At 67.4% G+C, this 57,671-nt stretch carries 41 protein-coding genes (1 of these 41 running past the window's edge); 19 read left to right on the plus strand and 22 right to left on the minus strand.

Annotation, left to right across the window (positions count from 1 at the left end; genetic code table 11):
- From A5655_RS16770 to A5655_RS16780, 3 genes are all read right to left on the minus strand, one after another.
- Positions 1–376: PE family protein (locus tag A5655_RS16770; protein WP_067011769.1), on the minus strand; the 376-nt coding region annotated here is incomplete at its 3' end.
- A gap of 96 nt (positions 377–472) precedes the next feature.
- A complete protein-coding gene (locus A5655_RS16775) occupies positions 473–1,339 on the minus strand; it encodes a cyclopropane mycolic acid synthase family methyltransferase (RefSeq protein WP_067011771.1) in 867 nt (288 codons plus the stop codon).
- 99 nt (positions 1,340–1,438) lie between these two features.
- On the minus strand, positions 1,439–2,419 hold the full coding sequence (locus tag A5655_RS16780) for a glycoside hydrolase family 6 protein (protein ID WP_067011773.1): 981 nt from the start codon (positions 2,417–2,419) through the stop codon (positions 1,439–1,441).
- 77 nt (positions 2,420–2,496) lie between these two features.
- On the opposite strand from A5655_RS16780, the gene A5655_RS16785 reads away from it, so the two are divergent.
- From A5655_RS16785 to A5655_RS16810, 6 genes are all read left to right on the plus strand, one after another.
- Positions 2,497–3,399 (plus strand): YgcG family protein, encoded by a 903-nt coding sequence (locus A5655_RS16785; RefSeq protein ID WP_067011775.1) that lies wholly within the window; start codon positions 2,497–2,499, stop codon positions 3,397–3,399.
- Positions 3,400–3,685: 286 nt separating this feature from the next.
- The gene (locus A5655_RS16790; protein WP_067011777.1) at positions 3,686–7,351 is read left to right on the plus strand and encodes a nitrate reductase subunit alpha; all 3,666 of its coding nucleotides are present in this window, start codon (positions 3,686–3,688) and stop codon (positions 7,349–7,351) included.
- A gap of 3 nt (positions 7,352–7,354) precedes the next feature.
- Positions 7,355–8,962, plus strand: coding sequence for a nitrate reductase subunit beta (narH, locus tag A5655_RS16795; RefSeq protein WP_369807227.1), 1,608 nt, complete (start codon positions 7,355–7,357; stop codon positions 8,960–8,962).
- Positions 8,959–9,630 carry a nitrate reductase molybdenum cofactor assembly chaperone gene (narJ, locus tag A5655_RS16800; RefSeq protein WP_067011782.1) on the plus strand — a complete coding sequence of 224 codons (672 nt, stop codon included), beginning with the start codon at positions 8,959–8,961 and terminating at the stop codon, positions 9,628–9,630. The genes narH and narJ overlap by 4 nt, the downstream gene beginning before the upstream one ends.
- Positions 9,627–10,370 (plus strand): respiratory nitrate reductase subunit gamma, encoded by a 744-nt coding sequence (gene narI / locus A5655_RS16805; protein ID WP_067011784.1) that lies wholly within the window; start codon positions 9,627–9,629, stop codon positions 10,368–10,370. The genes narJ and narI overlap by 4 nt, the downstream gene beginning before the upstream one ends.
- 112 nt (positions 10,371–10,482) lie before the next feature.
- Positions 10,483–11,916 (plus strand): NarK/NasA family nitrate transporter, encoded by a 1,434-nt coding sequence (locus tag A5655_RS16810; protein WP_067011786.1) that lies wholly within the window; start codon positions 10,483–10,485, stop codon positions 11,914–11,916.
- Positions 11,917–11,952: 36 nt separating this feature from the next.
- Here the strand turns inward: A5655_RS16810 and A5655_RS16815 are convergent, their stop codons facing one another.
- Positions 11,953–12,948, minus strand: coding sequence for a PE family protein (locus A5655_RS16815; RefSeq protein WP_067011788.1), 996 nt, complete (start codon positions 12,946–12,948; stop codon positions 11,953–11,955).
- Between the two features lie 132 nt (positions 12,949–13,080).
- On the opposite strand from A5655_RS16815, the gene A5655_RS16820 reads away from it, so the two are divergent.
- Both A5655_RS16820 and A5655_RS16825 read left to right on the plus strand, forming a co-directional pair.
- Positions 13,081–13,701, plus strand: a complete 621-nt coding sequence (locus A5655_RS16820) for a MerR family transcriptional regulator (protein ID WP_067011790.1) — start codon at positions 13,081–13,083, stop codon at positions 13,699–13,701.
- Positions 13,698–16,640: a DUF4349 domain-containing protein gene (locus A5655_RS16825; RefSeq protein WP_067011792.1), complete on the plus strand. Its 2,943-nt coding sequence runs from the start codon at positions 13,698–13,700 to the stop codon at positions 16,638–16,640. The genes A5655_RS16820 and A5655_RS16825 overlap by 4 nt, the downstream gene beginning before the upstream one ends.
- Here the strand turns inward: A5655_RS16825 and A5655_RS16830 are convergent.
- From A5655_RS16830 to A5655_RS16860, 7 genes are all read right to left on the minus strand, one after another.
- A complete protein-coding gene (locus A5655_RS16830) occupies positions 16,624–28,140 on the minus strand; it encodes a BTAD domain-containing putative transcriptional regulator (RefSeq protein WP_067011794.1) in 11,517 nt (3,838 codons plus the stop codon). The two genes, A5655_RS16825 and A5655_RS16830, sit on opposite strands and share 17 nt — an antisense overlap.
- 161 nt (positions 28,141–28,301) lie before the next feature.
- A complete protein-coding gene (locus A5655_RS16835) occupies positions 28,302–30,281 on the minus strand; it encodes a serine/threonine-protein kinase (RefSeq protein WP_067011796.1) in 1,980 nt (659 codons plus the stop codon).
- Between the two features lie 7 nt (positions 30,282–30,288).
- Entirely contained in the window at positions 30,289–31,497 is a 1,209-nt protein-coding gene (locus A5655_RS16840) for a hypothetical protein (protein WP_067011799.1), read from the minus strand.
- Positions 31,494–32,723, minus strand: coding sequence for a hypothetical protein (locus A5655_RS16845; RefSeq protein ID WP_231999182.1), 1,230 nt, complete (start codon positions 32,721–32,723; stop codon positions 31,494–31,496). The genes A5655_RS16840 and A5655_RS16845 overlap by 4 nt, the downstream gene beginning before the upstream one ends.
- Before the next feature lie 62 nt (positions 32,724–32,785).
- A complete protein-coding gene (locus A5655_RS16850) occupies positions 32,786–33,181 on the minus strand; it encodes a hypothetical protein (protein WP_067011801.1) in 396 nt (131 codons plus the stop codon).
- Between the two features lie 154 nt (positions 33,182–33,335).
- Positions 33,336–33,578 carry a hypothetical protein gene (locus A5655_RS16855; protein WP_067011803.1) on the minus strand — a complete coding sequence of 81 codons (243 nt, stop codon included), beginning with the start codon at positions 33,576–33,578 and terminating at the stop codon, positions 33,336–33,338.
- Positions 33,579–33,628: 50 nt separating this feature from the next.
- Positions 33,629–34,483: a sensor domain-containing protein gene (locus A5655_RS16860; RefSeq protein ID WP_197508720.1), complete on the minus strand. Its 855-nt coding sequence runs from the start codon at positions 34,481–34,483 to the stop codon at positions 33,629–33,631.
- Positions 34,484–34,876: 393 nt separating this feature from the next.
- Here A5655_RS16860 and A5655_RS16865 point away from each other — a divergent pair, with 393 nt between their 5' ends.
- Positions 34,877–35,587, plus strand: a complete 711-nt coding sequence (locus tag A5655_RS16865; protein WP_067011807.1) for a sensor domain-containing protein — start codon at positions 34,877–34,879, stop codon at positions 35,585–35,587.
- A 44-nt stretch (positions 35,588–35,631) separates the two neighbouring features.
- Positions 35,632–35,910: a hypothetical protein gene (locus A5655_RS16870; RefSeq protein WP_156764895.1), complete on the plus strand. Its 279-nt coding sequence runs from the start codon at positions 35,632–35,634 to the stop codon at positions 35,908–35,910.
- On the opposite strand, the gene A5655_RS16875 is transcribed toward A5655_RS16870, so the two are convergent.
- The gene (locus tag A5655_RS16875; protein ID WP_197508721.1) at positions 35,903–37,000 is read right to left on the minus strand and encodes an FHA domain-containing protein; all 1,098 of its coding nucleotides are present in this window, start codon (positions 36,998–37,000) and stop codon (positions 35,903–35,905) included. The genes A5655_RS16870 and A5655_RS16875 overlap by 8 nt on opposite strands.
- Positions 37,001–37,347: 347 nt before the next feature.
- On the opposite strand from A5655_RS16875, the gene A5655_RS27240 reads away from it, so the two are divergent.
- Positions 37,348–37,656 carry a WhiB family transcriptional regulator gene (locus tag A5655_RS27240; protein ID WP_082978702.1) on the plus strand — a complete coding sequence of 103 codons (309 nt, stop codon included), beginning with the start codon at positions 37,348–37,350 and terminating at the stop codon, positions 37,654–37,656.
- A 208-nt stretch (positions 37,657–37,864) separates the two neighbouring features.
- Positions 37,865–38,251, plus strand: coding sequence for a DUF4333 domain-containing protein (locus A5655_RS16880; protein ID WP_067011811.1), 387 nt, complete (start codon positions 37,865–37,867; stop codon positions 38,249–38,251).
- A 14-nt stretch (positions 38,252–38,265) separates the two neighbouring features.
- Here A5655_RS16880 and A5655_RS16885 read toward each other — a convergent pair whose 3' ends face one another.
- The 6 genes from A5655_RS16885 to A5655_RS16910 all read right to left on the minus strand — a co-directional run bounded on the left by A5655_RS16885 (position 38,266) and on the right by A5655_RS16910 (position 44,091).
- Positions 38,266–39,009 (minus strand): sensor domain-containing protein, encoded by a 744-nt coding sequence (locus tag A5655_RS16885; protein WP_082978704.1) that lies wholly within the window; start codon positions 39,007–39,009, stop codon positions 38,266–38,268.
- A gap of 181 nt (positions 39,010–39,190) precedes the next feature.
- The gene (locus A5655_RS16890) at positions 39,191–40,438 is read right to left on the minus strand and encodes a hypothetical protein (protein WP_231999183.1); all 1,248 of its coding nucleotides are present in this window, start codon (positions 40,436–40,438) and stop codon (positions 39,191–39,193) included.
- A 23-nt stretch (positions 40,439–40,461) separates the two neighbouring features.
- A complete protein-coding gene (locus A5655_RS16895; RefSeq protein ID WP_197508722.1) occupies positions 40,462–41,214 on the minus strand; it encodes an esterase in 753 nt (250 codons plus the stop codon).
- A 51-nt stretch (positions 41,215–41,265) separates the two neighbouring features.
- Positions 41,266–41,928, minus strand: a complete 663-nt coding sequence (locus A5655_RS16900) for a hypothetical protein (protein WP_067011815.1) — start codon at positions 41,926–41,928, stop codon at positions 41,266–41,268.
- Positions 41,925–42,830, minus strand: a complete 906-nt coding sequence (locus A5655_RS16905; RefSeq protein ID WP_197508723.1) for a hypothetical protein — start codon at positions 42,828–42,830, stop codon at positions 41,925–41,927. Before A5655_RS16905 ends, A5655_RS16900 begins: the two co-directional genes overlap by 4 nt.
- Before the next feature lie 76 nt (positions 42,831–42,906).
- Positions 42,907–44,091 carry a hypothetical protein gene (locus tag A5655_RS16910; protein WP_067011819.1) on the minus strand — a complete coding sequence of 395 codons (1,185 nt, stop codon included), beginning with the start codon at positions 44,089–44,091 and terminating at the stop codon, positions 42,907–42,909.
- Positions 44,092–44,286: 195 nt separating this feature from the next.
- On the opposite strand from A5655_RS16910, the gene A5655_RS16915 reads away from it, so the two are divergent.
- Complete coding sequence (locus A5655_RS16915) at positions 44,287–45,693, plus strand: serine/threonine-protein kinase (protein WP_067011821.1); 1,407 nt, start codon at positions 44,287–44,289, stop codon at positions 45,691–45,693.
- Positions 45,694–45,710: 17 nt separating this feature from the next.
- A complete protein-coding gene (locus A5655_RS16920) occupies positions 45,711–46,844 on the plus strand; it encodes a BTAD domain-containing putative transcriptional regulator (protein ID WP_067012001.1) in 1,134 nt (377 codons plus the stop codon).
- A 6-nt stretch (positions 46,845–46,850) separates the two neighbouring features.
- On the opposite strand, the gene A5655_RS16925 is transcribed toward A5655_RS16920, so the two are convergent.
- Positions 46,851–47,768: a DMT family transporter gene (locus A5655_RS16925; protein WP_067011823.1), complete on the minus strand. Its 918-nt coding sequence runs from the start codon at positions 47,766–47,768 to the stop codon at positions 46,851–46,853.
- Between the two features lie 138 nt (positions 47,769–47,906).
- A complete protein-coding gene (locus tag A5655_RS16930; protein ID WP_067011825.1) occupies positions 47,907–48,776 on the minus strand; it encodes an oxidoreductase in 870 nt (289 codons plus the stop codon).
- Between the two features lie 176 nt (positions 48,777–48,952).
- On the opposite strand from A5655_RS16930, the gene A5655_RS16935 reads away from it, so the two are divergent.
- Positions 48,953–50,020, plus strand: coding sequence for an acylglycerol kinase family protein (locus A5655_RS16935; RefSeq protein ID WP_231999184.1), 1,068 nt, complete (start codon positions 48,953–48,955; stop codon positions 50,018–50,020).
- 16 nt (positions 50,021–50,036) lie between these two features.
- Here A5655_RS16935 and A5655_RS16940 read toward each other — a convergent pair whose 3' ends face one another.
- Positions 50,037–50,297: a hypothetical protein gene (locus A5655_RS16940; RefSeq protein WP_067011827.1), complete on the minus strand. Its 261-nt coding sequence runs from the start codon at positions 50,295–50,297 to the stop codon at positions 50,037–50,039.
- A gap of 585 nt (positions 50,298–50,882) precedes the next feature.
- On the opposite strand from A5655_RS16940, the gene A5655_RS16945 reads away from it, so the two are divergent.
- Genes A5655_RS16945 through A5655_RS16960 form a run of 4 tightly spaced genes read left to right on the plus strand, consistent with a single transcriptional unit; the run spans position 50,883 to position 57,085 of the window.
- Positions 50,883–54,134 (plus strand): thioester reductase domain-containing protein, encoded by a 3,252-nt coding sequence (locus tag A5655_RS16945; RefSeq protein WP_067011829.1) that lies wholly within the window; start codon positions 50,883–50,885, stop codon positions 54,132–54,134.
- Positions 54,135–54,174: 40 nt separating this feature from the next.
- Positions 54,175–55,083, plus strand: a complete 909-nt coding sequence (locus A5655_RS16950; protein WP_067011831.1) for a metal-dependent hydrolase — start codon at positions 54,175–54,177, stop codon at positions 55,081–55,083.
- 11 nt (positions 55,084–55,094) lie between these two features.
- Positions 55,095–56,012 (plus strand): alpha/beta fold hydrolase, encoded by a 918-nt coding sequence (locus A5655_RS16955; protein ID WP_067011833.1) that lies wholly within the window; start codon positions 55,095–55,097, stop codon positions 56,010–56,012.
- Complete coding sequence (locus tag A5655_RS16960; protein WP_082978707.1) at positions 56,009–57,085, plus strand: PDR/VanB family oxidoreductase; 1,077 nt, start codon at positions 56,009–56,011, stop codon at positions 57,083–57,085. Before A5655_RS16955 ends, A5655_RS16960 begins: the two co-directional genes overlap by 4 nt.
- 7 nt (positions 57,086–57,092) lie before the next feature.
- Here A5655_RS16960 and A5655_RS16965 read toward each other — a convergent pair whose 3' ends face one another.
- A protein-coding gene (locus tag A5655_RS16965) for a PE family protein (RefSeq protein ID WP_067011837.1) crosses the window boundary here: on the minus strand, positions 57,093–57,671 show its 3' end. 984 nt of this gene lie beyond the right edge of the window; only the last 579 of its 1,563 coding nucleotides appear in the window; the start codon falls outside the window, past its right edge — the gene reads right to left on this strand; it ends in the stop codon at positions 57,093–57,095.

Below are 57,671 nucleotides of genomic sequence, written 5' to 3' on the forward strand. Positions count from 1 at the left end.
GTCGGCCGGTAAACGTCAGGCTGTATGCATTGAACGTGTCGAGCAGGTTGCGCTCCACGGCCTGCAGGCCGGGGAGCTGCAGAAACGCCGCACTGGTGGCCTCGGCGGAGGCGTATGAGCCCGCGCCGCCGCTCAACGCCTGCATGAACTGCTGCTGAAACGCGACCGCCTGGGCGCCCAGCGCCTGATACGTCTGCGCATAGTTGCCGAACAACCGCGCGATCGCGGCCGACACCTCATCGGCGGCGGCCGGCGCGATCCCCGTGGTCGGCGGCGCCCACGACGCCGTCGCCTCTTTGATCGCCTCCCCGATTCCGCTCAAATCCGCCGAGGCCGCGGCCAAGGCCTCTGGTGCTGCGATCAGGAAAGCCGACATTTTCGACTCCCATCAAGTTCAACGGGGAGACTCGGACCGCTAACTCTATTTAATGAAACCCAGGAATGTGAAGCCCTTCCTGGCGCGACACCACGACTATTTCCGCAGGGTGAATTGGTTGAGGTCGGTGTAGCCCTTGCGGAACAGGTTCGCGCAGCCGGTGAGGTACTTCATGTACATCTCGTAGACCTCTTCGGACTGGATTTCGATGGCCTCGGCCTTGTGTGCCTCGAGGCCCGCGGCCCATACGTCCAGGGTCTTGGCGTAATGCCGCTGCAGCGATTGGCGGCGCTTCAGCTTGAAGCCGGCTTTCGCCGAGAACTGCTGCACCATGTCGATGGTCGGCAGGAAGCCGCCGGGAAAGATTTCGGTTTTCATGAAGTCGCTGAATTCGACTATCGCGGGAGTGAGCGGCAAGCCGGACTCGATGATCTCCTTCTCCGACAGGACCGTGATGGTGTGCAGCAGCATCGTGCCGCCACTCGGCAACAGCTCGTAGGTTCTTTCGAAGAAGGCGTCGTAGCGGTCGTAGCCGACGTGTTCGAACGGGCCGATCGCCAAGATCCGGTCCACCGGCTCGTGAAACCGCTCCCAGCCCTCGAGTAACACCTTCTTGGAACGCGGGCTATCCGACTCGGCGAACAGCTGCTCGACGTGGGCGACCTGGTTCTTGGACAGCGTGATGCCGATGACGTTGACGTCGTATTTCTCGATGGCTCGCATCATGGCCGCGCCCCAGCCGCAGCCGAGGTCGAGCATCGTCATGCCCGGCTGCAGGCCCAGCTTGCTAAGCGAGAGGTCGATTTTGGCGATCTGCGCCTGTTCCAGGGTCATGTCGTCGCCCCCGAGCCAGTAGGCGCACGTATACATCTGGGTGCGGTCGAGGAACAGGCGGAAGAAGTCGTCGGAGAGGTCGTAGTGCGATTGCACGTCCTCGAAATGCGGCGTCAGCTCCTCAGCCATCGTTACGTTGCCTCCAATCCCTATGCGGCTAGGGGTTTGTGGATCGATCCACCCGAGGTGAGGTTACGACGACGCCGCTCGTCCTTGCCAGAGATGCGACTAGCCTCCGGCGTGGGCCAGATCGATGGCGTACTGATTCACGAAGGTGCCCGCCGGCGGATCGCCCTTGTCGCACGTCCCGTCGGATTCACCGGGACGCTTGATCCAGAGGTAGGCGTCGGCGTGAGCGCCCCCGGTTGCGGTGGTCGGCGGGGTGCCCAGGCCGCGGCCGCTGGGGTTGCACCAGTTGAGCCCGGAGTCGGGCGCCGGCCCGGCGCCGTTGCGCGACGTGTCGATCACGTAGTGCGAGCCGTTCGTGAGCCCCGAAATCGCCTCGCCGTAACCGATTTCGTCCCCCGTGCTGTAGAAGTTCGCGGTGTTGAGGCTGAAACCGCGCGCCCGGGCGACGTCGACCTTGTTGAGCCTGGCGGCCATGTCCTCGGCGCTGTGCCAACGCAGGTGACCGCCGTCGACGTAGACGGCCGTGGCCGGGCTGCGCGTCAGCGTGTCGACGGCGTAGCGAATCAGGTCGTAGCGTTCCTGGCGCTGGTCGGCCGACAGACAGTCGGCCATCGCGAGGGCGTCGGGTTCGAGGATGATCGCCGTGCGGGTGCCGCCCACCTGGGATGCGATGCCGTCGATCCAGCCGCGGTAGTCGTCGGCCGACGCCATGCCGCCCGCGGCGAAGCTGCCACAGTCGCGGTGCGGAATCCCGTAGATCGCCAGCACCGGGATGGCGCCGGCGGCCGCCGCGTCGCCGGTGTACTTCGCGACCGTCGATGCGGAGGAGCCCGGGACGATCCAGTACGCCTGCGGGGTGTTGGCGATGGCGGTCAACTCCGGACTCGGCGGATCGGCGTGCTGCGCGGCGCGCATCGCCGCCGAATTCGGATTGACGTAGAAGGGCATGCCGGCCAACGGATTGGCGTCGTCGGCCAAACGCACCGCCGGGTCGGCGAGACAGCTCGTCCCGACGACGGCCGCAACCGTAAGGAGAGGGGCGACCCACCGCGCGACAGCACCAGCAGCTGAGAATGTCACCCCAGGAAAATTAGTGCATTGGGTACCAGTCGCCGACAGCAGGTAATGGTGCGCTCTGGCCGGGCTAGATTACCCGTATGCGAGTTCTTCGCCGGTTCGGCGCGGTCCTGGCGATCCTCACGGCGGGACTGCTGTGGGCAACACCCGCCGGCGCGCAACCGCCGTCCAAACTCACCGATCACGTCACCGACAACACCGGGGCCCTGAGCGACTCGGGCCGCGCAGCGGTCAGCTCGGCCGTCGACCGGCTCTACCGCGACCGGCACATCCAACTGTGGGTGGTCTACGTCGAGAACTTCTCCCGGTTCAAGCCCGAGAACTGGGCGAACCAAACCCGCAGCGCCAGCGGCATGGGCGACCACGACGCGCTACTGGCCGTGGCCACCAACACCAAGCTGTACGTGCTCGACGTGCCGGGCCTCCCGGCGGCCGAGTTAAATGCTTTGCGCAGCAACCAGATTGATCCGGCGATCAACGCCAAAGAATGGAGCATCGCCGCGGTCGCCGCGGCCGACGGGCTGGACAAATCGGCGAGCCCGGCGACCCCGTCGAAGCGCAATTGGGTGCCGATCGCGATCGCCGTCATCGTCGTTGTGCTCGTCGTCGTGCTGGTGGTTCTCGTGTTTTATCGCCGGCGCCGGCGCCGGCGCCGGCGCGCGGCGCGTGGCGACGGGCAGGTGAGCATCGAGGGGCGCTCGTTGGTGCAAGCATTGTCCACCGCGGACGACCGAGTGCGCCAAATCTCCGATTATGTGGCCCGGCATCGTCAGAGCATCGGTAGTGAGGCCCAGCGCCGGTTCGAAGAGGCGAGACAGCACTTGGACGCGGCGCACGGCAAGGAAACAACGAACGAACCCGAAGCGATTGCCTATGCCAACAGGGCGTCGACGCTGGCCGCTCAGGCGCAAACCCTGGCCAACGCCGACGTGCAGGCGGCGCACCGCGCGCCACGACGTCGAGGCACCGCCTCCACGCGATAAACCGGACGCGCGATCCGCGTGTTAACGGCACGAAAATTGTGAGCCCGGCGCCGACGCGCCGCGACGGGTGGCTGTCGGCGTGGTTTCCACCGATCGGGTCGCCCAGCAGCGTCTTTTCCCCGCTATCGGCAACACCTCACCATGCCTCGCGGCTCTCAATATGACCGCGGTGTTAACCGAAGCGCACAACCGGCCTAGGGCGCAGGTGCGAACTTTTGAGCGGCCAAAAACCTCCCTTACCCTCGGTAAATGACCGCGCGATAGGCGCTGTTCGAGAGGAGGCGCCATGGTCGATCTCAACGCGAATCGCCAGACCGCCGCCGACGCTTTGCTCGGATTCAGCAAATACTTTCATCGCGGCGAGGTTTCGGCGGATCACCGTGCGCTGCACAAGGTCGGTGGCCGATCGGCGGACGACTTCTACCGGGACCGCTGGGCGCACGACAAGGTGGTGCGCTCGACACACGGCGTGAATTGCACCGGCTCGTGCTCGTGGAAGATCTACGTCAAGGACGGCGTCATCACCTGGGAGTCCCAGCAGACCGACTACCCGTCGGTCGGCGCCGACAAGCCCGAATACGAGCCACGGGGATGCCCCCGCGGCGCCTCGTTCTCGTGGTACACGTATTCGCCTGCCCGCGTGCGCTATCCGTACGTGCGTGGTGTGCTGCTGGAGTACTACCGCGAAGCCAAGGCCCGCCTGAACGACCCCGTGCTGGCGTGGGCCGACATCGTGGACGATCCCGCGAAGGCCGCCCGCTACAAGGCGGCCCGCGGCAAGGGTGGGTTTGTTCGGGCCGAGTGGTGGGAGGCCGCGGAGATCGCGGCCGCGGCGCACGTGCACACGATCAAGAAGTACGGCCCCGACCGGGTGGCCGGCTTCTCGCCGATACCGGCGATGTCGATGGTCAGCCACGCCGTCGGGGCGCGGTTCATTTCGCTGATCGGCGGGTCGATGCTGTCGTTTTACGACTGGTACGCCGACCTTCCGGTGGCCTCGCCGCAGGTGTTCGGCGACCAGACCGACGTGCCCGAATCGGCCGACTGGTTCGACGCCGGCTACCTGATCATGTGGGGCTCCAACGTCCCGGTCACCCGGACGCCCGATGCGCACTACATGACCGAGGCGCGCTACCGCGGCCAGAAAGTGATCGTGGTCTCGCCCGACTACGCGGACAACACCAAGTTCGCCGACGAATGGCTGCCGGCGCGGCCGGGAACCGACGCCGCGCTGGCCATGTCGATGGGCCACGTGATCCTCAAGGAATTCTTCGTCGACCGCACCACCCCCTACTTCTCCGACTACGTGAAGAAGTACACCGATCTGCCGTTCCTGGTGACGCTGACCGAGCGCGACGGCGCCTGGCTGCCCGGAAAGTTCCTCACCGCCGCCGATCTCGGCGACACGAGCGAGGGCGCCTCGTCCAAGACCGTGCTGCTCGACGAGCACGCGGACCCGGTGGTGCCGAACGGCTCGCTGGGGCACCGTTTCACCGCATCCGGTGAGGGCCACTGGAACCTCGACCTGCAGGGCACCGACCCGCTGCTGACGCTGTACGACGCCGGCGGCGACGGGGTCGCCGTGAAGCTGCCCCGGTTCGACGGCACCCGCCCGGACGTGCTGAGCCGCGGTGTGCCGACGAAAATCATTGCCGGGCAGCGGGTTACGACGGTGTTCGACCTGTTGCTCGCGCAGTACGGTGTGCACCGCGACGGCCTGCCCGGCGATTGGCCGATGCACTACGGCGACGCGAGCCAGCCGTACACCCCGGCCTGGCAGGAGCCGATCACCGGGGTGTCGGCCAAGGCGGCCGAACGGATCGCGCGCGAATTCGCGGATAACGCGGAACGTTCGGGTGGCCGGTCGATGATCTTGATGGGAGCGGGGACCAATCACTGGTTTCACTCCGACCAGATCTATCGCTCGTTCCTCACGCTGGTGATGCTGACCGGGTGCCAGGGCGTCAACGGCGGTGGGTGGGCGCACTACGTCGGGCAGGAGAAGTGCCGACCGGTGACGGGTTGGTCGACGCTGGCTTTCGGGCTGGATTGGCAGCGGCCGGCCCGGCAGATGCAGGGCACGGTGTTCTGGTACCTGGCGACTGACCAGTGGCGCTACGACCGGTTCACCTCCGAGGTGATGGCGTCTCCGACGGCCGAGGGCCGGTTTGCGGGCCGGACAGCGGCCGACAACATCGCGCTGGCAAGCCGGCTGGGCTGGATGCCGAGCTATCCGACGTTCAACCGCAACCCGCTGGATTTGGCGGACGAGGCGGAGCGTCTGGGCAAGGACGCCGCGGCGCATGTGGTGGACGGACTGAGGTCCGGCCACCTCCAGTTCGCGTGCGAGGACCCGGACGCGCCGGAGAACTTTCCGCGCTGCCTGACGGTGTGGCGGTCGAACCTGCTCGGCTCGTCGGCGAAGGGCAACGAGTACTTCCTCAAGCATCTGCTCGGCACCGACTCCAGCGTCGCCGCGCGTGACGAGGATGCCGTGCGCCCGCAGGAGGTGCGCTGGCGCGACGAGGCACCGATCGGCAAGCTGGACCTGTTGCTGTCGCTGGACTTTCGCAACACCAGCACCACGCTGTTCTCCGACATCGTGCTGCCCGCGGCGACCTGGTATGAGAAGCACGACCTGTCCAGCACTGACATGCACCCGTTCGTGCACGCGTTCTCGCCCGCGATCTCACCGCCGTGGGAGACCAAGACGGACTTCGAGGCGTTTCACCGGATCGCGCGCGGGTTCTCCTGGCTGGCCGACAAGCACCTCGGTAAGCGCAAAGACATCGTGGCGATGCCGCTGCAGCACGACAGCGCCGACGCCACCGCCCAGCCGGGTGGGCGAGTGCTGGACTGGAAAGCCGGCCAATGCGAACCCATTCCGGGCAAGACGATGCCACGCCTGGTCATGGTCGAACGCGACTATCCGGCGGTGGCCGAGAAAATGGCGGCGCTGGGGCCCATGGTGGAAACCGTCGGCCTCACCACCAAGGGCGTGACCACGCATCCCGACGCGGAGGTCGAATACCTGCGCGGCGTCAACGGCGCGGTGGTCAGCGGCATGGCCGTCGGCCGGCCGTCGCTGGCCAAGGACATTCACGCGGCGGAGGCCATCCTGGCGCTGTCCGGCACGACGAACGGGCGGCTGGCCGTGGAGGGCTTCGAGGCGCTGCAGCGCCGCACCGGCATCGAGCTCGCCGACCTCGCGAAGGAGAACGAGGGCCGGCGAATCACCTTCGCCGACACGCAGTCTCGGCCGGTGCCGGTGAACACCTCGCCGGAGTGGTCCGGTTCGGAGACCGGCGGTCGCCGGTACTCGCCGTTCACCATCAACACCGAGCGGCTGAAGCCGTGGCACACCCTGACGGGTCGCCAGCACTTCTACCTCGATCACGACTGGATGGGTGAGCTGGGGGAGCAGCTGCCGATCTTCCGTCCGCCACTGGACATGACGGCGCTGTTCGACGAGCCGGCGGTCGGCGACACCAGCGGCGGGATCACCGTGCGGTACTTGACGCCGCACTCCAAGTGGTCCATCCATTCGGCCTACCAGGACAACCTGCACATGCTCACCCTTTCCCGTGGCGGGCAGGCGATTTGGATATCCGACGTGGACGCGGCGAAGATCGGCGTCAAGGACAACGACTGGATCGAGTGCACCAACCGCAACGGTGTGGTGAATGCGCGCGCCATCGTCAGCCACCGGATGCCCGAGGGCCTGGTGTTCATGTACCACGCGCAGGACAAGGCGGTCGACGTGCCGCGCACCGAGAAGACCGGGAAGCGCGGCGGCATCCACAATGCCCTCACCCGGATCATGATCAAGCCGTCACACCTGATCGGCGGGTATGCCCAACAGTCCTTCGCGCTGAACTACCACGGCCCCACCGGAAATCAGCGCGACGAGGTCACCACGATCAGGCGGCGCTCGCAGGAAGTGGAGTACTGACGAATGAGAGTCATGGCTCAGCTCGCGATGGTGATGAACCTCGACAAGTGCATCGGGTGTCACACCTGCAGCGTCACCTGCAAGCAGGCCTGGACCAACCGTGGCGGTGTCGAGTACGTCTGGTTCAACAACGTCGAAACCCGTCCGGGACAGGGGTATCCGCGCCAGTACCAGGACCAGGAGAAGTGGAAGGGCGGCTGGACGCTGAACAAGCGCGGCAAGCTGACCCTGAAGTCGGGCTCCCGGTTGAAGCGGCTGCTGAACATCTTCGCCAACCCGGACCTGCCAACCGTGTCGGACTACTACGACCCGTGGACCTACGACTACGAGAACCTGCTGTCCGCGCCGGCGATGGACACCACGCCGGTGGCCCGTCCCAAGTCGCTGATCACCGGCCAGGACACCAAGGTGACCTGGGGTGCGAACTGGGATGACGACCTGGGCGGGGGACCGGACCAGATTGGCCGGGATCCACTGCTGGCCAAGGTGTCCGACAAGGTGAAGCTCGAGTTCGAGCAGACCTTCATGTTCTATCTGCCGCGCATCTGCGAGCACTGCCTGAATCCGTCGTGCGCGGCGTCGTGCCCGTCGGGCGCGATCTACAAGCGCAGCGAGGACGGCATCGTGCTGGTCGATCAGGACCGCTGCCGCGGATGGCGACAATGCGTCACGGGCTGTCCCTACAAGAAGATCTACTTCAACCACAAGACCGGCAAGGCCGAGAAGTGCACGTTCTGCTACCCGCGGGTCGAGGTGGGCATCCCCACCGTGTGCTCGGAGACCTGCGTCGGCCGGTTGCGCTACATCGGGGTGCTGCTGTACGACGCCGACGCGGTGGCGGCCGCGGCGTCGGTGCGGGACGAAAAGGACCTCTATCCAGCGCAACTCGGCGTGTTCCTCAACCCGCACGATCCCCGGGTCGTCGCCGAGGCGGAGCGCGCCGGCATCTCCGGGGAATGGATCCAGGCCGCCCAGAATTCACCGGTCTACCGGCTGATCGTCGACTATCAGGTGGCGCTGCCGCTGCATCCGGAGTACCGGACCATGCCGATGGTCTGGTACGTCCCGCCGCTGTCCCCGGTGGTCGACGTGCTCGCCGAGACCGGCCATGACGGCGAGAACCGCAACAACCTGTTCGGTGCCATCGACGCGCTGCGCATCCCGATCGAGTACCTGGCCGAGCTGTTCACCGCGGGCGACGTCGGGCCGGTCCGCGCTGCGCTGCAACGGCTTGCGGCGATGCGCTCGTACATGCGGGCGGCGAACCTGGGTGAGGAATTCGACGAGACGATCCCGGAGTCGGTGCGGCTGAAAGGCGAAGAGATCGAGGCGATGTACCGGCTGCTGGCCATCGCCAAATACGCCGACCGCTACGTGATTCCCAACGGCGCGGCATCGGACGCGCACCGCCTCGACGCGCTCGCGACCGGGTGCAGCCTGGACGGCGACGGTGGGCCGGGGATGACGGCGTTCGACGCGATGGCCGAGAAGTTCCATCTCACCAACGGCAACGGAAGCAACGGCAACGGCGGCAACGGCAATGGCGGCAAGCCGGTCAACCTGCTCAACTGGGACGGCCGCAGCACCGACGGATTGCTGCCGACCAAGTGAAGATGCTCACCCTCACCCGCAAGCCGGCCAGCGCGGCGGGCCTTTCCGAGCGCGACCGGCGCGTGGTGTGGCGCATCGCCGCCCTGCTGCTCGACTACCCCAGCGAGTCCACGCTCGCGATGACCGACCAACTGATCACGGCCGCAGCAGAATTGCCCGATTCGGTCAGCGAACCGCTGCTGCGCGTCCTGCAGGAGCTGCGGAGTGGGGACCCGATGCAGCTCGCCGTGCGGTACGTCGAAACGTTCGACATGCGCAGGCGCGCCAGCCTGCACCTGACGTACTACGCGTACGGGGACACCCGCAAGCGGGGCATGGCGCTGCTGCGCTTCAAGCACGCCTACCGCCAGGCGGAGCTGCAGCTCGGCGACGGAGAACTTCCCGACTTCCTGCCGCTGGTACTGGAATTCGCCGCGACGGTCGATCAGCTGCAGGGCGAGCGGCTGCTCGGCGAGCACGTCCCGGTTCTCGAGCTCCTGCGACTGTCCTTGACGGACAGCGGTTCCCCATACGCCCCCGTTTTGGCGGCGGTCCTCGCGACGCTGCCGCCGATCAGCACCGCGGATCGGCGGCGCATCGCCGAGCTGGCCGCAGAGGGTCCTCCGGAGGAAGAGGTCGGGTTGGAACCGTTCGCCATGGATCCCATGATCCCGGGCGGCCGGCGATGAACACCGTGCTCTGGATGACGGTTCCGTATGTCGCGTTCACGTCGTTTCTGCTCGGCCATGTCTGGCGCTACCGCACCGATCAGTTCGGTTGGACCACACGGTCTTCGCAGAGCTACGAAAGCCGGCTGTTGCGAATGGGCAGCCCGCTGTTTCACTTCGGGCTGCTCGGCGTGGTCGGCGGTCACGTCGTCGGTCTGCTTATCCCCGAATCGTGGACGTCGGCGGTCGGGATCTCGGAATTCTTCTACCACGTGATGGCCGTCACAATGGGCTCGCTCGCGGGTTTCGCGGTCGTTACGGGAGCGGGAATCCTGCTGTACCGGCGCATCACCGTGCCCGCGGTGCGCAAGGCGACGACCCGCAGCGACAGGCTGATGTACCTGCTGCTGGTGGGCGCGTTGGCGACCGGGATGCTCAACACCCTGACCAACGTGTTCGCCGCCTATAACTACCGCGACACGGTGTCACCCTGGTTCCGCAGCCTGTTTTCGCTGCACCCGGCGATGGAGCTGATGGCCGGCGCGCCGTGGACATTCCAGCTGCACGTCCTGATTGTCCTTGCGCTGCTTGGCATCTGGCCCTACACGCGGTTGGTGCACATGTTCAGCGCCCCCATCGGATACCTGACGCGCCCCTATCTGGTCTACCGCAGCCGGGACCCGCAAAAGGCGTCCGGCAACCGCTACGCGAGAGCGTGGGCCGCGCCCGAAGCCCCGCCCGCGCGTAGCCGCTGGGTATGACCCGATCCGCCATCTAACTCACAGCGCTTCGGGGCCGGCTTGTGAGCGGCTTGTAGCAAGTAGGTCATCGCGGGCAAGCCTTGCCGCAACAACACTTTCGTACGGTTCACGCATGCGCCAACACACGATTGACGACTGGGACGCCGAAGACGTCGACGCCTGGAACAACGGCGGAGCCAAGATCGCGCGCCGCAACCTGATCTGGTCCATCTTCGCCGAGCACGTCGGCTTCTCGGTCTGGTCGATCTGGTCGGTGATGGTCCTTTTCATGCCGCAGAACGTCTACCACATCGACGCCGCCGGAAAGTTCTTTCTGGTCGCGATGCCGACGCTGATCGGCGCGATCCTGCGCCTGCCCTACACGTTCGCGACCGCAACATTCGGCGGGCGAAACTGGACGGTGTTCTCCGCGATGGTGCTGGTGATCCCAACGGTATTGACGCTGTACTTCATGGCCCACCCCGGCACGTCGTACACCACGTTCATGATCGTGGCCGCGGTCGCCGGACTCGGCGGGGGCAACTTCGCGTCGTCGATGACCAACATCAATGCCTTCTATCCGCAGCGGCTCAAGGGCTGGGCGCTGGGTCTTAATGCCGGTGGCGGAAACATCGGCGTCGCGACGATCCAGGTCATCGGATTGCTGGTGATCGCGACCGCGGGCAACCGTTCTCCCCACCTGGTGTGTGCGGTGTATTTGGTGCTGTTGTCCGTCGCCGCCGTCGGCGCCGCGCTGTTCATGGACAACCTGACCAACCAGCGCACCAACGGCCGCTCGATGATCGACGTGATGGCATACCGCGACTCGTGGCTGATCGCGGTGCTGTACATCGGAACGTTCGGATCGTTCATCGGCTTTTCGTTCGCGTTCGGCCAGGTGCTGCAAATCAGCTTCCTGGCCAACCTCAGCCATGGCGCCAAGGTGACACCGCCGATGGCGGCGCACGCGGCGTTGCACGCCGCGCAGATCGCGTTCATCGGGCCGCTGCTGGGCTCGATCGTGCGGCCGGTCGGCGGTTGGCTGTCCGACCGCATCGGCGGCAGCAAGGTCACGCTGTACACGTTCGCCGCGATGATCGCCGCGGCCGGCTGGCTGGTGGGATTCGGCGCGATGGCCGACGCCAAGCATCGCGCCCCGTCGGGCGGCGTTCTGGTTGCCTACGTGGTCGGGTTCGTCGCGCTGTTCATCCTGTCGGGAATCGGAAACGGGTCGGTGTACAAGATGATCCCGTCGATCTTCGACGCCAAGGCGCAGAGCAACGACGGCCTTGACCCCGCCGAGAAGGCCGATTGGTCGCGTCGGATGTCGGGTGCGCTCATCGGGATCGCCGGTGCCATCGGCGCGCTCGGCGGCGTCGGCATCAACGTCGTGCTGCGGGCGTCCTACCTGTCGCCGGCGAAATCCGCGACGACGGCGTACTGGGTCTTCCTGGGCTTCTACGTGCTGTGCGCGGTGATTACTTGGTTCGCCTACGTGCGCACGCCCGCCACCACACGCGCCGCGAAGACCGCGAAGGTCGCGGAAGCGCTGGCACCGGCGGCGTGATACGGAACCCGTTGGGAATCACCGGGATTCGAGGCATCACCCCGGCAAGAACGGCCTGATCGGCTCCATCCAGATCGGCGAGAGCAGCACCGGGTCGGTCCACGCCGGCCACAGCAACGCCGGGTTCGCACCCGGCGGCGGCCAGTTGTTGTCGTTGTTGTAGGCCCAGACCTCCCAAGGGTTGTCGTAGTACGACGCCGTTTCGACCAGGCTGAACCAGTCCAGGTTGGGGTGCGTCAACCAGTAGCCCGTCCCCACGAAGTAGCCGCCGACCGCCCAAGCGGCGTAACTGGTTTGGAACAGCGGACCGAAGATCCGGCTCTGCCAGACGTGGACCTCTTCGTGGTTGACCATCACGTCGTCGGCACCGGGCCCGGTTCCCAGGTGGGTGGTGACGTTGCCCATCGTGCTGGCGAAGCCGGGCAGTCCGATGCCACCGCGGTAGACATGGGAACCCACCAGCGCGCTGAAGGCGGAATCGTAGCCGCCGGCGTTGGGCGTAAACGCGTTGAGGGCTTGCACGCCGTAGCCCAGCGCCGTGCCCTCGAAGCCCCACGTGTAGTCCAAGAGAAAGGCAGCCCATCCGCGCCAGTCCCGGAAGTTGTAGATGCCGAACTCACGCTGGACGAGCAGGTTCGCGTCGTTGATCGCCGCGTCGGCCACGCCCGTCCCGGCGGCACCGCCGGTGCCGATCAACGGGCGGCCCAACACCGCTTCGGTGGCCGCATTGACGGCACCGAGCAGCGACGCGCCCGCCTCGTCCGCGGCCACGTACGAGCCGGCCGCCGAGGTAAGGGCTTGCACAAACTGCTGTTGAAACGCGCCGGCCCGGGCGCTGAGCGCCTGATACTGCTGCCCGTAGCCGGCGAATAACGCGGCCACCGCTTGCGACACCTCATCGGCGGCGGCCGCCGCCATCCCCGTCGTCGGCACGGCGGCCGCCAGATGGGCCGCGGTCACCGTTGAGTCGATGCTCTCCAAATCCGCGGCGGCCGACGTCAACAACTCGGGGGCCACCACCAGCAGCGACACATTTCCTCCTCATCCCTGTGCGGATGAAGCGTATTCACGTCTCGACCCGCCAGGCGGGATTTCGGTCGTATCGGTGATCGAGCCGCGGCCGAAACCTTGACAGTGTCATCGTGACAGTGTCAGTATCGACGGATGGCCGACGTGGCGTCCTGGACGCTGGACGAGCTGGTGCGACGGGTTGCCGTCGGGCTGGCCGATCCGGCGTATCCGGGCGCGCCCAATGGCCGCGTTCGGGGCCTGCCGGATCGCCGGGCTGTCCGGTGGTACACGACGACCGGACTCGTCGACCGGCCGACCATGCAGGGCCGCACGGCGCTGTACAGCCCCCGCCACCTGCTGCAGATCGTCGCGGTCAAACGGCGCCAGGCCGAGGGCCGCTCGCTCGCCGACATCCAGGCCGAACTCGCGGGAGCGACGGACGAAACGTTGCGCAAAGTCGCCGCCCTGCCCGACGAGCTGATGGCGGCCGAGCTCGAGGAGCCGGCGCCGAGTCCCGTTCGCCGACAGCGCTTCTGGGCCGATGCGCCCGCCGCCGCCGAACCGGCGGCCAATGGTGACGGCACTGACAGTGTCACGCAGCTGGCGGCCGTCAGCCTGCCCGGCGGGGCGCTGTTGCTGCTGCCCGCCGGATCCGGGGGTGGCGGGCGGCCCGACGAGGACGACATCGACGCGATGCGCGCGGCCGCTCGGCCGCTGCTCGAACTGCTGGCCGAGCGTGGCCTGCTGACCCCTGATGAACGGAGCCCCTCATGACCGTCCGCATCACGTCGATGACCGACGCTGAGATCGATCGGGTGGCCGCCCCGGACAACGAGGCCGGCCTTGGCGCTCTGGCCACCGAGCGCGGCAACCTGCCGCTGGAGCGCATCGACGTGCGGGCGGAGATCACCGGGCTCACCAGCCGGGTCGAGCTGACGCAGGACTTCGTCAATTCCTTCGACGTACCCCTGGAAGCCAGCTATGTGTTCCCGCTGCCCGACCGGGCGGCGGTCACCCGGATGCGGATGACCGCCGACGGGCGGGTCGTTGACGCCGAACTGCGGGAGCGGGAGGCCGCCCGCCAGGCCTACGACGACGCCATCGCGTCGGGCCGGCGCGCGTCCATCGCCGAGGAGGAGCGGCCGGACGTGTTCACCATCCGGGTCGGCAACATCCTGCCCGGCGAACGGGTCAGCGTCGCTCTGACACTCGTCATGCCCCTGGCCTACGCCGACGGTGAGGCGACGTTCCGCTTCCCGCTTGTGGTTGCGCCGCGGTACATCCCGGGCCGCGCGCTTGCCGACGTCGCGGTCGGCGACGGGCACGCCGACGACACCGACGCGGTGCCCGACGCGTCGCGGATCAGCCCGCCGGTGCTATTGCCCGGTTTTCCCCATCCGGTTCCGCTGTCCATCGAGGTCGGCATCGACCCGGCCGGCCTCACGCTGTCGGAGGCACGCTCGAGCCTGCACGCGGTGTCCACCGACGACGGCCGGATACGGGTTCACCCCGGCGAGCGGGCCAACCGGGATTTCGTGCTGCGACTGCGTTACGGCGCCGACGACTTCACCGATTCGCTTGTGCTGGTATCCGATTCAGACGGCGACGAGGGCACCTATCAGCTCACCGTGCTGCCACCGGCGGCCAGCGCGCCGCCGCGCCCGCGGGACGTGGTGCTGGTGCTGGACCGCTCAGGCAGCATGGCCGGTTGGAAGATGGTGGCCGCGCGCCGCGCCGCGGCGCGCATCGTCGACACGCTCACTACCGGTGACCGGTTCGCGGTCTTGACATTTGACGATCGGATCGACCGCCCCGCCAGTCTGCCCGACGGGCTGGTCGAGGCCAGCGACCGGAACCGGTACCGCGCCGTCGAGCACCTCGCCCGCGTCGATGCACGCGGCGGCACCGAGATGGTCGCGCCGTTGCGCCAGGCCCTCGCGTTGTTGGGCGGGTCGCGCAACGGCGAGGCCCGAGACGCTGTCGTCATCCTCGTGACCGACGGGCAGGTCGGCAACGAGGATCAGCTCCTGCACGAGCTGTCCGGCGACCTGCAGCGGGTGCGCGTGCACGCGGTCGGCGTCGACCAGGCCGTCAATGCCGGATTCCTTTGGCGCCTGGCCAGTGTCGGCGGCGGGCGCTGCGAGCTGGTGGAAAGCGAGGACCGCCTCGACGAGGCGATGGACGCCATCCATCGCCGCATCAGCGCTCCTCTTGCGCACTCGCTGTCGCTGCGCGCCGAGGGGCTGGCGATCGTCGACGACACCACGAGCCCGGCTCGGTTGCCCGACCTGCTCCCCGGGGTGCCGCTGGTGGTGAGTGGGCGGTATCGGGGGAGCGCGTCCGGTTCTCTGACCCTCCGCGGCACGACGGGAGAGGGTGGGGAGTGGTCGGTCGCTGTCGCCGCAGAGCGCCTGGAAGCCCCGGCGGTGACCGCGCAGTGGGCCCGCGCGCACCTGCGCGACCTCGAGGACCGCTATGCCGCGGCGGCCGCGGAGGACTTGGATAAGCGAATTATTGCTACGTCATTACGGTTTGGTGTGTTGTGCAGGTTTACGGCGTTTGTTGCGGTGGACAGCCGCGTCGTTGCCGACGGCTTAGTGCCGCACCGGGTGATGCAACCCGTCGAGGTGCCGGCCGGCTGGGAGAAGGTCCGGGCGCCAGACCATGCCGTGTTTGCGGCGGCCGCGCCCCCGTCGCCCTTGGCCGGGGCCGCCATGATGCCGAGCCAACCCATTCCGTCCACCAGGACGCCCTCGTCGGGGAAATCGCAGGCACGAACGGTCAAGCTGCGCAACGTGATTGCGGCGGCGGTCGTCGGCGCGCTGCTCATCGGCGGTGGCTGGACCTGGTCGGCGAGTCGGGACGGTCATTCCACGGCGACGCACGGCGGCATTGTGAGCGGCAAGATTCCAGCATCAGAGGATAGGGGCGCCGCGGGCCAGACCTCCGGGACGAGGGCCGGCGTTCCCGAGAACACCGTCACAGTGCCCGGGGCACCGCCACCGCCGCAGGCCCCCGCGGACGCCACCTTCAAACGCGACATCATCACCACGGGATCGCTGCAGATGATCGTCACCGAGCCCGCCCAGGTGGCCGACCGGCTCGTCACCGCCGTCACCGACGCCGGCGGTCGAGTCGACTCGCGATCGGAGCGAACCGGATCATCCTCGCCGACAGTTGATCTCGTGCTGCGCATTCCCGCCGACAAACTCGACGGGGTGCTGGCCGATGCCAAGAAACTGGGAACTGTCGACTCGATGTCGATCGGGCACAACGACGTGACGTCGCAGCGTGTCGACCTCGATGCCCGCATCGAGGCGTTGCAGACCTCGGTCAACCGACTGCTGCAACTGATGGGTCGGGCCGGCAACGTCGCCGACCTGCTCGCGGCGGAGTCATCGCTGACCCAGCGACAGGCTGAGTTGGACTCGCTGCGGGCGCAGCGCGCCACGCTTGGCGACCAGGTTTCGTACGCGACGATCAACGTCAGCCTCTCGACCAAACCGGCGGCGGTTCCTCAGCCTGGTTTCCTGAACGCACTTCGACACGGCTGGCAGTCGATGCTCTCCGCCGTCCACGGCGTCGTGATGGCTGTCGGATTCCTTATCCCGTGGATACCGGTGTTGGCCGTCCTGGCGTTGGTTCTCGTGTTGGTGCTGCGCCGCAAGCCTTTCCGGAGTAAGCCATCAGGCGAAGCTAGCCAGGCCGATTGAGCTCGTCGAACCTTGCGAGCGCGGCGTCGAGGTCATCCTCGTCGAACAGTTCCGTCCGTTTGATTTTGTCGCCGTCGTACGTGGAGAGATCGATCGTGCGCCACTCGGCCTCAAAACCTTGGTGTGATGTCCCTTTGACAACCTGGGTGACGACCGCTCCTACCTTGCTCAACCGATGCACAGCCTCAATCCGGATGCCGGATTGCGGCGAGAGATCCCATGTTGCAAGAAGGTATGCGCTCAGACCACCGGCCGGGATTGGTGCGAGTCTTCGGTGATCGATATTCACCCAGTCGGCGGCCGCCTCGGGGAGTTGGCGTCTGTTGAGCGCTGCGTATGCGCGTGTGACGAGTGACCACGTGTGCGCGTGGGCGGCCGCTTCGCCCGCGAGGTACCGGGCGTCGAGTTCCTCAAAGGCGACGTCAGCGTCGTCAAGTTCGAATGTGACCATCGTGATGATCCGCTCGTTGGCGTCGATCTCGACGATGCCGAGCCACTCGGCGCCGACCTCGCCGGGCGAGAAGCCGCGGTTGAAGGCACGGGCATGCGCTAAGGCAAGGTACTCGCCGCGGGTCGCAATGACGCTCAACGATATCGTCTGTGCTCCGACGTCGACGGCGACTTGTAGGTCCGCGATGTGCACACGGCCACGTCGAACCCCTGCGTTCACGACACGACGGCGATCGTCCACGACAACGTCGTCGGCCAGCAGGTCCGCCATAGCGGCCCAGTCATGCGCCGAGAAGCACGCCTGGTATCGCTCGACCATACGTCCTGCGGCGTTTTCCAGTCGTTGCGCTTGCGGTTGAAGTTCCTCGAACCTGGCGAGCGCGGCGTCGAGGTCTGCCTCGTCGAAAACTTCAACACGGCTGTAAAGGTCGCCTTCAACTATGCCAATGACGATTGCCCGCCATTCGGCGTCAAATCCCTCTTGCGAGGTTCCATGCGCAACCTGTGTGATGACCGCCCCTTGGTCACTCAGCCGATGCACCGCCTCGATGTAGACGCTGATGTCCGGCGTGAGGGCCCGAACGCTACGAAGGTATCCGGCCAGATCCTCTGACTCGGTCATTAGCACCGCTCGATTGTCGATGTACACCGAATCCGGTTTCATGCCGGGAAGTTCGTGCCGATTGGACGCGGAATAGCTTCCCGCAATTACCGACCATACTTCCGCGTGGGCGGCCGCTTCGCCCGCGAGGTAACGAGCGTCGAGCTCTGCCAAGGCGGCGTCGATGTCTTCGATGTCAAAGCCGATGTTCGCCGCGATCCGGCCGTCGGCGTCGATTTCGACGACCGACAGAACCTCGGCGCTTATCTCATCTGGTCCCGCGGCGCGGTTCGACGAACGGATATGAGAAAGAGCGAGCCGGGCTCCACGCGTCGCAACGACGGTCGGAGTCAGGTTCTTCGGATCAACAATTTCCGCGATGACCCGCATGTCTGCAATGTGGGCCTCCCGACCGTGCCGTACGCCGCCGTTCACAACACGGCGGCGATCGTCACTGCAAATGTTCTCGGTCGTCAGCTCGGCCGTGGCGTCCCAGTCGCGAGCCGCAAAATACGTCCAGAAGCGTTCACTCGTACTGCTGGCGGCGTTTTCCGGTCGCGAGACCTGCGGGTGCAGCTCATCAAGCCGCGCCAGCGCCGCGTCCAGGTCTGCGTCATCGAAGACCTCGCAGCGATCGATCCGGTCGCCTGCGACTGCCAGAAGGAGAATCACTCGCCACTCGGCGCCGAAGCCTTCTACGGAAGTTCCGTGCGCGGTATAGGTGGCGACCGCTCCAAAACCGTTGAGCCGGTGCACCGCCTCGATGTGGATGCTGAAGTCTGGCGTGACGTCCCAGCTGCGCATGGCTGCTTGCGGAATAGCGGCGTCGACTATGGCGAGCGGCCTGTGGTCGACGGTGACGTAGTCCGCCGCAGCGATTTCGTGTCGGTTGAACGCGGCGCATTCTCCTGCGATTGCCGACCACGTGCGCGCGTGGGCGGCCGCTTGACCGGCCAGGTACCGGGCGTCGAGCTCCTCGAAGGCGGCTTCGACGTCGTCAGAATCGAACGAGACGTTCGCCACGATCCGCTCGTCTGCGTCGAGCTCAGTGACCTGCAGGGCATCGAGCTGAATCGCGTCGGAATCACGGCCGGAGGCGCGATAACGGGAGAGGATCAAGCGTTCGCCGCGGGTCGCGATGATGTCCAACGTGATATCGGTCAGCAACCCGATGTCGGCGGCTACCCGCAACTCTTCAATTGCGGACTCTCGACCGTATCGGACACCTGCGTTCACGACCCGACGGCGATCGTCGTGGTAGTAATCGCCGGCGAAGTCCTGTGCCATCGCGTCCCAGTCGCGGGCCGAGAAGTGTGCCAGGAATCGTTCTGCCGCTCGGCTTTTCAACCAAGGGGTCTGCCGTCGCAGCTCCTCGAAACGGGCGAGCGCGGCATCGAGATCTGCGTCGTCAAATATCTCGCAGCGGTTGGCCACGTCGCCTTCGAATGTGTAAAGGGCGATGTGTTGCCACTCGGCTTCGAGGCCCGTTCGGGATGTCCCATGTATCGCTTGGGTGATGACCGCGCCGCGACTGCTCAATCGATGCACAGCGACAATGTGGAAGGTGGCGTCCGGCATATCGTCGAACGTGTCACGGGCATACCGGACGATGTCGCCTGGCGCAAAAGCTATCCCGCGCCGGTGGTCAATGTTGACCCAATCTGGCGTCGTCGGGTGCATCTCGTGGCGGTTGAGCGTGGCGTGTACCTGAGCTATGACCGACCATGTGTGCGCGTGGGCGGCCGCTTCGCCGGCGAGATAACGGGCATCGAGTTCCTCGAAGGCGGCGTCGATGTCGTCGATGTCGAACACCACGCTCGCCCCCATTCGGTTGTCGTCATTGATCTCGACGACGGCGAGCGATGTAGCGCTGAACCCCTCGGGCGCCTGGTTTTCGCTGGCGAAGGAGACACGAAAGAGCGCCAGCCGCTCTCCGCGGGTCGCGAGCACAGCCGACGTGACATCGGTGCTCCAGACGTCGCCGATGGCCCGCCAGTTCGCCATCTCGACATCTCGACCGCGTCGGATCCCAGTGTTTACGACGCTGCGGCGATCGTCTGACGAAACATCGTCGGCGAGCAGTTCTCCCATTGCGTCCCAGTCGCGGACCGCGAAATGCGCTAGGAATTGCTCGCCCATTCGGCTTGCCGCGTTTTCCAGTCGCCGCGCCTTTGGACGCAATTCCTCAAACCGTGCGAGCGCGGTATCGACGTCGCTCTCTTCGTAGATCTCCAACCGCGGCTCGCGGGGATCGAAGAAAAGAGTGCGGGCCCATTGCAATTCGTTCCCTTGCGCGTCGCTACCTTCGATGACGAGGCTTGCAACAACGCCGTGGGTATCGAGAGCATGTACTGCCGTCGCGCAATAGCGGGCGTCAGGTACTAGAGGCCACAAATCCTCAATCGCCCGTCGGAAGTCTCCCTCTGCGAACGGGATTCGTCGATGGTCGGTAAAGGCAAGACGCTCGATCACCGGTCCCGGCTCGTGGCGGTTGACCTCGCCGAGGATGTCCAAGGCACGCTGCCAGACTCTCGCGTATGGAGCTGCTTCACCCGCGAGATACCGCGCTTCGAGTTCTTCGAACGCATTGTCGATGTCGTCGGGTTCGAAGGCGACGACCCCTGCCATCCTTTCGTCAGCGTCGATCTCGACAACGATGAGCGCCTCGACGAGGAAGGCCTGCGGCTCGGGGTCGAGGCGCGAGAAGCGGGCACGAGTGAGAGCGAGGCGTTCACCCCGGATCGCGATGACCTCAATCGCTGGCTTGACTCCAATATCGGCATACGCTCGCATGTCCCGCATTTGGGCATCCCGACCATGCAGGACTCCAGCACCCACCATCTGACGGCGATCGTCATGGCGCATGTCGTCGGCGAAGAGCGCATGTAGCTTGTCCCAGTCACGCGCGTCGAAGCATTCCCAAATGCGCTTGTTCACCCGGGTGGCCGCGTTTTCCAGCCGCGGAGCCTGCTGGTTGAGCTGCTCGAACCTCGCGATCGCGGTGTCCACGTCCGCCTCGTCGAATACCTCGCAACGGCTGAGCATGTCACCTTCCACCGTGACAACGGTGATCACCCGCCACTCGGCGTCGAAGCCCTCTTGCGACGTCTCACGCGACGCGTTGGTGACGACGGCTCCGAGATCATTCAGGCGGTGCACAGCCTCGATCGAATGCCTGAGGTCAGTCGTGAGGTTCCACGCGGCGTCAAGTAACGCAAACATTTCCCCGGACGCAAACGATGCTCCTCGGCGATGGTCAACGTTCACCCAATCTGGCGTGGTCGAAGGCATTTCATGCCTATTGAGTGCGGCGTAGGCCTGCATAAGGACAGTCCACGTGCGTGCGTGCGCCGCTGCCTCCCCGGCGAGATAGCGGGCATCGAGTTCGGCGAAGGCGGCGTCGATGTCTTCTGGGTCGTATGCGACGCGTGCCAGGATCCGGTTGTCGGTGGAGGTTTCGACGATAATCAGCATCTCGATGCGGAATCCCCCGGGTTGGTGGTCTTCGCTTGAGATGCACGTCCGGGACAGGACAAGCCGTTCACCTCGGGTGGCGATGATCGTCGCCGTACTTGTCTTCACCCCGATGTCGGCGAACGCCCGCATGTTCGCGATTTCGACATCTCGACCGCGCCTGGTCTCGGCGTTGACGACCCGTCGATGGTCGTCGACGGCCGTATCCGCGGTCAGTAGCTCTGCCATAGCCACCCAGTCGCGTGCGGCAAAGTACGTCCGGAAGCGTTCGTACGCTTGGCTTGCGGCGTTTTCCAGCCGCCGCTGCGCCTTTTGCTCCAGTTCGTCAAACCTCGCGAGGGCGGCATCGAGGTCTGCCTCGTCGAATAGCTCGGCACGACTGATCAATTCGCCATCGACGGTCAGCAGATTGACATTCTGCCACTCGACGTCGAGGCCCTCTTGCGATGTTGCGTGCGACGCGTGGGTGACGACCGCTCCGAGAGCGGTCAACCGATGCACAGCCGTGATATGCACGCTGATGTAATCGGTGACCTCCCAGATGGCATGGAGGTATCCCTCGAAACCCCCGGTCTCGACCGCCAGCCGTCGGCGGTCGACGTCCACGAAATCCGGTGTCGTTGGCGATATCTCGTGCCGTTTCAGCGCGGCGAATACGCCCGCGACGACCGACCAAGTGTGTGCGTGGGGGGCCGCCTCACCCGCGACGTAGCGAGCGTCGAGTTCCTGGATGGCGGCCTCGAACTGATTGGTGTCGAATGCGACTAGCGCCGAGATCCGCCCATCGGCGTTGATCTCGACGACATAGAGGAGATCGACGCGGAACGCGGCGGGTCCCTGATCTGCGCGTGAGAACCAGGCATGGGTGAGGGCAACGCGATTCGCGCGAGTGGCGACGACCTCTGACGCCGCGTGCGTGACCTCTAGGTCGGCAGCGGTCTGGAATTGCCCGATCATGACATCCCGACCGCGCTGGGGCCCGGCGCTAACCATAGGACGGCGATCGTCGCCGTAATAGTCTTCGGCCACCTGCTCCGCCATCGCGCCCCAGTCGCGCGCCGTGAAGTGCGCCAACCATTGCTCGACCGCTTGGCTTGCCGCGTTTTCCAGCCGCGGTGCCGGCCGGCTGAGCTGTTCGAACCGTGCGATCGCGGAGTCGATATCTGCCTCGTCGAATACCTCAGTGCGGTTGATCAGGTCGCCTTCGACCGTGAAAACCGCGGTCCCGCGCCACTCGGCGTCGAGGCCCTCCCGTGAGGTCTCGTGTGCCGCGTAAGTGATGACTGCTCCGAGGTTGTCCAGCCGATGCACTTGCTCGACATAGATAGTGATGTCTTGGTTGTGGTCCCAGCCGGCGCGGGTATACGCGGTCACGTCACCGGGTCCGAACGCGGTCTCCTGCCGGTGGTCAAAGTTCACGCAGTCGGGCGTCGTGGCGGGGAGTTCGTGCCGATTCAGCGCGGCGTAGCTCGCTGCGATCACCGACCATGTCTGCGCGTGCGGTGCCGCTTCACCCGCGAGGTAGCGGGCATCGAGTTCGGCGATCGCAGCGTCTATGTCGTCGGGCTCGAACACGATGCGCGCCGCGATTCGGTTGTCGGCGTTGATTTCAACGATGGCGAGGACATCGACCAGGAATGCGTCGGGCGCTTGGTTGGGGCCCGAGTAGCGCGTACGCGTAAGGATGAGGCGCGCGCCCCGGGTGGCAATGACGCTCGACGTCATCTTCGTGCCCCCGAGGTCGTAACCAGCGCGTATGCTCGCGAGTTCGACATCTCGGCTGTTTCGGACACCGGCACCCACCACGCGACGGTGATCCTCGGCGTAAAAGTCGTCAGCCAGGATTTCTGCTATGGCGTTCCAGTCGCCGGCGTCGAACCGTTCTAGAAAGCGCTCGGCCACTTGACTTGCCGTGTTCTCCTGCCGCAGCGACTGCATGTGCAGCCCCTCAAAACTCTCGATCGCTGTGTCCAAATCTGCCTCGTCGAAGACTTCGCAGCGGCTCATCAGGTCGCCTTCCATAGTCAGAAGGGTGACCTCTAGCCACTCGGCGTCGAATCCGGCCGGCGACGTCCCACGCGTCGACTGAGTGACGACCGCTCCGAGATTGCTCAGCCGATGCACCGACTCGATATAGATCCTGGCTTGCGGAGCGACTTCCCACGTAGCAGTGATGTACGGGATCAACTCACCGGGCGAGAAGGCTCTTCCTCGGCGGTGGTCAAGATTCACCCAGTCCGGCGCCGTCGCGGGGAGCTCGTGTCTGTTGAACGCGGCGAACGCACGCAGCAGAGCCGACCAGGTCTGGGCATAGGGGGCCGCCTCACCGGCGAGGTATCTGGCATCGAGCTCGGCGATGGCGGAGTCGAAGTCTTCTAGGTCAAATGTGACGGTCGTCGCGATCCGCTGCGACGCATCGATCTCGACGACGTTCAGGGCATCATTTGAAATCGCCTCGGGGTCGTGGCCGGCGGCGCGAACACGTGCGAGGACGAGACGCTCCCCGCGGACCGCGATCGCGTCCACCATCGATATCGCGAAGCCGACGCCGGCGGCCGCCTGGAGATCGTTGATCACGGAATCTCGGCCATGCTGGGTCCCCGCGTTCACGACCCGTCGGTGATCGATCCCGGAATAGTTGTCGGCGACGGTCGCTGCCACGGCACCCCAGTCGCCGGCCGCGAAGTGTGACCAAACGTGCTCGAATACGCGCGCCGCGGCGTTGTCCAGTCGCCGTGCGGGCGGGTGCTCTCCTTCGAATCGGGCGTGCGCGGCGTCGAGTTCGGCGAGCGCGGCGTCCATGTCTTCAAGGTCGAACCACACCTGCAACGCGACTTGGCCCTCTTCGTTGATGGCGTATAGCTGAAGAAGCTCGTCCTGCGGGGCTCCAGGACTCGCGTCGGAACTGGTCGTAATTAATCGAGAGAGAGCCAGCCGCTCGCCTCGCGCGGCGACCCACAAGTGGTTGACCCGCACGTCGCCCCGCTCGAGCTCGTGCCTCAACCCACGTCGCACCGCGTCGGATGACAACGTCACGCCGACGACCTTCCGGCGATTCACGATCGAGACGTCGGGTGCGAAAAGCTGCTCGAACTCGTCCCAGGCCCCGCGATGAATCGCGGCCATCACGCGTTCGCCCACCCGCACGGCCGCGTTGTCTATTTCGACGCTCGGAGCTTCGGGTAGCACCTCGGCCACCGGCTGGACGCGCCTGCCGAGAAGGTCATGCGCCTTCTCCGCAAGAGCCGCAGCGCCTTTTCGGTCATACAGGCCGGCGGCCCGCTCGGCGGCGGCCCGCGCCCCCGCGGCGTCGCCGGCGGCGCCCAAAACCGTTGCCAGGGAAAGGCATGCGTCGCCGTGATCGACCAACGCGTCGGTCCGTTCGGCCAGGCTGACGGCGGCCTCGGCCACGCGCCGAGCCTCGGCGTGATCACCGGCTCGCGACAACAGCCGCGCCCGCAGCGTGCGCCAGGCGATCGACGGCTTGAGCGCGTGCCCGGCGAGACGCTCGCTCTCCGAACATAATTCGTCGGCCTCGGCATCTCGGTCGAGCAAGAGACACGTGCGACCCAGCAGCGCCGCGGTCTCGGCGGTGTCGGCGTCGAGGCCCATGCGGCGAAAGCCGTTGTAGGCCTTGCGCAGGTTCGGCTCGGCCGCGGCGGGCTCGTCGACGACCAGTTCCACGATGCCGGCGAATTGTTCGACCTCAACTAACGCGTGCCGCAGGCCCAGTTCGGTGACCGTGCGTCGGGCCGAGTCGATCATCCGCCGGGCCGCCGCGGCGCGGCCCCGGAAGGCTTCCAACACGGCCTGGCACCGCGTCGAGGTCGCCTCCACCGCAGGCGACTCGGTCGTGATTCTTAACAGCCGCACGACGTCAAGGCACCGGCCGCCCGCGCGCGGAACCGGATTGGGTCCCCACAGCGCCGCGAGTGGCGCCTGCGCCAACACCGCGTTCACCCGCCGGTGCTCCCGCGCGCGCCGCGCCGCCGTCAGCGCGTCGTCCAGCGCGACTTCACAGTCGCCGATTCTTCCGAGCCGCGCGAGGCAGCCGGCACGGACGGTGTGCGCCTTGGCTTCTCCGGCGGAGTCGCCAATTTCGGCCAGTATTCCGGCGGCCGCACCGACGGCGGCCTCGATCTCGTCCAGCCGCTCGGGATGGATCAGCATCGACAGCTGCCCGTCGAAGCATGTCGCCCATGCCGCTAGCCGAGCCGAATCGACAGTGGCGCTCTGCAATTGCGCGACCGCACTCGCCGCCGAAGCCACGTCACCCGCGGCCAGCAGCGCCTCGCATCGCGCGACCAGCAGCTCGGCGGCGTGGTCGTCGCGGTCGGGCAGCTCGTCGTCGATCTCCTCCAGCGCGTGCAGCGCCCGATCGTAGAGGTCCGCTGCGCCTTCATAGGCGAGGCGGGCCATCGCCTGGTCCGCCGCACGCCTGCAGTACTCGACCGCCTTGACCGCGTTTCCCGCCCAAGCACATTCGAAGTAATGGTGAGCCAGCTCCGCGAGCAGCTCGTCGTCGGCGCCGGGCTCATTCTCCAGCGTCGTGGCGATGCGCTGGTGTAACCGCATGCGCCGCACCGATGGCAGCTCGGCGAGCAGCGACTGCCGGACGAGGGCGTGGTTGAACCGGTACCGACCGCCGGGCTCCTCGATGACAATGCCGGCCTTGCAGGCCTCGTCGAACGCGTCGACCAGGTCGTCGCCGACCACGCGCTCGACCAGATCCAGGGCGAACCGGCTACCGACGACCGCCGCCGCGGCGAGGCCCTTGTTCGTCTCCGGCGCCAGCCGAGAAAGGCGGCGGCTCACCGCCTCCCGGACCCCCTGCGGCAGCGTGCTCTGATCCCAACGCCCACCACTTTCGTCGACATGGCGCAGGGCCTCGATGAGAAAGAACGGGTTGCCACCCGTGACTGACGCCAACGCCCGGGCCAACTCCTCGTCGTTGTAGCCGGCCTCGGCGACGTAGGCGCTCACGTCCTCCTCGTCGAGCCCGCCGAGCTGCAGGCGGTTGGCGGTGCCGTCACGGTGAAGGTCGGCGAGCATGGCCGAAAGTGGGTGGGAGCGGTCGAGGTCGGTGCTGCGATAGGTGCCGATGATCTGCACGCGGGCGCGCTCGCCAAAACGCAGGAGATGCCGCAAGAGGAGCAGGGTGGGTTTGGCCGCCCAGTGCAGATCGTCGAGGATCAGGACGACGGGCGTGCTCGCCGAGGCGATACCCAGCAGCGCAACAACGGCGTCGAAAAGTGCGTAGCGTTCGGTGTCGGGGTCGGCGCGCGTCGGCGCGGCCAGATCGGGCAATACATCGGTCAGCGCCGGAACTAAGGGGAGCAGCGCTTCCACGCCCCGCAGCCCCCGAAGCCGACTGCTACCCAGGCACGGCACCAGCGAACGGAGGGCTTCCGCGAACGGCTGGTAGGGCGCACCGAGGTCCTCGTCACAGCGGCCGTAAATGACAAGGGCGCCTTCGTCATAGGCCTGCCGGGACCACTCGCCGGCCAGGCGCGTCTTGCCGACACCCGGCTCGCCGGCGATCAGCACCGCGTTCGTGCCGCCGGCGAGCGCGGTCTGCCACGCGGAAAAAAGCCGCTCGAGCTCTTGCCCGCGACCGACGAACGGCCCGGGGCCGGCCAGCACCGCGGGCAGACCCGGCCGCTCCAGGGGTGCCTCGCCCGAGGCTTCCTCGCCACGGTCTTCCGACGTTTCCTGGCGGAGCTCGAAAACGTGCTCCGGGCGCGCGAGGTTCTTCAGCTGGCGCGTGCCGAGGTCGGCGAGCACGACATCGTCGGGCAGGGAGTCGATCACGAGCTCGGCCGTTGCCCCCGAGCACAGGATCTGCCCGCCCGCCGCCAGCGACCGCAGCCGCGCGGCGCGGTTGACCGCCCGACCGAAGTAGTCGCCGTCGCGGAACTCGGCCTCCCCGGTGTGCAATGCGATGCGGATGCGCATGGGGTCCCGCAGCGCCCATGGCTCCTGAACGATCGCCTCCTGCAGCTCCAGGGCGGCGGCGGCGGCCGCCGACGGCCGCTCGAAGACCGAGAACGTGGCATCGCCCTCGCCGCGGGTCTTGATCAGGCGCCCACCGCGGGACGTGACGACCTGTTCGACAAGCTCGTCGTGTCGGGCGAGCGCGATCCCCATGGCGTCGGCGTCTGCCTCCCATGCGGCGGTCGACCCCTCGATGTCCGTCAGTAGGAAGGTCACGGCGCGGGTCACCGCCCGAACGTTCTGCGCGCCAGGGGTTTCCAGCGCCGCGTCCTGCGCCACGATCGCGGCCTCCAGCCGGCGCAGCTCTGGCCCGGGATCGACGCCCAGTTCCTCGGCCAGCAGGGTCCGCGCCCGCTGGTAGGCGCCCAGGGCCTCGCCCTGCCTGCCGGCGCGGTAGAGGGCCAGCATCAGCTGGGCCCAACGCCTTTCGCGCAGCGGCGCGTCGGCCACCGCGGCCTCGAGCTCGCCGATGATCTCGGCGGCGCGGCCCGTCGCCAGCAGCGCATCGGCCCGATCCTCCACCAGCGCGGCGTGGCCCTCGATCCACCGCGTCTTTTCGGACGTTCCCCGGCGGCCGTCGGGCAGTTCGGGGATGCCGCGCCAGAGTTCGAGGGCCTCCTCGAAGCGGGCCACCGCTTGGCCGGTGTCGCCGGCCGCGGCGGCATCGCGTCCCCGTCGCGCGGCCGACTTGTAGCGCGAAGCGTCGACCTCGCTCTCGGCCAGGGTCCAGCCCGCGCCTTCCGTCAACACGAAGCCGTCGCCCAGGGTGCGGCGCAGCGACGAGATATGGGTTTGCAGGGCCTTGGCGGCCGTGCGCGGGGGATCCTCGCCCCAGAGCAGCTCGACGAGGGTGTCGGCCGAAACGACCGAACCGACGTGCAGCCCGAGCATGGTGAGGATCGCGCGGGGTTTGGCGCCCGGGATCGCGACCGGCGTGCCAGCACGCCGGACCTGGAGAGGTCCCAAAACCCCCAGTTCCACCTCTAGAAGACTAGTCACGTCCGCAATCGTCGGTAAGACGATTCAACAAGCAGTCAAGATCGAGTAAAAGCCGCCCTATCCTGCGACTTCTGTGGGCATGCCGACTAAGGTGCAAGCGCGATCGCCGCAGGGCAGCAACACCTCGGACTTCTCGGCGTGCTTCAGTGGATTTGGTTGCTGAGCCTGCCGACGAGAGCCGTGTTGAGATACCCGGTGGCGGCGGGCCCGCCGGTGTTGAGCGCGGTGATGGTGGCGGGGTCGTCGACGATGACCAGGATCCCGCCGTACCCGCTGTACTTGGCGGGCAGGCCGGCGTATCCACCGCCGCCGGCGCCCGGGTCGGTGCGTAACAGGAGCATGACGTCGGTGCGCCGCCCGACGTAGTCGAAGTCGTTGATATCGAACGGGACGTCGGGTGGATCGCTTGGGGCGCGCTTGTAGTGGGTGCTGTAGGAAAACCCGATGCCCTGGAGGTAACTGGTGGGAGGGGACACGGCCGCGGCGGCGGTGATGTCCGTGCCGGTGTAGTTGACCGCCAGGATGGATTTGCCGGAAAAAGCAGGGTGGTCGGATTTGACCTTCGCCTGTTGTGATGTCGCGTCGTCGAGCAGCGTCTTGGCGGTGTCGGAGCGGCCGAGGGCCTTGGCGATCCAGGTCAGCTGGGTCTGCCAGGTCCAGTCTTGGGTGGTGTCGGCGGACTGCGTCAGGGTGGGCGCGATGGCGGCCAGTTTGTTGTAGGTGGGCTGGTCGATGTCGCCGGTGTCGATGATGAGGTCGGGCTTCGCCGCCGCGACCGCGGCGGGGTCGGTGGACGCGAGGATCGGCGCGGGGGAGTGCACCAAGGATTGAAGCCAGTCGGGCACGCCGGCCTGCGGCCGGGTCATGACGACGGGCTGCACGCCCAATGACAGCACGGCGTCGGGATCGCCCGAGCCGAGCGCCGCGATGGCCACCGGGCGGTGCTCGAGTTTGACCGTCCCGAACTTGCCTGTCAGGGATTGCGGGCGGTAGGGCGCCAACCCGCCGCTGGAGTGGTCGAGCATGCGGATGCCCACGACCGCTGCCACTACCACCGCCACGACCAAACATGTTGCGGCCAGGATCAACCGGCCGCGTTTGCGGCGCGGTGGTGGCTGCGAGGGAGGCGGACCCGGCCAGTGCCCGCCGGAAAGGTGCTGTGGCGCAGGGGCACCGGGCCCGCTCGGCGGGGTCGGCCACGTGGGTGGGTAGGTCACCGTGGGATTGGTCCGGGCGGGTGTTTCATGCCCGCCACCGGGCGTGCCGGTGCCGGACGTCGGGCCACCGGTCAACGCGGTCGCTGCGGCCGCGGCGAGCGCGCCCGCGGTCTGGAAGCGATCGTCGGGGTTCTTGGCCAGCGCGCGGGCGATGACGTCGTCGACGGCGGGCGGCAGGCCGGGGGTGAGGTCGCTGGGGCGTGGGACCGGCCGCATCAGGTGGGCCATCAGCATCGCGGGCAGTTCCCGGAATTCGCCGTACGGGGTGCGGCCGGTCAGCAGCCGAAACAGCGAGCAGCCCAGGGAGTAGATGTCGGTCCGGTGATCCACCGGGCCGCCTTGGATCGCCTCGGGGGCGGCGTAGGCAGCGGTGAAGACCAGTGAGCCCGTGGCGGTCAATGTCGTGGCGTCATCCAGGGCGCGGGCAATACCGAAGTCTGCCAACAACACTCGTTCCTGGTCCGGAACGCCGGGCGAGGCCAGCAGGAAGTTGCCGGGTTTGATGTCGCGGTGCAGGATGCGGCGGGAGTGCGCGTAGTCGAGCGCCTTTGCGACGTCGCTCACGATGCGCACGATCCGGGTCGGGGTGAGGTTCGCGGCGGCCAGATCGCTTGCGGCCGTGCCGTCGACGTATTCCATCGCGATCCACAGCTGGCCGTCGTCGGTTTCGCCGCGGTTGAACACGGTGACGATGTTCGGGTGGCTCAGCGTGGCGGCCAGGTCGGCTTCGCGGGTGAACCGGGCGCGGAACTGCTCGTCGACGGAGAGTTCGGCCGACAGGATCTTCAGGGCATCGCTGCGGGGCAGGGTGGGGTGGCGGGCCAAGTAGACCGTACCCATCCCGCCGGAGCCCAATACGCCTTCGATGCGGTAGCCGGCAATGACGGTTCCGATGGCTAGCGGCATGGCCGGCTCATTTCCCGGTCAGCATGCGGTACTGCGCGGCCATCATCTGGTGCAGCGCGGTTTCCTGTTCGTTTTGGATGAAATAGGCGTAGCGGTCCGCACCCGCCACGCACCAAAAGGCCAATGTTTCGGTAAAGCATTTCGCTTTGGGCATCCCGCTGATCCCGCCGACCCGGTGCGGGCCGGAATAATCGGCCACGATGCGGGCCGCCGAGCCGGCGTCGGGCGTTTGGTAGACGCGGATTTCGGCGACCTCGGCTACCTGTTGGACCCCAACGGATTTGAACAGTGCCTGCATGTGAGCCGCGTCGTCGGGCTCGAGGTGCAGGGCGCCATGAGCGTCGTACACGCCGTCACTGACGACCTCGTTTTCGGAGCGTTTCGGCAAGGTGCGGGCCAGCAGGCCGTCGGGGTCCAGCGGTAGTTGAGCCAGCTGGTCGTACGGGGTGGGCTTGAACTTGTCGATGAGCGGCTGCTGCAGATCCAGCGTGGTGGCGATCAGTTGCGCCGCAATATCGGTGTTTTCGGCGGAGATGGCGGTTTGGGCCAAGACGTATTGGCCGTGCGCGGTCACGGCCGTCACCGAAAATCGCGGTTCACCGGGGTTCGGGTAATCGTCGGTCCACCGGTAGGTCACCGCTGCGGTGCCGGCATAGCGGGGGATCGAAATGCGCTGGGTGGGAACGGGCTTGGTATCGAACGGCTGTGTCAGGGCCGCGCTCTTGGCCGCCATGGCCGCGACCGCGGCCGTGGCGTCGGCCGGCGTGTCCAACTCCAAGGCGATGTTGAGCAGGCTTTTGTACGGCCCGGCGCCGGTGTGGCGGGAACTGGAAAACCCGGCCACGAAGCGGTGACCCGCGAGTCCGTCACCCATCGGGGCGCCCAGCAAGGCGTTGACCCCGTCGTTGGCCTTGACCGGACCGGTATCGACTTGGGCGTATTGAGTCAGGGCGGCATCGACTTCCCACGGGCCCACCACGTTGGAGGCGAGGCGGCGCGCCTCCGCCCACCCGCCCTCTCGAGGGTTGCCCGCGACACCCAGCGGCGGTCGCGGCGTGGTCGGAAAGTTCCCCACGTCGAGCAACGCAACCTCGACCCCGTCCCAGCCGCCCGCACCCTGCGCCGTGGTGGCGGTCCCGTCGATCGTGGAACTGCACCCAACCGCGGTCGCGGCCACCACCGCGACGGCGACCCAGATTCGCGCCACTGTTTTCATGAGCCGGTCAGCATCAGGTATTGGGAGGCGATGAGCTGGTGGGCGTCCAGTTCTTGGCCGGCAGTGGCTTTGAACGCGTACCGGTCGGCCGCGGCGATGCACAGGTAGCGCACCGTCGCCAGGTCGGGGTTGTCGGAGCCCCGGTCAAAGCAGCGCGCGGACGGCAGCCCGCTGATGCCGGGCGCCGATTTGTAGCCCAGGAACGGGACATCAATGCGAACCAGCCCGTCGACGGCCCGAAGCGCGCCGGTCGTGTCGACCGCCTCATAGACGGTGGTCCGGTCGACCGAGACCCGCTGGATGCCGGCGTCGTTGTACATCGCCTGGGTGGCCACCGGGTCGGAGCGAAAGTTCAGTGCCCCACGCGGTTCGTACACCGTGGCCTGGTTGACGGTGGGGTTGGTGGCGGGAACGGTGCGGGCCAGCAACCCGGTGGGGTCGGCGGGCAGGCTGGCCAGCTGTTCCACCGGGGTGGCCTGGAAATGGTCGGCCGAGGGCCCCTGCAGGTCAAGGGTTTTGGCAATCATGTCCGCGGCCACGTCGGCGCTTTCCTTGGAGCCGACGTACTGAAACAGCACGTAGGGGCCGTGGGCGGTGAACGCCTCGGCCTCGAATCCTCCGGAGACGGCGGCGACGTTGGCCAAAGCGGTGGGGTAGCGCGGGATTGGCAAGCGCCTGGCGGGCACGTTGCCCGCGCGCGGGATGGCCAGGTTGGCGGCGGCCATCGCCGACGCGGCCGCCGCCGCGTCCTGCGGGCCGGCGAAGCGCAGCACCGCGTTGTCGAGGATCTTGGGTCTGTCCGTCGTCGCGCTGGGTTGTCCCGCCGGTGTGGGAACCGTGGCGCGCCCGCTGACGAATCCCACCACAAAGTGGTGGGCACCCGCTTGGTCGCCGATGGCGGTGCCGAACACCAGCGCCGAGAGAGACCGAATGTCGGTGAGCGCGGTGGTGGGCGCCAGATCTGACTGCACGGAGATCAGCTTCGGGTCCACTTCCCACGGCCCGGTCACCATGCTGGCCATCCGCTGCGCTTCGAGGCGGCGCCCGGCGTCCTCGTTGGGCACGGTGCCGAGCGGCGCCCGGGGCCGGCGCGGGTAGTTGCCGGGATCGAGCAAGGCGACATTGGCTGCCGGGGGAGCCGGCCCGCCGGATTTGACGGCGCTCCCGGTCACCACCGACGTGCAACCGCTGCCCAGCAGGAGGAACAACACGGCCATCAATGCCATGGGCGCCCGGCCTGGCCGCCGGCCGACAAGACCCGCACCGCGGGCCGTGTCGTGAACGTCTTTCACCGACGCTCACCCCGATCGAAGTCGCGGGCCTCCGACTCCGCGCGGCCCGCCGTTTTGCCCGACCAGCGACGCAACGTCATGCGATCGACCCCGACCGCACGGGCGACCGACCGCTCGGAGACGTTGTCCGCGACGGCCATCACCGCGATCTGACGAACACGTGCGCGCAGCCGCAACTCCTCGGCGCGGGCACGGTCCCAGTCCGCGCCGGCGTCGGCCAGATCGGTTGTGCCATGGAGGTATTCGAGCGCCGCGTCGACGGCGGCGTGCTGTAGCCGGGGGTTATTCGGGTACAGCAGCGCGGCATCGCGCGCGGCGCGTCGCAGGCGGACCCGCTGACTGGCATCCAGCGGGGTTTCCGGGCTCAGCGCGCCAACGGGCGCGGCGGTCACCGATGCCCTGCTATTCCCCACGGCACGCCCCTTTCGCACCCCCGGGCACGTCAACAACCCGACCACGGCCTGGCGGGCCGCGAATGGTAGCTGATGCTACCAGCGCGCTTGGCCGACATCCGGGGATTCGGGGGGACGCCGGGCGTCGCCGGGGTCACGGGAACGATCCCGAGGCGACGGGTGTACCAGCATCGAGCGAATCACGTTGACGCCCTTGGCGTGTGGTCAACGGCAACGCAACCAAAGCCAGGGCGATGGGTGCCGCGAACGACAGCACGACGATGGCGACCCGACCGGGGGTGCCGAACCACAGCGCGGCCAGCGGCGCAAGCTGCAAAATTCGGAATGCCCACCACATCTGATACCCGCCGACGAGGAGCGCCGGGGTGCCGATCATCGCACGCCGCGGACCTCGGCCGCGAACGGGAATCCTCCTGGGGTTCATGGTCATTGAGCGCTCACCCGGTCGGCCATCCGCGCGGCCTCCGTGACGGCCTGGTCGGTACGGTTGAATCCACAGCTGCGGGTGTCGATCACAACGTTGTTGCGTGCGGTCAACGCCCGCTGGCACGCCCAGCCGCGGGCGCCTTCCTGGGTGAACACCACGCTGAGCATGCCGTCTCGGTTGGTGACCGTGCCGACGGTAAAGGTGACGGACCCCTCGGCCGGCGTCGTTAGCGTCAGCGGCTTGCCGTCGCACTTCCCCCAGCTCTCGGCTTGCTGAGCGGCGAACTTGGTCGCCGACTCGGCGCTGGGGTAGTCGACGACCGCCTGGCTGACGAGATGGCCGTCTCCGCGCAGAAATTGCGTCTGCACGCCCAGGTAACCGCTTCCTCGCAGCGCCTCGGTCAACGCCGGATGCTGGATTCCCTCGCAATCGGGCCTGTCGCTGGACAATTCGCTGAACGGCGAATCCGCGTGGGGGTCGGGTATCGCCCGGATGTCGGTGGCCCCTTCGATGCTGTTGACGATTCCGGCATCCAGCAGCAGCCTGGGCAGCGCCTCAAGCGGCACGATCGGTGCGGGCGGCGCCTGGCTCGGCGCGATCGACACCGAGGGGGAGTCCGGTGCCGGGCCGGCAGCCGAGCGCCCCGGTGCGGGGTCGGGTTCGCTCGCGACAGCGATCAGCCCGGTGCACACGGTGACGGCCACGACCGCGGCCGTCACGCCGCCGATCCAGGCCCACTTGCGACGGTCGTCGCGTCGCTCGGTCGGCGGCGGATAGGCCGGGCCCGGCCAGCCCCCGTAAGCCCACGGTGGGGGTGCTGGCGGCACCGGCGGGCCGGCGGGGAATGCGGGCATCCGGCGGGGGATGACCGTGGTTGCATCGTCGCTGCCGCCTGCGACAGACGGGGCCCACCGGGCCGGACGTGGTGGCGCGACCCGTGAGCCGGGGTGCCGGCGTTCGGGACCAGCTGGGTAGGGGCTCGGCTGAGCGGTCATCGGATGTCCTTTCGGGATGTGCGGCAGCGCCCGCGCTCGTGATTCGAATTAGAGCACGCAAGTCGTAGCGACGCAACAATAAAGTCGTTGCATCGCTACGACAAAGTTGCTAGCGTGCGTCTCAGACCTGAAGCGGCACTGCCCGCCAGCCCGATAGGAGGACCCACCATGACTGCTTGCTCGCGGACGCCGTCTGAGCCGCCGGTCGGCCGCGCCGCCAGGCGTTTCCGCGGCCGGCGCACCCACCGTCTCGTGGCCACCACGCAACTGGTCGTGGTCGCCGCGGCGGGCTTGTGCCTGTTGTTGACCGGCTGCACCGTCGCGGCTACCGGGCGACCGGCGGCCGCCCCGGACCTGGGCCGTTGGCAGCCCCCGCCGATCCTCACTCCCCGGCTGGGTGACCTGCTGCTCAGCGCCGGTGACGTCAATTCCGTCGGGCACACCCGGGGCATGACACTGCGCACGCCGATCGCGAAGATGGGCCACGCCGAGGACCTGGTTTCCAACCCGAGCTGTCTGGACGCCTACTCACCGATCCAGGCCGCGGCCTACCAAGGCAGCAACTGGACGGCGGTGCAGGGACAGATCCTGGACGACGCCGCATCGCCGGCCGATCCGATCAAGCACGCCCTGGTACAGGCGCTGGTCGCATTCCGCGACGCCGATTCGGCCCAGCAATACTTCGGCCAGGCCAAACCGCGCTGGTCGGCGTGCGCCAACCGCCCGCTGACCGTCAACCGCCCCGGGCGTTCCCCGGTGAGATGGACGTTCGGCGACTTGGCGGCGACCGACAGCACGCTGAGCATCCTGCAAACCGAGGAGGGCGGCGGCGGGTTTGCCTGCCACCGCGCGATGGGGCTCGCCAACAACGTCATCATCGACGCCCTCTGGTGTGGAACGGACACCAGCAACCAAGCGGGCCAGGTGGTCGGCAAGATCGCCGCCGCCATCTCGCAAGCGTGACCGCACGCGCGACCAACGCCCGCTAACCCGAAACGGAGGAAATCGTGTCGCATCCTCAGCACTATTGGCACCCGGGCTATCAGCCGGTGTTCCAGGTCCGGGTGACCAAACACACCGGCCTGATGATGGCTTGGTACAGCCAGCGATACACCGTCACCGGGACGCTGCAGCAATGCGAGGCCGCCGTCCGCCAAGCTCAGCAGCACAACCTGCTCGCGGGGTGGTGGAGCTTTGGCTCGGTTCTGGTGTGGAACTGGGTGGCACTGCTGGAAAACCACAGTGCGCGAAAGGCTTTGCGCCGCCAAGCCGGTTGGCTCAGTTGATCGTCAGCTGCGCGATGAGGGTCTCGAGGGCGGTGGCGGCCTCGGGCGCTATGGCGCGCTCGGCTTCGGCGTCCTCCACGACGGCGATCGGCAGGCCGGCACCGTTGGCGGCCTCCTCGATGCTCAGTTCCGCGCGGTGGCGTGCCTCGTAGAGCCGCTGGCCCAGGGTGGCCGCCGGCGATCGCGCGGCGCGCATCATCAGGTCGTTGTAGCTGCGCCGGACGCTGCTGAGGGCCAACACGACCGACGGCGTGCCCTTGGCGTTGCGGGCGGCGCTGGCGGCCAGCTTCTCGAGCTTGCGCAGATCGGCCAGGATGGCGGTGGCTTTCGGGGTGAAGTCCGGGTCGGACGGGTCGGGTAAGTCGGCCATCGCCGCAGTGAGAGTGTGCATGGCCAGTTCGACCGTTTCGGCCATCAGCGGCGCCCGGACGGTGTCGGTGAGCACCTCGGTTGCCTCCTCAGCGGGCGCGGCGGGCGGTGCCCCGGGCGCGGCGGCTCGTGCGGGCGTCATCGAAGGCTCGAGCCGGATACGGGTGATGGTTCCCGCCGGCCAGTTCAGCGCTTTTTCCAGCTTGGACAGTGTGGCGCGGCGGGGCCAGCTGCGGCCCTTCTCGAAGGCGATCAGGGTGCCGGCGTTGATGATCTTGTCCCGGGCCAGGCTGCGCTGGGTGAGTTCCAGCTCGTTGCGGCGCGCCGCGACCGCGCGGCCGGCGCGCACGACGCCGGGATCGCTTTCGCCGTCCCACCACTGATCCTCGTCTGCCTGCGGCGCGGGGACCACGATCGTCGACTCGTCCGAAGGGACGTCAGACGGACCGCCGGGCGCCAGCAGCACCGGAATCCCGTCGGGCGCGCCCAGGCAGATGCTGACGGGCCCGGCGATCAGCACCGAGCTGCGGCGCACGCCGTCGACGAACATGCCATTGCTGCTGGTGTCGATGGCCTGCCAGCCGTCGCGGTGCGGTTCGAGCCGAACATGCCACCGCGAGATCCGCTCGTCATCCAGCCTCACCGCCGCCCCGGCGTCCCGGCCGATGACGGCCACGCCGGCGGCCGGCTGCAGAATCTGCGATCCGCGTCCGACTCGCACGGTCAGAGTCGGTGCCGAAATAGACGGATCCGGTCTCACACTCGCCTCCCGTCTACTGGTGCTTCACCTTGTCCTAGCGCATCGCTGCGAAATGCTACAGCTTTCCCGGCGCGCCCGCCACGGTGCGCGCCGCCATTGGCGGCCAAAATCAGCGCTGCGTGCTTGATCGTCACGGCGCCGCGTCACAGCTTTCGGTGGTCAGAGGCGTGTGTACAGCGCTGAACTGCGCGAATCACGGCCCACGGCGGGCCGAGGCGGGTGCAACGATTTAGTTGTTGCAATCCGCTAACGCTTCGATTACAGTCGTTGCATCAGGCGCGGTTTCGCGCTCGAGGGAAAGAGGAGTCATGACAGCGACCGCCGCTCGACGCGAACCGAGTGACAACTTCGTCCCCGCCTGCGTGCGCGACCCGGAGCGGTGGACGACGACCGACCCCGACGACGAGGCGATTGCGCTGTGCCGCGCGTGTCCTCGTCGCTGGCGATGCGCCTGGGACGCCTTCCACACGCCCGGCGCTCAGGGGCTGTGGGCCGGGGTGGTGATCCCCGAGTCGGGACGCGCGCGGAGTTTCGCCCGGCGCCGCCTGCGCTCGCTGGCCGAACTGGGCGGCTATCCGATTCGCCCCCGGCGACGCCGCAGAACAGTCAGCCAGTGAGAGGCGAGAGGCACCCATGAGCCGTCCCTACCCACCATCGAATGCGATCCACCCCGGGCAGCGCCCGGGCGTGCCCCCGATGCCTGCCGCGCCAGTGTGGCCGCGGTGGCAGCCGCACCCCGCGAACGCATCACTTCCCCCGACGTATCCGCTGCGGCCCTACGCTCACCCGCATTACCCGCTGCATCGTGAGAAGGCATGCACCCCAATGGGTTTCGCCACGTTCCCGTGGCCGTGGTACGTCGGCGGGTTCGCCGCCTTCGTCGCCGCCGCGCTGCTATTCACCGGATTGGTCGCCCCGGGCTTCTGGCTCACCAAAAAGCTCGACGTCGCCAAAGCCCAAGCGGGAGTGCAACGCATCCTGTCCGACCCGTCTGGCTACGGCGCGAAGAACGTCAGCGACGTCACCTGCAACGACGGACAAAACCCCACCATCGCGAAAGGGAACACCTTCACGTGCGAGGCGACCATCGATCGCGTCAAGCAATTGTTCGTCGTCATCTTCACCGACGATGAGGGCAACTACACGGTCGGGCGACCCCATCAAACCGACGGCCGCACAAAGCCCGCCGGTGCAAAGCTCACGAGTCGATAGTCCGCGGCAATCGGTCACACCTCAACGGCGGCGGCGATCTTGTTGACGACCTCGCCCGCTTGGTCCGCGGTGTCGAACCCACACCAGAGCGTGTCGATGACGACGTTGTTGCGCACTCCCAGCGCGCGCTCGCACGAGAAGCCACGGCCGGCGTCGAGGGTCTGCACCAGGCTCAACGTGCTGTCGGTGGCCACCAGTCCGCCGAATTTCCAGGCGACGGGGTTGTCGCCGGGTTGGGTGATGGTCAGCGGCCGGTTGGCGCAGGCGGCCCACCGCGGTTTGGCCTGACTGAAGAAGTGCTGGGCCACGTCGGCGTCGTGGAACCGCACCACCGCCTGGAGCAGGGCGTGCTTGTTGTGGTCGGCCTTCGCGTGGGCGTTGTCGAGGAACTGTCCTTCCAGCGCGACCCAGCTGCTGTCTCGGTAGACGCTGGCCTCGACCGGCGAATAGGCGTCGAGGCAATTCCGATCGGAGACCACGTCGTCGCTGTGCGACATCTCCGAGATCGGTCGGCGCAGCGCCATGCTGGTCGTCTGCCCGACGGCGTTGACGTCGCGGGCGCTCAACAGCAGGTTCGCCAAGCGCGCGTTGAGGATTGGCGCCGGTTGCCAGTGGCCCAGGTTCGGCGCCGCCACGGGTCGCCCGGTGGCGGACACGGTGCAGCCGGTCAACATCAAGCACAGGCCCACCACGGCGAGAACGATGCGGTGGGTGCGCGCTGCACGGACCTCCGGCGCCTTCACTGATGTTGCAGTCATCTGCTGCTCTCCTGCCCGGTTGACTCCCCGCACAACACCGCAACTGCGATTTAAATTCACAGTGTCGTCTCGTGTGGCGCCGTTTGCGCTCAACTATGAAGTTATGAACAGCAAAAGCTGGTGTGAAATGCCGGTTATGAGCTATCTATGCGTTTTCGCATGAACTCAGTGTGTCGCGTGCCTACTTCCGGCCCGGATAGACGATCGCCTGGGCGACGCTGCCGCCGTTGATGGTCGGTCCCAGCAACGCGGTGAACGTGTTGGCCGCGGGGTCGTAGGTCAGCAGCGAAGTGCCGGGACCGCAGCCCGCCTTGGCCACGAGGACCAGCTTGTCGCCGCTCACGCCGTTGACGACCACACTGTCGGACAGGCCTGGCACCTTCACCCGCGTGGCGTGCCCGTCGGGAGTCAGGCGGGACAGAAAAACGGTGCCGCATCCGCCGATCGACTGCATGAACGTGCCGCTCGGCAACTGCCACGCGTCCGTGTCGCCGAGGTCGCCATCGAATCCGGGATCGCGGCCCGCTCCCGAGTTGACCGCGGTGAGCGCGGTCGGCGTCGTGCCGTCGACGGGCACTTGCCATAGCTGGCCGGTGTGGGAAAAACGGCCGGTGTCCGTGCAGTTGGCGAGGACCACGGTCGAGGTCCACCATCGAACCGGTGAGCAGACGGTGAGTTTCCCGGGCACCGGCAACTGCTTGCCGGGCGTCCCGTCGCCGCCCATGAGGGCAAGGCCGTCGACCGTCCCAAGGACTAGCCGCGTGCCGTCGGGAGCCGGCAGAGCGCCGCCCTTGTACTCCGGGCCCACCGGATAGGTCAGCTCCTCCTTGCCGGAGAGGTCGACCCGCTGCAGGGTGGGCTGAGCCGGGTAGTGTCCCCGGCTGATCAGCATGGCAGTGCCGTCGGGGCGCGCGAAGCCGATGGGGCCGCCATCGGCGATCGGGAATGTGGTCTGGTTGCCGTTGCGAAGGTCGACGGCGACGGCCGATGCGTCGTACAAGGACCCGGGTTTGGTCCTGTACATAAGGGCGTGGGTCCGGTCCCCCGACCAGTCGAGCAACCGGGCGGTGGACCCGGGCTGGAACGTGGTGATCGGGTAGCGCCCGCCGGCCGGGTCCACCAGGAACAAGGTCGTGGTGACCTTGTTTGCGTCGGGCTCGTTCGGGTCACGTTTCTCTCCGGGCCGATGGCTGATGGCCAGGCTCCACAAGGCGAGCATCCAACCCGGACCGACTTGCGACCATGGGATGGTCTCGATCGCGGCCTCGACACCGTGGGCCGCGGGCTGTGTTTCCACCCCCGGGGCGCCCGACGGGCCATGTGCCGCGGGCGTTCCGGTCGACGGCGCGCAGCCGGAGGCCAGCACCGCCGCCAGCGCCACGACGCCGATGCGGGCGCGCCATGCCTTGGCAACGTCCTTGTGCTTCATGTTGATTCGCTACCTTTCTGAGATCAGGCCAGCATTGATGCGAGTTCGATGCGGGGGATCGCGACTTTGTGGGGCCCGCCGTTGTCGTGCACCACTTGGTCTTGGCCGAAGAAGAAGATCACCGCGTCGTCGGTTATCCCGAAGTTCTGGTACGTCGTCTCGTCGAGATCGGCAGCGGGCGCGTCTAATTCGGCCCGGACGATCGGGTTGAGCAGCTCGAGCGGTTTCGCCCCCGGCTTGAACAACGTGTCGAACGTGATCGGGACGCGCTTGGCGAGGTCGAAGTTGAAGGCCCGGAACGTGGTGTTCGGGTGACCCTCGTGGGCGAAGCCGGTGTCGTTGTCGATCTTGAGCACCAGACTTTGGGTGCGGGCGTCCGGTTTTCCCGAACGATAGGTCTTGGCGGTGACGGCGTAGAGATACGGCCGATTGCGCCCACCGCGCGGTCCGATGGTGGCGACCCAGTCGATGAACTCGTCGCGATCCCGCTTGAGGAATGCGGCCACCGCCGGCATCTCCGGGTAGTCGACCGGAAAGCTCATCTCGATCGTGTAGGTGGGGGTGGCACTACGCACGCGGCAGATGTGGTCGCCGCCGACGGTTCCGTCGAGCCCGGCGCACGCCGATTGCCCCTGCGCCGCATCGGATGTGGTGACCGTTACGCCGCGTGACGTCGAGGTCGCGGGCGACCCGGCGGTGGTCGTGGAGCATCCCGCCGTTGACAGCGCTGCCGTGACGAGCCCAATCGTCAGGGCCAGGGTGACCGATTTCTTCATGCGTATCAGCCTGCGGGGCATGCCTTGCGCGATTCTTGCGTGAGCCTTGCGTCAGTAGGGCGCGTGGACGCCGTCGCGCGTCATGGTCAGGTCACCGCAGCTGATGCCGTCCGCAGTGCTCCATGCCGGGTCGTGAACCGATGTCGCGGTCACGGTGTCGGAGCGGCCGATCGTCGCCGTCGCGCCGGCGAGATCGATCTCGGTGCGACGCACGGTCAAAAGCGGTGTGTCGTGCTCGTCGCGAAGCTGGAGCAATCCGACCAGGCGGCGGCCTTCGCCGAGGTCGCTGCAGCCGATGCCGTCGCCGTTGCCCCTCCGATGCCCGCGGTCGAATCGGAATTCCGTGCCCTGCTGATCGACAACCGGGGTGATGGTGCAGCCGGACACCGCGTACAGGATTGCCTCCCTGTTGGTGTCAACGATGATCTGGTGATTGCCGTCCTGTTGGGCGTCGATCAACAGCGCGGAGCGTTGAAGGGGGCTGGCGCTCAGTATCTTTGCCTCGCCGTAGCCCTGGGCGGTGGTGATGCCGACGACCGTGTCCGTGATCCACAGCGTGGCCGGCTGGCCGTAGACATCGCTGACGTCCTTGCTCGCCGCGCCGGGCGGCGGCCCGCCCGGTCCACACCCCGCGTCGGCGATTGCGGGCGGTGCGATGACGACACCGAACGATGCCATCACACTGGCGAGGAGAAGCGACAGCTTCGGCTTCATTTCTGGTCTCCTGGATTTAGTTTGACCACGTTGTGATTGCCGACGTCGGTGACGTAGACATTGCCCGCGGCGTCCACCGCAACCATTACGGGCTGATTGAGGCCACTGAACGGCAGCACGATCGGCCTGTCGGCCCCCGCCGCCAACTTCAGCACCTGCTTGCGGGCGGCGTCGACTACATACAAACTTCTGGCGGAGTCCACCGCCATGCCTCCGACGCTGCCAATGTCGAACGGCAGCACGGTTTGGGTGTCCGTTCCCGCCGCTAGCTTCAGCACTTGTTTGAAGTCGCCCGCGTACACATTTCCGGCGGCATCCACCGCCATTCCGCCGACGCCGAGGATGTGTGTGAACGGCAACACCGTCGGAGCGTGTGAGCCCGCTTCGGCCTTCACCACGTGGACCGGCCTGCAGCATCCGCCGTCGGGGTACACCCCGCCTCCGTCGCTGCCGTACACACCACCGGCGGAATCCACTGCCAGCAGTTCGCTGCGCAAGCCGAGATCGGGCAGCGGCAGCACGGTCTGGGTGCCCGACCCGGCCGCCAGCTTCACCAACTGCTCGTGGTCCGCGTCGATGACCCACACGCCGCCCGCCGAGTCCGCCGCCAGGCCGGCGTGAACGAACTCCGGCAACACCGTTTGGGTGTTCGACCCCGCCGGCAGCTTGATCACGCGGGTGGTCACGGAGGGCAGTCCCGCTTCACCCTTCGAGTGACGAAGGTCGGTGACATACACATTGCCCTCGGTGTCCACCGCCAGATCGTGCGGACTTTCGAGGCCGGTGAACGGCAGCACGGTTTGTCGGGGCGCCGGCGCCGGCGTTGGGGCCGTTGCGCGCGGCGACTGAGGTGTTCCGCTGCATCCGCTGATGCCGAAGGCGGCAACCGCGAGCAGGACCAAAGACGCGATTTTGCGCCGCATCAGCCGGCCGCCAACTTCACGGCGTGTGGTTTTGATCATTTCGCTCTCGGTTTCACTACCGCTGGCCCGGGTAGGGCACCGCGCTGATGACGCCGCCGCCGTTGACCGGCGGCCCGAGCAACACCGTAGAGGTGCCGGCCGCGGGGTTGAAGTCGATCAGCGCCTGACCGCCCCCGCACCCGGCCCTGGCTTTGAGCTCGAGGTGGCCGTCGTTGACGCCGAGCACGGCGACGCTGTCGCTTTTCGCCTCGGGCACAGAGACCTTCGATGTCGTGCCGTCGTCATTGACCTTGGCGAGGAAGATGACGCCGCACGCGCCCGCGGCCTGGACGTACCTGCCGGCGGGGACCTGCCACGCGTCCAAGTCGCCGTAGTCTGGCCCCTTCTGGCCGTTGTTCGGCGCGGTGAGCGCGGTCGGTTTCCCACCGTCGATGGGCACCAGCCAGAGCTGGGACCCGGCGGAGCCAGTGCAGCGCGTGACGGCGATCGTCGAGTCGGCGTCCCAAAACCGCGTCGGTGCGCAGTCCCGCTCCCCGGCGATCGGCAGCGCTTTGCCAACCGCACCGTCGTTGCCCATGAGAGCCAGGCCGGAGGCGGTGCCCAGCACCAGCTGGGTGCCGTCCGGTGTGGACAGATATCCGTCGAAGTCCTTGTCCACCGGGTAGGTCAGCTGATGGTTGCCGGCCAGGTCGACTCGTTCGAGCGAGCCGGGCTTCGATTCCTTCCACTTGTACAGCAGCACCGCCTTGCCGTCGGGACGCGTGTAGCGCGGGTTCACGCCGGTGCGGTCGACGGTGAACGTGGTCTTCGCCCCGCTGCGCAGGTCGACTTCGGTGAGGACGGTCCGGTCCTTCTCCTCGGTGGAGAACAGGGCGCGCGTCCCGTCGCCCGACCAGTCGACCAGCTTCGGGCTTTGAGCCTTGCCCGGTGGCGGGAAGGTGGTGATCGGGTAGCGGCCACCGGCGGGGTCGACCAGGTACAGCGTCGTCGTCGCCGTCTCCCAGGTCGGTGCCCCGGGCGGCGGCGTCTCGCCGGGGCGCAGGCCGGGGGCCGGACTCCACATGGCGAGCATCCAACCGGGACCGACCTGCGACCAGGGGACGGCCCCGAGCGGGGCCTCGACGCCGTGGGCCGCCATTGGCTGTGCGTTGTCGGGTTCGGCGTGTGCCGCAGGCGCGAGGGCGATCGTCGCAGCGGCGATTGCCATCAGCGCGGACGTCGCGCGGGACGTGGTGGTCATATCTGGCTCCTGAGAAACGCGTCCGGGTCTTTGCTGCCCGGTCACGTAGAGGCTGCGGCGGACGCCTTGCGCGTTTCTTGCGCGAATCTTGCGCGGTCGACGACCCGTCCGGGACGGCTCGCGCAGCAAAGAGCTGCATCGTCCGGCCACCTCGGGAGATACTGCGTCGGTACCCGAGGAATCAAGGCGGTGGTAGTGGACGCGCGCGTCGGTACGACGTTCGGCAGGTACAACCTCACGCGCCAGCTCGGCAAGGGCGGCGGCGGGGTGGTGTACGAGGCATACGACACCGGCAAAGGGCGGACCGTCGCGCTGAAGATCCTCGCCGACGAGCTCTCGACCAACGACACGTTTCGGACCAGGTTCCAGCGCGAGTCCCAGGCGGCGGCGATGCTGCAGGAACCGCACGTCATCCCGATCCACGACTGGGGCGAGATCGACGGCAGCCTCTACATCGACATGCGCTTGGTGCAGGGGCAGACGCTGCTCGACCTGATCGCACAGGGCCCGCTGGCGCCCGCGCGGGCGGTGGCCATCATCGGTCAGGTCGCCGCCGCCCTGGACGCGGCGCACGCGGAGGGATTGATTCACCGCGACGTCAAGCCGCAGAACATCATCGTCACCCCGGCCGATTTCGTGTATCTCGTCGACTTCGGCATCGCGCAGACCAAGGGGGACCCCCGGCTGACGACCGTCGGGACGCAGATCGGCACCTTGAATTACATGGCGCCGGAACGGTTTAACGACAGGGCGACGACCCCCGCCGTCGACGTCTACTCGCTGGCGTGCGTGTTGTACGAGGCGCTGACCGGGGACGCCCCGTTCGCCGGCGACAGCCTCGAGCATCTGGTGGCGGGCCACCTCGTCCTGCCGCCCCCGCGACCGAGCGTGGTGAACAAGCGCGTTCCGGCGGCGCTCGACGAAGTCGTCGCCCGCGGCATGGCCAAGGATCCCGACGAGCGGTACGGAACGGCGGGCGCCCTCGCCCGCGCCGCGCAGCGCGCACTGGGAGGCGCGTCGGCCGACGGGGACCGCACCCGACCGTTTACGGCCGGTGCTGTTGCCTTCGGCGGCGCGACGGACGAGATCGCGACGGGGGAACTGCCGAAGCGCCATTCGGGCGAAGTCAAGCGGAGATGGCTGCTGCCGACCGTGATCGGGGTCTCGGCCGCCTTGATTCTCGCGGGCATCGGGGTGGTCATCGTGCTTGTCGCCCACTGGCCGAGCGGGCAGCCGCAGGTCTCGCCGCCGCGCGCCGCGGTGCCCCCGCTGATAACCGGTCCGGACCTGAGCAGCCTGCATCAGTCCTGCGATCAAGGCTTCTCCGTGCCGACCGCCACGGGCTTCGGCACCCATGCCGGACGCGGGACCCCGGAAACGTCATGCCTTTTCGCCAACAGCGTGCTGACGACGTACTGGGCGGAATACGGCAACGCCAGCCCGCTGCCTCGGGCCGTCTCGGCGCCGGGCGCCGTTGACTGCAAGACCGTGCCCGGCGCGCTATGCAACGGCTCGAACTTCCTCATGCATTGTCAGCAGCACCCGGGCGACAGCTGGATTACCTGCGTTGGCGGTAGCAGCGCCCGCGTGTACCTGTGGTGACGGCGAAGGGATCTGCGATGGCCGACGAACCGCTCCGGTTCGGGGTGTTGGGACCGCTGCAGATGCGCGCCAACGGCACCGACGTTGCGTTGGGTGCGGCGAAACAGCGGGCGGTGCTGGCCACGCTGTTGATCAATCGAAATCGCACCGTTCCGATCGACTCGCTGATCGACGCGGCGTGGGAGCAGCACCCGCCGCCCGAGGCGCGGGCGAGCCTGCACGCGCACGTGTCTCGGCTGCGCCGGCTGGTGGGTAGCGCCGGCGTGGATGCCGCCGCCGTTCTGGTCAGCGCCCAGCCCGGGTATCGGCTCAACGTGTCCGATGAGGCATGCGACGTCGGGCGCTTTGCCCTCGAACAAAAGGCGGGAGTCGAGGCGGCCGCCGCCGGCCGGTTCGAACAGGCCAGCCGCCACCTGTCGGCCGCCCTGGCCGAGTGGCGCGGCCCGGTGCTGGAGGACTTGCGCGACTTCGAATTCGTGGAGGCCTACGCCGCCGGACTGGCGGAGGACAAGCTGGTGGCCCTGACCGCGCGCGCGGAAGCCGAGATCGCTTGCGGGCGAGTCCATTCCGTCATCGGCGAGCTCGAAGCGCTGGTTGCCGAGCACCCCTACCGAGAACCGTTGTGGGCACAGTTGATAACGGCCTACTACCTCAACGAGCGGCAGTACGACGCGCTCGACGCGTACGGCCGGCTGAAGACGACGCTCGCCGACGAGCTGGGCATCGACCCCGGGCCCACGTTGCGGGGCCTGCATCAGCGGATCCTTCGCCAGGAGCCGCTCGACGTCAAACAGGTGGCCCGGGCAACGGCGAAACGTGTTGTCGCGACTCTCCGCAGGCCCACCGAGGCCTCAAGCGAGTCCGCGGTGGCGTACCTGCGCGACGCCGCCGGCGGTCGTTATCCGCTGCGGGGAGCGACCGCCAGGATCGGCCGCCTCTCCGACAACGACATCGTCATCGACGACGACACCGTAAGCCGCTACCACGCCGTGATCGTCGATACCGGGAACAGCTTCGTCATCACCGATCTGCAGTCTGCCAACGGCGTCGACGTGGCGGATCGACGGATCCGCACCAGCGCGACCCTCGCCGACGGCGACCGAATCTCCATCTGCGGCCACGAATTCACCTTCGAAATGCCTTCAAGCTGAACAGCTTCAGGCCTGGGAGGCCGCCTTCGGCCGGTCGGTGACCTTCACGTCGCGCCCGGCGCCGGCCGCCATGGTCGCGGCCTCACCGCGGGCCAGGCCGATGGTCGCAACGATCACCACCACGGCGGCCACCACCAGCAGGAACCATTCGGTGCCGCCGGCGCGCAAGGTCTCGCCGAGCACGGTGACTCCGAGCACCCCGGCCACGACCGGCTTCGCGACGATGATCGTGGGCAGGGAGGCGGTCAGCGCTCCGGCGCGATAGGCCGACTGATGAATGATCATTCCGGCGACGCCGGCGAACAGAAACGCATAGAACTCGGGGGTACGCCACAGATCTCCGGCGTGGTGTTCGATCACGTCGACGACGCCCTTCATTAGCACCGAGAACACCGCCAGCAACGAACCCGCCACCGCCGCCAAAAGCAGTGCGGCGGCCGGACGATCCGACCAGATCCGGGCGCCCAGCAGGAACAGCAGCAACGGCGGGCCCATCACGATGGCCACCACCAGCCAGGCTCCCAGCGCGCCGCGCTCATGGCCGCCCGCCGGCTGCCCGACCGCGATCATGACCGCCAGCGCCGCGGCCAGCAAGACCGCCCACAGCCACTCGCCACGGCTCACCCGATGACGCGTCACCCGCGCGTAGATCGGCAGCGCGAACAGCAGCGCCGTCACCTGGAGCGACATCACCAGCAACACCGACCCCTCGTCGAGGGCCCAGGCCAGCAGGAGGTAACTCGAGATGTCACCCAAACCGCCCATCCACCAACGCTTGTCGCGCAACAACATGCCGAACAGCGTCAGATGACCGACCTGCTTGTCGGTGACCTCCTGCGCGGAGCGCTGCCGGATCACATTGCCGACCGCGGATGCCAATGCGGCGCACAGGGCGAGCAGCACCGCCAGGTCCCTATCCGACATGGCACGACCTCCTCGCCCAAACCTGCTCGCTGTTAGCTGGCTCGCCTCAGCGGACTCGCACCGAAAGCGGCTGACTGACTACTCACCAATCTAACCTCGACCCGGGGGAGCGGCGCGTCGAAGGCCGCGCGCTCCGCTTCAGAGCGGGAACTTCGTGCCGGTGAGCTGTTCGGACAGTTCCCAGAGCGCGGCGGCCGTGGTTGCGCGCCTGGCCGGCCAGTTTCGCCAGGTCGGCTGGCTGCGGCCATAGAGGCCGAACCGTGGGCCGATGAACGTGTCGCCCGCGAGGTCCTGCGATGCGGCGTACAACGTTTGCCGGGCGCCGAAGTCGGCGTCGGTGGACACGATGCGGTCGACGGCCAGCACCGCCGCGTCGCCGAATCTGCGACCGGAATTGCCCTGCAGGTTGGTATGCGACCAGCCGGGGTGAGCGGCCAGCGCGCGCAGCGGAGAACCGACCGCATCCAGGCGCCGCTGCAGCTCGCTGGTGAACAGCAGGTTGGCCAGCTTCGACTGGCCGTAGGCCAGCCAGGCCGAATACGGCCGGGACTGCCAGTTCAGGTCTTTGCGGCTGATGTAGCCGATGTGATGCAGCAGCGAGGACACCGTCACCACGCGATCGGTCAGCCTGGGCAGCAGCAGGTTGGTCAGCGCGAAATGACCGAGGTGATTGGTGCCGATCTGGCCCTCGAACCCGTCGACGGTGACCGCGCGCTTGGTGGCCATGATGCCGGCGTTGTTGACGAGCACGTCGACCCTGTCGATGTCGTCGGCGAAGCGTCGCACTGAGGACAGGTCCTGCAGGTCGAGCCGGCGCACCTCGACCTGGCCGGTCATTCGCGCGGCCGCGGCGTCACCCTTGTCGGTGTTGCGCACCGCCAGGATGACGCGGGCACCGGCCCGCGCCAACTCCCGCGCGGTCACCTCGCCCAGCCCGCCGCTGGCACCGGTGACGATGGCGGTGCGTCCCGCGAACGACGGCAGGTCCGCTGCTGTCCAACCTGGCATGGCAGCCACCCTAGCGGCGAAACGGCAAGGGCCCTTCCGGGCAATGGTTTTGGCGACTGCGCCTCGGCGACCGTTTTCGCGTCAGCTGGCGCACTTCGGCGTCGCGGGTATCGTGCGGTCATGGACCGCGGAATCCCACGTACGCGCCGGGTACGGCGTGGGTCGGGGGTCCCCGCATGTATCTAGGGGTCATCGTCAATCCGCTCGCGCGCAAGAATCGCGCGGCGAAGCACGATGTCGCGGCCGACATGCGCCGCATCGTCGGTCCGTGGGGCGAGGTGCACGAAACCACCTCGGTATCGCAGCTGCGCGACACGGTCGGGCGGCTATACCCGCGGGTCAGCCACCTGATCAGCGACGGCGGCGACGGATCGCTGAACTGGTTGATCAACGAAACCCGGCACTGCGCCGACGATCCGGACCGCTGGCCGGCGTTCGTGCCCAGCAATGGCGGCAGCGTCAACGCCGTCGCTCGCAAGGCGCGGGTGCGGGGGAGACCCGAAGCGGTTCTGCGCGCGCTGGTCGCCGCGGCCGAGGCGAATCAGCCTCCGCCCGAGACGTTTCTGGACACCTTGGCGCTCGACGGCGAAACTGCGGACGGCGCGAAGTTTTATCGGCTCTGCTTTGGCCTGGCCGCCGGAGGCGTCGGCAACCGGTTCTACGACAAGTACTACGACAACCACACCCATGGCCGGGCGGACGTCGTTCGCGTTATGGCCCGCTCGTTCGGCGACTATCTGAGCAACAAGGTGGTCCCCGGGCACTCGAACAAGTCCAACTACGCGACCCGCCTGTTCGCTCCGACCCACGCGCGCGTGGTGATCGACGGCGTCGAGGTCCCGACGCGGACACACACGTTGCTGCACGCCGGCGCGATCGACCTGCACATCGGCGCCGGTTTCCGGCTGTTCCCGAAGGCGTCCGAACCTGGCGCGCTGCACTTCCAAGCTGGAAACCTGAGGCCCTCGAGGATCATTGCGCACCTGCCCGCGGCGCTCCGCAACGGAACGCTTCCCGGTGATCTGGTCCGCGACGTCAATGGCGAAGAGATGATCATCGAGGCCGAGGATGAGCCGCTGTCGCCGATCATCGATGGCGAGCGTTTCGACGGCATCGTCCGGCTCGTGGCCCGCGCCGGCCCGCGCATTCGCATCGCACAGGTCGGTCGTCAACTACCACTCGACGCTCGCCCGCTCCGTGAGGCGATGTCGCGCGGCATCGATCCGCAGCGTTCGGATTCCTGACGACGCGCCTGCGGCGCTAGCGCCGGGCCTGGATGGTGCGCGTGATCTGCGAGGCGAGTTTGGGGTCGCTGAGCAGTTGGTCGACGAGCGTGGCGAGAACCTCTTGCCCGGTGACGCGAGCGACACCGAGGCGGTCGGCGGCTTCGCGCTGCCAGATATCGAGGGCGCGGTGCTGGGCGGGCGTGAGGTCGACGGTTCGTCGTGTTCGGGGATTCCGCGTTCGACCGACCGCGAAGCGATCGGTCGGCGCCGCTGCCATGCGGTCCGGAGTACTCATCAGGGGTGACTTTCTCGTCGTAACCAGGACGCGGTGGATCAGTAAGTCAGTTTCAGTATATCCGTACATGTTGAGGCCTGCCGGTGTCGACGTGCTGCCTCGGGCGCCGGACGGACGGGCGCGGGGGAGTCACGGCCACCCATTTCGCCCGCGGTGCGAATGTCGGCTGCGCTTTGCCCGGGCCTTTTGCGTAATGGAAATAAACGCGCAAAAGAGTCGATATTTGCAAAAACCCGTTTTCCGTTCGGTCTATCGGAAAAACGCCATTGGTCCGAGGCCTCATTGACTACGGAGCCTCGTATGTCCGTAACTCAGTATCGGCGTATCCTCGTACTACCTGGGCCTATCCGGGACAGGCGGTGTACTGAGGTACTGATGCCTCAATCCAGCTAGGCGAATTCCGGCGCGTACGAAAACGGGCAGGATGTGGGATGGATCACCCACACCTGTGAAATCTATGTGCGGCGTCGAAATAGCTTTGCGTGACGGCGATTAACGGCGCTACCGTGAATTGCGAGGTAACCAGTTCTTCTTTTGATTTCGGCTTCAGACCGGCCATCGACGTGGAAGGGGAGTGACTCCTCGATGGAGACGCTTATCGATTACCTGCGGATGTGGGAAGCGCGGCAACCGGACCAGACCCTCTTCCGGTTCGTCGACGCCGACGGCCGCGAACTCGAGCGCTACACGTACCGGAGCTTCGCGGAGCGGACGCGCGAGCTGGCCGCCTACCTGTCCACGGAAGCCGGGCTGAAGCCGGGGGATCGCGCGCTGCTGGTCTACGCGCCCGGGCTGGAGATGGTGGCCGCGTTCTATGCCTGCGCACGCCTCGGAGTCATCGCCGTCCCGGTCAGTCCGCCGCTGCCCATGGCCTTCGAGTCGGGGCTGGCCAAGCTCAGCTTCGTCGCGCGCGACTGCCAGGCCAAGGCCGTGCTGTCGACCAAGGAACTCGAGCACACCTTCCGCCAGCTGCTGGACCACCGACAGGGCGCTTTGGCGTGGCCGGACGCCGAGCGGCTTCCGGAGCTGCCGTGGATCCCGACCGACGCCACGCGCGACTTTGGCGGCGCCCCCGTCGCCGACAACCCAGGCCGGGTGCTTTTCCTGCAGTACACGTCCGGCTCCACCAGCGACCCCAAGGGCGTGGTGGTGACCCACGCCAACGTCATCGCCAACGCGTCGGCCTTCCCCGACAGCGAAGTCGTGGTCAGCTGGCTGCCGCAGCACCACGACATGGGTTTGATCTCCGCCTACCTGTTCGTCGTGGTGATCGGCGGCAGCACGCATGCGATGTCGCCGGAGGACTTCCTCAAGCGACCCTCATCCTGGCTGCGGCTCATCAGCGAGGTGCGCGCGACCCGCACGCCCGCGCCGAACTTCGCGCTGGAGTACTGCCTGCGCGAGGACAAGCTTCCGGCGTCGCAGATCGAGGGCATCGATTTGAGCAGCCTCGAGTCGATGCTGATCGGCGCGGAGCCGTTGCGGGCCAAGACGTTTACCCGCTTCCGGGAGCGCTTCGCCCCCTACGGCCTGCGGCCCGACGCCGTCACCGGCGCGTACGGCCTGGCCGAGAACACCCTGATCGTCTCCGTGCGGGGCCGCCAGACGCTGGCCGTGAACAAGCGGGCCCTGCTACAGAACGTGGTGCGGGTCGAAAAGGCGCTGCCGGAGAACAACAACCAGGCCCCCCTGGTGAGCAGCGGCAAGCCCGCGGCGGGGACCGTGGTCCGCATCGTCGACCCCGATTCCCGGCAGGCGCTGGGCCAGGGCAAGGTCGGTGAGATCTGGCTGGACGGACCCTCGAAGGGGGGTGGTTACTGGCACCGCCCCGATGTCAGCGCGGAAACCTTCGGCGCTCGCATCGCCGGCGACGACGACCACACCTATTTGCGCACGGGCGATCTCGGCTTCCTCTACGAGGACGAGCTGTTCGTCTGCGGCCGGACCAAGGACCTGATCATCGTCCGCGGCGTCAACTGCTACCCGTCGGACATCGAGGCCGTCGTGGAGCGGTCGGCCCCGCAAATCCGGCACGGTTGCGTCGCCGCCTTCTCGGTCGAACGCGACGAGGAGGAGGCGCTGGTCGTGGTCGCCGAGGTGCGCGACGGTAACGATCTGCCGGACGGCAAGGCCCTGGCGCGAGCGATCCGCCGGCACGGCCACATCGATCCGCACACCATCGTGTTCGCGCCGCCGCGCAGCATCCCCAAGACGACCTCGGGGAAGATCAGGCGCTCGCAGACCCGCCAGCTGTGGCTGGACGGCAAGCTGCCCGCGCTGGCGAGTTGGGTTAACCACACGGCCCACCACACCCACAACGGGCCGGACGCCAGCGCGGGCCCGCTTGCCCGCTTCCGCAATCTCATCGAGAGCTACGACCTCACCGGGTACGAAGAGTGCTCCTTCGCCGATCTCGGGATCGACTCGCTGGCCCTCGCCGAGCTGCGCGCGGACCTGCAGGCGCTGCTGGAAGAGCACGGCGCGGGGGAGTTGGCCGAGGAGGTCAACACGCGCCTGCTTCAGCGCCTGACCGTCGCCGAATTCTTCCGGCTCATGCGGCAATTCGGCGATCGGTCCGGCCAGCCCGTGGAGACCCTGCGGCGGGCGCTGGATCAGATCTCGGCCATGTACGAGGCGCAGGAGACCGAGCAGATGCGCGCCGACGCGCGGCTGCCGCTGCCCGCGCTGCCGGTGGCGCAATCGGGTCGCGCGAGCGACATCCTGCTGACCGGCGCGACCGGCTTCCTGGGGCCGTTCTTGGTGAACAGCCTCCTGGGCCAGACTTCGTACACCATCCACGCGCTGGTCCGCGCGACGGATGCGGCCCACGGCCTGGACCGGATCATCGCCTCGCTGCACCGGGCTCAGCTGTGGTCCCCGGCCCTCGAAGCCGAGGTCCGGTCGCGGGTGCGGGTGGTTTGCGGTGACCTCGCCGAACCCCACCTGGGTATCGGTGAGGCGGGGTTCCGGCGGCTGGCCGAGAGCGTCGACGCCATCCTCCACAACGGCGCCCTGGTCAACTACGTCAGGACGTATGACGCCCTGCGCGCCGCCAATGTGGTTGGCACGCATGATCTTTTGCGCCTGGCGATGACCGCACACCGAAAGACCTTCCACCTGGTCTCCAGCACGTTCATCTACGGCTGGAGCACCGAGCCCGTGGTCGGGGAGTGGGATGCCAACACGAAGATGAGCGGCCTGGATTTCGGCTACTCGCAGACCAAGTGGGTCGCCGAGCAGTTGGCGCTGGCGGCGCAGCGGCAGGGGCTCGATGTGCGCATCTTCCGGCCTTCGCTGATCTCGCCCACCAGGGCGGGCTTCGGGAGCGAGGACGACATCCTGGTGCGCCTGACGGCGTTCATGATCGAGCACGGGGTTGCCGTCAACGCGCTCAACCAGCTCAGCATGCTGCCGGCGGACCTGATCGCCGATCACATCGTCGCGCTGATGGATCTGCCGGCCGAGGCGGGCAGCGTTTTCAATATGACCGCGGATGACTACTACAACCTGACCGACATCACACGGATCCTGTCGGAACGCTTCGGCTACCGCTTCGACTACCACGACATCCCCTCCTTCACCGAGCAGCTGAACCGGCGGTGCAGCCCGCGTGATCAGCTCTATCCGCTGGTCGATTTCCTCACCCGCTCGGCGGACAAGATTGCCGCGATGCGGGAAAAGCGTTACGACAACACCCAATACCGGCACGCTCGCACGCTGGCCAAGGTCCATCTGCGGGAGCCGGCCCTGGCCAAGACGGTCGAGAATCTCGTGCGGTTCTTGCGTCAGGAAGGCCTGATCACCGAGGCTGAGGGGGAGGCGCAACGCAGTGCTTAGCGTGTCGCCGCGCAACAGCCGAGTCACCAGGGGGTCCACGATGTTCACGGTCGATGACCAGGCGACGGGTCCACACGACGCATCCCTCGATCACGAGCGGATCGTCCTGCAGGCGCGTGACGTCGATTTCGACTGGGCGACGCTGCCGTTCTACTATGTGCCCAACGAGCCGTTCACCACCCACTTCTGCAACGTGCTGCACCTGCTGCTGCCGGCGGGCGAGGAATTCATCGTCGAGGCCTTCAAGAACACCCTGCCGCTGATCAAGGACGATCAGCTGCGCCTGGACGTGCAGGGGTTCATCAGCCAGGAAGCCATGCACTCCCAGGCGCACTCCGGGGTGCTCGGGCACTTCGCGGCCAAGGGCATCGACGTCACACCGTTCACCGACCAGATGGCCTGGCTGTTTCAGCGGCTCATCGGTGACCGGCCCCGGTGGAGCCGGCGACGACGGGAAAGCTGGTTGCTCGAACGGGTTTCGATGGTGGCGGCGCTCGAGCACTACACCGCCATCCTCGGTGAATGGGTTCTCGACACGCCGCAACACGACGCCCTGGGCACCGACCCGGTGATGCTCGACTTGCTGCGCTGGCATGGCGCGGAAGAAGTCGAACACAAGGCGGTCGCGTTCGACACCATGAAGCACCTGCGCGCCGGCTACTGGCGCCAGGTGCGCACCCAGCTGCTGGTGACGCCCGCGTTGTTGTGGTTGTTCATCCGCGGCGTCCGGTTCATGTACTCCGTCGACCCAAACCTGCCGCCGGGCAGCAAGCCGCGCTGGCGCGACTACTTCCGCGCGGCGCGACGGGGGTTGGTGCCCGGCCCATTTGAGTTCCTCGGGGTCATCGGCGCGTACTACAAGCCGAGCTTTCATCCTTCCCAATTGGGTGGGGTGGGACGCGCGGTCGACTACTTGGCCAGGTCACCCGCTGCGCGGGCGTCGCACTGAGGGTCCGGTCAATGACCCAGTCCACCAAGGTAACCGCCTCCGACGGTGTCGCACTGGCGGTGCACGCCTACACCGACATCGACGCGCGGCGCGCGACCGTCCTCGCCGTCCACGGCTACCCCGATAACCACCACGTGTGGGACGGGGTCGCCCAAGAACTCGGCGACCGATACAACTTCGTCGCCTACGATGTGCGCGGCGCCGGTGAATCCTCAACGCCGACACGCCGATCCGGATATCGGTTCACCCAGCTGGTGGACGACATCCGCGCGGTGATCGACAGCCTGGGGGTCGACGCGGTCCACCTGTTGGCCCACGACTGGGGGTCGATCCAGGCCTGGGCGGCGGTCACCGACGAGTCCGTGATGGGCAAAGTCGCCTCGTTCACGTCGATCTCGGGTCCGCACCTGAACTACGCGGGCCGGTTTCTGCGATCACCGCGCACCCCCCGCGCCGTGGCCGATGTTGTCAAACAAATCCTGGCCTCGGCGTATATCTGGTTCTTTCTCTGCCCGGTCGTGGCGGAGTTGGCGATCCGGTCCCGGGCTACCGTGAAAGTCTTTGCGGCCGTAGAAAGCATCGGGCGGCCACGCGGCGGCGCTCGGCGGCGCGCGGCCACAACCCGCTCGATCGATGATTACCTGCACGGGCTCAACCTGTACCGTGCCAACATGCCCGGGCCAATCCTGGCGCCGCCGGCGCAGCTGCCGGAGACACGCATCCCGGTGCAGGTGCTGGTGGCGCGCCAGGACTACTTCGTGTCGCCTGCGCTGCAGCGGTTCACCGGCTCCATACCGCCCGACAGCAGGATCGTCCCGATCGAGGGCGGCCACTGGGTGGTGGCTTCGCATCCCGACGTCGTCGCCCAGCTCACCAGCGACTGGGTCAACTCGGTCGTCGCGTTCGACAGCCCGAGGAATTCGTTGTGACACCTACTATCTGGAGCTCCAGACCCGCCGACCTCTACGGCCGCCGCCGGCGCGACCGGAGCTACACGGCGCTGTGGGGCGTGGGCACACTCTTCGGCGGCTTCGCGTCGGCGTCGCGATGGACGCCCTCACGGATATCGCCGGTGCGGCGGATCACCACCGCGTCGGTCATCGGGCGCGAGCCGCTCACGCCCGACGTGGTCGCGTTGACGTTGGCCGACCCCGACGGCGGATTGCTGCCGTCCTGGACGCCGGGGGCACACATCGATGTTCGGCTGCCGTCGGGTCGCCGCCGGCAGTACTCGCTGTGCGGTCCGCCCGGGCGGCGCACCGACTACCGGATCGCCGTGCGCCGGATCGCCGATGGCGGCGGCGGTTCCGTCGAGATGCACGACGCCTTCGACGTCGGCGACACGTTGGAGTTCGAGGGTCCGCGCAACGCGTTCTATCTCGTCACCGACGAACGTGACATCTTGTTCATCATCGGTGGGATCGGGGTGACGCCCATCCTGCCCATGATCCGGCTCGCGCAGCAGCACGGAATCAATTGGCGCGCAATCTATGCCGGCAGGGGCCGCGCCCACATGCCGCTGCTGGACGAGGTGCTGGCGGTGGACGCCGACCGAGTCACCGTGTGGGCCGACGACGAGCAGGGCCGCTTCCCGACCACCGATGAACTGCTCGCCGGCGCCGGCCCGAGGACGGCGGTGTACGTCTGCGCGCCAACCGCCGTGCTCGAAGCGGTTCGTGCCGCCCGGAACGCGCACGCCGACGCGCCACTGCACTACGAGCGGTTCAGCCCGCCGCCCGTCGTCGACGGTGTCCCGTTCGAGCTGGAACTGGCGCGGTCGAAACGGGTCATCAGCGTGCCGGCGAACCGGTCGGCGCTGGCGGTGATGCTCGACCGCGAGCCGGCGACCCCGTATTCGTGCCAGCAGGGGTTCTGCGGAACATGCAAGGTCAAGGTGCTGGCCGGTGACGTCGATCGGCGGGGACGCACCGCGGAGGGCGACGACGAAATGCTGGTCTGCGTCTCCCGGGCGAAAAGTGACCGCGTGGTGATCGATGCCTGACGGCGCGCTACGACCCGGTCGTTCCCGTCGTGCCGTATAGCAGCCCGCGCAGGCCCCCGGCGCCGCCGTGACCCGCGCCGGCCGGGTTGCCGTTGCCGCCGTTGCCGCCGTTGCCGATCAGCACCGAGTTCCCACCGGCGCCTCCGACACCAAAATGTGTGCCGCTCGGGCTGCCCGCGTCGCCGCCGCGACCGCCGTCTCCGAACAGCAGGCCGCTGCGGCCGCCGGCACCGCCGGGGCCGCCGTCCTGATTGCCCCCGGCGATCGCGCTTCCGCCGTGACCGCCGGCGCCCCCGTTGCCGAACAGCCCAATCGCGGCGCCGCCGTTACCTCCGCCTGCACCGGGTTCGAACGGCACCAGCGGGTCGCCGCCGTTGCCGCCGGCGCCGCCGTTGCCCCACAGGAACCCGCCGTTGCCCCCGTCGGCTCCGGCCAGCAATGCCGAACTGCCGCCGGCGCCCCCGTTGCCGATCAGGCCGACACCGCCGCCCGGACCGGGCGGCAACGCGTAATGCGTCGCACCGATGAGAAAGTCCATGCCGGGCCCGCCGTTGCCCCCGTTGCCGTAGAAGAAGCCGCCGGTCCC

This window comes from Mycobacterium sp. 1081908.1 (assembly GCF_001673535.1).
Taxonomy (GTDB): domain Bacteria; phylum Actinomycetota; class Actinomycetes; order Mycobacteriales; family Mycobacteriaceae; genus Mycobacterium.

Coding starts and splice junctions, on each gene's coding strand:
- A5655_RS16835 (WP_067011796.1), bottom strand. CDS start 30,281: ATGCCGCTAGCCATCGGAACCGTCATTGCCGGCTACCGCATCGAAGGC.
- A5655_RS16930 (WP_067011825.1), bottom strand. CDS start 48,776: ATGCCAGGTTGGACAGCAGCGGACCTGCCGTCGTTCGCGGGACGCACC.
- A5655_RS16955 (WP_067011833.1), top strand. CDS start 55,095: ATGACCCAGTCCACCAAGGTAACCGCCTCCGACGGTGTCGCACTGGCG.
- A5655_RS16945 (WP_067011829.1), top strand. CDS start 50,883: ATGGAGACGCTTATCGATTACCTGCGGATGTGGGAAGCGCGGCAACCG.
- A5655_RS16840 (WP_067011799.1), bottom strand. CDS start 31,497: ATGAAAACAGTGGCGCGAATCTGGGTCGCCGTCGCGGTGGTGGCCGCG.
- A5655_RS16935 (WP_231999184.1), top strand. CDS start 48,953: ATGTATCTAGGGGTCATCGTCAATCCGCTCGCGCGCAAGAATCGCGCG.
- A5655_RS16920 (WP_067012001.1), top strand. CDS start 45,711: ATGGCCGACGAACCGCTCCGGTTCGGGGTGTTGGGACCGCTGCAGATG.
- A5655_RS16860 (WP_197508720.1), bottom strand. CDS start 34,483: ATGCCCGCATTCCCCGCCGGCCCGCCGGTGCCGCCAGCACCCCCACCG.
- A5655_RS16895 (WP_197508722.1), bottom strand. CDS start 41,214: ATGAAGAAATCGGTCACCCTGGCCCTGACGATTGGGCTCGTCACGGCA.
- A5655_RS16910 (WP_067011819.1), bottom strand. CDS start 44,091: ATGACCACCACGTCCCGCGCGACGTCCGCGCTGATGGCAATCGCCGCT.
- A5655_RS16775 (WP_067011771.1), bottom strand. CDS start 1,339: ATGGCTGAGGAGCTGACGCCGCATTTCGAGGACGTGCAATCGCACTAC.
- A5655_RS16825 (WP_067011792.1), top strand. CDS start 13,698: ATGACCGTCCGCATCACGTCGATGACCGACGCTGAGATCGATCGGGTG.
- A5655_RS16785 (WP_067011775.1), top strand. CDS start 2,497: ATGCGAGTTCTTCGCCGGTTCGGCGCGGTCCTGGCGATCCTCACGGCG.
- A5655_RS16820 (WP_067011790.1), top strand. CDS start 13,081: ATGGCCGACGTGGCGTCCTGGACGCTGGACGAGCTGGTGCGACGGGTT.
- A5655_RS16790 (WP_067011777.1), top strand. CDS start 3,686: ATGGTCGATCTCAACGCGAATCGCCAGACCGCCGCCGACGCTTTGCTC.
- A5655_RS16925 (WP_067011823.1), bottom strand. CDS start 47,768: ATGTCGGATAGGGACCTGGCGGTGCTGCTCGCCCTGTGCGCCGCATTG.
- A5655_RS16890 (WP_231999183.1), bottom strand. CDS start 40,438: ATGAAGCACAAGGACGTTGCCAAGGCATGGCGCGCCCGCATCGGCGTC.
- A5655_RS16880 (WP_067011811.1), top strand. CDS start 37,865: ATGGGTTTCGCCACGTTCCCGTGGCCGTGGTACGTCGGCGGGTTCGCC.
- narH (WP_369807227.1), top strand. CDS start 7,355: ATGAGAGTCATGGCTCAGCTCGCGATGGTGATGAACCTCGACAAGTGC.
- A5655_RS16950 (WP_067011831.1), top strand. CDS start 54,175: ATGTTCACGGTCGATGACCAGGCGACGGGTCCACACGACGCATCCCTC.
- A5655_RS16885 (WP_082978704.1), bottom strand. CDS start 39,009: ATGACTGCAACATCAGTGAAGGCGCCGGAGGTCCGTGCAGCGCGCACC.
- A5655_RS27240 (WP_082978702.1), top strand. CDS start 37,348: ATGACAGCGACCGCCGCTCGACGCGAACCGAGTGACAACTTCGTCCCC.
- A5655_RS16810 (WP_067011786.1), top strand. CDS start 10,483: ATGCGCCAACACACGATTGACGACTGGGACGCCGAAGACGTCGACGCC.
- narI (WP_067011784.1), top strand. CDS start 9,627: ATGAACACCGTGCTCTGGATGACGGTTCCGTATGTCGCGTTCACGTCG.
- A5655_RS16940 (WP_067011827.1), bottom strand. CDS start 50,297: ATGAGTACTCCGGACCGCATGGCAGCGGCGCCGACCGATCGCTTCGCG.
- A5655_RS16900 (WP_067011815.1), bottom strand. CDS start 41,928: ATGAAGCCGAAGCTGTCGCTTCTCCTCGCCAGTGTGATGGCATCGTTC.
- A5655_RS16845 (WP_231999182.1), bottom strand. CDS start 32,723: ATGGCATTGATGGCCGTGTTGTTCCTCCTGCTGGGCAGCGGTTGCACG.
- A5655_RS16855 (WP_067011803.1), bottom strand. CDS start 33,578: ATGATCGGCACCCCGGCGCTCCTCGTCGGCGGGTATCAGATGTGGTGG.